This window comes from Halopseudomonas bauzanensis, from assembly GCF_900114735.1.
Classification (GTDB): Bacteria; Pseudomonadota; Gammaproteobacteria; order Pseudomonadales; family Pseudomonadaceae; genus Halopseudomonas; species Halopseudomonas bauzanensis.
On sequence record NZ_FOUA01000006.1, the window covers coordinates 168,355 to 226,025 of the forward strand.

General features: G+C 61.7%; 44 protein-coding genes and 1 pseudogene (2 of these 45 only partly in view). 25 read left to right on the forward strand and 20 right to left on the reverse strand.

Annotated elements, in window-relative coordinates; genetic code table 11:
* From dnaE to BM267_RS13670, 11 genes are all read left to right on the forward strand, one after another.
* A protein-coding gene (gene dnaE / locus BM267_RS13620) for a DNA polymerase III subunit alpha (protein ID WP_036990856.1) crosses the window boundary here: on the forward strand, positions 1-1,636 show its end. The gene continues 1,889 nt to the left of window position 1, outside the view; only the last 1,636 of its 3,525 coding nucleotides appear in the window; the start codon falls outside the window, past its left edge; the stop codon is at positions 1,634-1,636.
* A gap of 115 nt (positions 1,637-1,751) precedes the next feature.
* Complete coding sequence (gene accA, locus BM267_RS13625) at positions 1,752-2,708, forward strand: acetyl-CoA carboxylase carboxyl transferase subunit alpha (protein WP_036990853.1); 957 nt, start codon at positions 1,752-1,754, stop codon at positions 2,706-2,708.
* Between the two features lies 1 nt (position 2,709).
* Positions 2,710-4,035, forward strand: a complete 1,326-nt coding sequence (gene tilS, locus BM267_RS13630) for a tRNA lysidine(34) synthetase TilS (RefSeq protein WP_074780842.1) — start codon at positions 2,710-2,712, stop codon at positions 4,033-4,035.
* Positions 4,036-4,141: 106 nt separating this feature from the next.
* A complete protein-coding gene (locus BM267_RS13635; RefSeq protein ID WP_036990848.1) occupies positions 4,142-5,776 on the forward strand; it encodes a CTP synthase in 1,635 nt (544 codons plus the stop codon).
* An 11-nt stretch (positions 5,777-5,787) separates the two neighbouring features.
* Entirely contained in the window at positions 5,788-6,633 is an 846-nt protein-coding gene (gene kdsA / locus BM267_RS13640) for a 3-deoxy-8-phosphooctulonate synthase (RefSeq protein WP_074780839.1), read from the forward strand.
* Positions 6,634-6,692: 59 nt separating this feature from the next.
* The gene (gene eno, locus BM267_RS13645) at positions 6,693-7,982 is read left to right on the forward strand and encodes a phosphopyruvate hydratase (RefSeq protein ID WP_074781120.1); all 1,290 of its coding nucleotides are present in this window, start codon (positions 6,693-6,695) and stop codon (positions 7,980-7,982) included.
* 27 nt (positions 7,983-8,009) lie between these two features.
* Positions 8,010-8,285: a cell division protein FtsB gene (ftsB, locus tag BM267_RS13650; protein WP_036990845.1), complete on the forward strand. Its 276-nt coding sequence runs from the start codon at positions 8,010-8,012 to the stop codon at positions 8,283-8,285.
* Positions 8,278-8,970 (forward strand): 2-C-methyl-D-erythritol 4-phosphate cytidylyltransferase, encoded by a 693-nt coding sequence (ispD, locus tag BM267_RS13655; protein ID WP_074780836.1) that lies wholly within the window; start codon positions 8,278-8,280, stop codon positions 8,968-8,970. Before ftsB ends, ispD begins: the two co-directional genes overlap by 8 nt.
* A gap of 168 nt (positions 8,971-9,138) precedes the next feature.
* Positions 9,139-9,744 carry a translesion DNA synthesis-associated protein ImuA gene (imuA, locus tag BM267_RS13660; RefSeq protein WP_074780834.1) on the forward strand — a complete coding sequence of 202 codons (606 nt, stop codon included), beginning with the start codon at positions 9,139-9,141 and terminating at the stop codon, positions 9,742-9,744.
* A gap of 2 nt (positions 9,745-9,746) precedes the next feature.
* Positions 9,747-11,159, forward strand: a complete 1,413-nt coding sequence (locus BM267_RS13665) for a Y-family DNA polymerase (RefSeq protein ID WP_074780831.1) — start codon at positions 9,747-9,749, stop codon at positions 11,157-11,159.
* The gene (locus tag BM267_RS13670; protein WP_074780828.1) at positions 11,156-14,233 is read left to right on the forward strand and encodes an error-prone DNA polymerase; all 3,078 of its coding nucleotides are present in this window, start codon (positions 11,156-11,158) and stop codon (positions 14,231-14,233) included. The genes BM267_RS13665 and BM267_RS13670 overlap by 4 nt, the downstream gene beginning before the upstream one ends.
* 4 nt (positions 14,234-14,237) lie before the next feature.
* Here BM267_RS13670 and BM267_RS13675 read toward each other — a convergent pair whose 3' ends face one another.
* The 3 genes from BM267_RS13675 to BM267_RS13685 form a co-directional block, all read right to left on the reverse strand.
* A complete protein-coding gene (locus BM267_RS13675) occupies positions 14,238-15,107 on the reverse strand; it encodes an MBL fold metallo-hydrolase (RefSeq protein ID WP_074780825.1) in 870 nt (289 codons plus the stop codon).
* A 126-nt stretch (positions 15,108-15,233) separates the two neighbouring features.
* Entirely contained in the window at positions 15,234-16,616 is a 1,383-nt protein-coding gene (locus BM267_RS13680) for a solute carrier family 23 protein (RefSeq protein ID WP_074780823.1), read from the reverse strand.
* Between the two features lie 145 nt (positions 16,617-16,761).
* Positions 16,762-18,381 carry an acyl-CoA synthetase gene (locus tag BM267_RS13685; RefSeq protein WP_074780820.1) on the reverse strand — a complete coding sequence of 540 codons (1,620 nt, stop codon included), beginning with the start codon at positions 18,379-18,381 and terminating at the stop codon, positions 16,762-16,764.
* A 160-nt stretch (positions 18,382-18,541) separates the two neighbouring features.
* Between BM267_RS13685 and BM267_RS13690 the strand changes: the two genes are divergently transcribed.
* Positions 18,542-19,993 (forward strand): sensor histidine kinase, encoded by a 1,452-nt coding sequence (locus BM267_RS13690; protein ID WP_051611068.1) that lies wholly within the window; start codon positions 18,542-18,544, stop codon positions 19,991-19,993.
* A 17-nt stretch (positions 19,994-20,010) separates the two neighbouring features.
* Complete coding sequence (locus BM267_RS13695; protein ID WP_036990830.1) at positions 20,011-20,652, forward strand: response regulator transcription factor; 642 nt, start codon at positions 20,011-20,013, stop codon at positions 20,650-20,652.
* A 7-nt stretch (positions 20,653-20,659) separates the two neighbouring features.
* Here BM267_RS13695 and BM267_RS16820 read toward each other — a convergent pair whose 3' ends face one another.
* The 6 genes and pseudogenes from BM267_RS16820 to BM267_RS13720 all read right to left on the reverse strand — a co-directional run bounded on the left by BM267_RS16820 (position 20,660) and on the right by BM267_RS13720 (position 26,501).
* Positions 20,660-20,833: a hypothetical protein gene (locus tag BM267_RS16820; RefSeq protein WP_169304583.1), complete on the reverse strand. Its 174-nt coding sequence runs from the start codon at positions 20,831-20,833 to the stop codon at positions 20,660-20,662.
* A 156-nt stretch (positions 20,834-20,989) separates the two neighbouring features.
* A pseudogene (locus BM267_RS13700) lies at positions 20,990-22,140 on the reverse strand (acyl-CoA dehydrogenase family protein).
* Between the two features lie 13 nt (positions 22,141-22,153).
* Positions 22,154-23,236, reverse strand: coding sequence for an enoyl-CoA hydratase/isomerase family protein (locus tag BM267_RS13705; protein WP_074780817.1), 1,083 nt, complete (start codon positions 23,234-23,236; stop codon positions 22,154-22,156).
* Positions 23,233-24,126 carry a 3-hydroxyisobutyrate dehydrogenase gene (gene mmsB / locus BM267_RS13710; RefSeq protein WP_036990826.1) on the reverse strand — a complete coding sequence of 298 codons (894 nt, stop codon included), beginning with the start codon at positions 24,124-24,126 and terminating at the stop codon, positions 23,233-23,235. The genes BM267_RS13705 and mmsB overlap by 4 nt, the downstream gene beginning before the upstream one ends.
* A 41-nt stretch (positions 24,127-24,167) precedes the next feature.
* Positions 24,168-24,941, reverse strand: a complete 774-nt coding sequence (locus BM267_RS13715; RefSeq protein WP_074780814.1) for an enoyl-CoA hydratase — start codon at positions 24,939-24,941, stop codon at positions 24,168-24,170.
* Positions 24,942-24,992: 51 nt separating this feature from the next.
* Positions 24,993-26,501 (reverse strand): CoA-acylating methylmalonate-semialdehyde dehydrogenase, encoded by a 1,509-nt coding sequence (locus BM267_RS13720; protein WP_074780811.1) that lies wholly within the window; start codon positions 26,499-26,501, stop codon positions 24,993-24,995.
* Positions 26,502-26,625: 124 nt separating this feature from the next.
* Between BM267_RS13720 and BM267_RS13725 the strand changes: the two genes are divergently transcribed.
* On the forward strand, positions 26,626-27,522 hold the full coding sequence (locus BM267_RS13725) for a LysR family transcriptional regulator (RefSeq protein ID WP_074780808.1): 897 nt from the start codon (positions 26,626-26,628) through the stop codon (positions 27,520-27,522).
* 226 nt (positions 27,523-27,748) lie between these two features.
* Here the strand turns inward: BM267_RS13725 and BM267_RS13730 are convergent, their stop codons facing one another.
* Positions 27,749-29,701, reverse strand: coding sequence for an acetoacetate--CoA ligase (locus BM267_RS13730; protein ID WP_074781118.1), 1,953 nt, complete (start codon positions 29,699-29,701; stop codon positions 27,749-27,751).
* A 12-nt stretch (positions 29,702-29,713) separates the two neighbouring features.
* Positions 29,714-30,622, reverse strand: a complete 909-nt coding sequence (locus BM267_RS13735) for a hydroxymethylglutaryl-CoA lyase (RefSeq protein ID WP_074780805.1) — start codon at positions 30,620-30,622, stop codon at positions 29,714-29,716.
* A 201-nt stretch (positions 30,623-30,823) separates the two neighbouring features.
* Here BM267_RS13735 and BM267_RS13740 point away from each other — a divergent pair, with 201 nt between their 5' ends.
* The 4 genes from BM267_RS13740 to BM267_RS13755 all read left to right on the forward strand — a co-directional run bounded on the left by BM267_RS13740 (position 30,824) and on the right by BM267_RS13755 (position 35,824).
* Positions 30,824-32,164: an MFS transporter gene (locus BM267_RS13740; protein WP_074780802.1), complete on the forward strand. Its 1,341-nt coding sequence runs from the start codon at positions 30,824-30,826 to the stop codon at positions 32,162-32,164.
* Between the two features lie 139 nt (positions 32,165-32,303).
* Entirely contained in the window at positions 32,304-33,518 is a 1,215-nt protein-coding gene (locus BM267_RS13745; RefSeq protein WP_036990761.1) for a benzoate/H(+) symporter BenE family transporter, read from the forward strand.
* A gap of 102 nt (positions 33,519-33,620) precedes the next feature.
* Positions 33,621-34,889, forward strand: a complete 1,269-nt coding sequence (locus BM267_RS13750; RefSeq protein ID WP_074780798.1) for an OprD family porin — start codon at positions 33,621-33,623, stop codon at positions 34,887-34,889.
* 92 nt (positions 34,890-34,981) lie between these two features.
* Positions 34,982-35,824, forward strand: a complete 843-nt coding sequence (locus tag BM267_RS13755) for an IclR family transcriptional regulator domain-containing protein (RefSeq protein WP_074780795.1) — start codon at positions 34,982-34,984, stop codon at positions 35,822-35,824.
* Here BM267_RS13755 and BM267_RS13760 read toward each other — a convergent pair.
* From BM267_RS13760 to BM267_RS13775, 4 genes are all read right to left on the reverse strand, one after another.
* Positions 35,818-37,755: an acetyl-CoA carboxylase biotin carboxylase subunit gene (locus BM267_RS13760; RefSeq protein ID WP_074780793.1), complete on the reverse strand. Its 1,938-nt coding sequence runs from the start codon at positions 37,753-37,755 to the stop codon at positions 35,818-35,820. The two genes, BM267_RS13755 and BM267_RS13760, sit on opposite strands and share 7 nt — an antisense overlap.
* Positions 37,752-38,552 carry a gamma-carboxygeranoyl-CoA hydratase gene (locus tag BM267_RS13765; protein WP_074780790.1) on the reverse strand — a complete coding sequence of 267 codons (801 nt, stop codon included), beginning with the start codon at positions 38,550-38,552 and terminating at the stop codon, positions 37,752-37,754. Before BM267_RS13765 ends, BM267_RS13760 begins: the two co-directional genes overlap by 4 nt.
* 48 nt (positions 38,553-38,600) lie before the next feature.
* Positions 38,601-40,208, reverse strand: coding sequence for a carboxyl transferase domain-containing protein (locus tag BM267_RS13770; protein WP_074780786.1), 1,608 nt, complete (start codon positions 40,206-40,208; stop codon positions 38,601-38,603).
* Between the two features lie 115 nt (positions 40,209-40,323).
* Entirely contained in the window at positions 40,324-41,487 is a 1,164-nt protein-coding gene (locus BM267_RS13775) for an isovaleryl-CoA dehydrogenase (protein WP_036990755.1), read from the reverse strand.
* A gap of 203 nt (positions 41,488-41,690) precedes the next feature.
* On the opposite strand from BM267_RS13775, the gene ccoN reads away from it, so the two are divergent.
* The 6 genes from ccoN (at position 41,691) to BM267_RS13805 (ending at position 51,491) form a co-directional block, all read left to right on the forward strand.
* A complete protein-coding gene (gene ccoN / locus BM267_RS13780) occupies positions 41,691-43,139 on the forward strand; it encodes a cytochrome-c oxidase, cbb3-type subunit I (RefSeq protein WP_074780783.1) in 1,449 nt (482 codons plus the stop codon).
* 184 nt (positions 43,140-43,323) lie between these two features.
* Positions 43,324-44,469: an HPP family protein gene (locus BM267_RS13785; RefSeq protein ID WP_051611047.1), complete on the forward strand. Its 1,146-nt coding sequence runs from the start codon at positions 43,324-43,326 to the stop codon at positions 44,467-44,469.
* 157 nt (positions 44,470-44,626) lie between these two features.
* A complete protein-coding gene (locus BM267_RS16825) occupies positions 44,627-44,971 on the forward strand; it encodes a hypothetical protein (protein ID WP_074780780.1) in 345 nt (114 codons plus the stop codon).
* Between the two features lie 162 nt (positions 44,972-45,133).
* Positions 45,134-48,082 carry a transglycosylase domain-containing protein gene (locus BM267_RS13795; RefSeq protein ID WP_177217180.1) on the forward strand — a complete coding sequence of 983 codons (2,949 nt, stop codon included), beginning with the start codon at positions 45,134-45,136 and terminating at the stop codon, positions 48,080-48,082.
* An 84-nt stretch (positions 48,083-48,166) separates the two neighbouring features.
* Entirely contained in the window at positions 48,167-49,015 is an 849-nt protein-coding gene (locus tag BM267_RS13800) for a uroporphyrinogen-III synthase (protein WP_074780778.1), read from the forward strand.
* 28 nt (positions 49,016-49,043) lie between these two features.
* Positions 49,044-51,491 carry a Lon protease family protein gene (locus BM267_RS13805; protein WP_074780775.1) on the forward strand — a complete coding sequence of 816 codons (2,448 nt, stop codon included), beginning with the start codon at positions 49,044-49,046 and terminating at the stop codon, positions 51,489-51,491.
* Positions 51,492-51,839: 348 nt separating this feature from the next.
* On the opposite strand, the gene BM267_RS13810 is transcribed toward BM267_RS13805, so the two are convergent.
* The 3 genes from BM267_RS13810 to BM267_RS13820 form a co-directional block, all read right to left on the reverse strand.
* Positions 51,840-52,976 carry a methyltransferase gene (locus BM267_RS13810; protein WP_074780771.1) on the reverse strand — a complete coding sequence of 379 codons (1,137 nt, stop codon included), beginning with the start codon at positions 52,974-52,976 and terminating at the stop codon, positions 51,840-51,842.
* 131 nt (positions 52,977-53,107) lie between these two features.
* Positions 53,108-53,518 carry a large-conductance mechanosensitive channel protein MscL gene (gene mscL, locus BM267_RS13815; protein WP_074780768.1) on the reverse strand — a complete coding sequence of 137 codons (411 nt, stop codon included), beginning with the start codon at positions 53,516-53,518 and terminating at the stop codon, positions 53,108-53,110.
* A 56-nt stretch (positions 53,519-53,574) separates the two neighbouring features.
* Positions 53,575-55,017 carry a polyphosphate:AMP phosphotransferase gene (locus tag BM267_RS13820; protein ID WP_177173405.1) on the reverse strand — a complete coding sequence of 481 codons (1,443 nt, stop codon included), beginning with the start codon at positions 55,015-55,017 and terminating at the stop codon, positions 53,575-53,577.
* Between the two features lie 81 nt (positions 55,018-55,098).
* Between BM267_RS13820 and radA the strand changes: the two genes are divergently transcribed.
* Complete coding sequence (gene radA, locus BM267_RS13825) at positions 55,099-56,475, forward strand: DNA repair protein RadA (protein WP_036990744.1); 1,377 nt, start codon at positions 55,099-55,101, stop codon at positions 56,473-56,475.
* A 26-nt stretch (positions 56,476-56,501) separates the two neighbouring features.
* Here radA and BM267_RS13830 read toward each other — a convergent pair whose 3' ends face one another.
* Together BM267_RS13830 and gdhA are read right to left on the reverse strand one after the other, a co-directional pair.
* The gene (locus BM267_RS13830) at positions 56,502-56,858 is read right to left on the reverse strand and encodes a PilZ domain-containing protein (protein WP_074780762.1); all 357 of its coding nucleotides are present in this window, start codon (positions 56,856-56,858) and stop codon (positions 56,502-56,504) included.
* Positions 56,859-56,968: 110 nt separating this feature from the next.
* Positions 56,969-57,671, reverse strand: the 3' portion of a protein-coding gene (gdhA, locus tag BM267_RS13835; protein ID WP_036990740.1) for an NADP-specific glutamate dehydrogenase. 638 nt of this gene lie beyond the right edge of the window; the window shows 703 of its 1,341 coding nt (coding positions 639-1,341); its start codon lies off the right edge, out of view — the gene reads right to left on this strand; its stop codon occupies positions 56,969-56,971.

Consider the following 57,671-nt stretch of genomic DNA (forward strand, 5'->3'; position numbering starts at 1 on the left):
AGACATGATCGCCCTGGTGGCCCTGTTCCGCCCCGGCCCGCTGCAATCGGGCATGGTCGATGATTTCATCAACCGTAAACACGGCCGCGAACAGATTTCCTACCCGCACCCGAATTATCAGTATCCCGGTCTGGAACCGGTGCTCAAGCCGACTTATGGCATCATCCTGTATCAGGAACAGGTGATGCAGATTGCCCAGGTGATGGCTGGTTACACCCTTGGCGGTGCGGACATGCTGCGCCGGGCCATGGGTAAGAAGAAGCCCGAGGAAATGGCCAAACAGCGGGCGATCTTCCTCGAAGGCTGCCAGAACAACGGCATTCACGCCGACCTGGCGGGCAATATCTTCGACCTGGTGGAAAAGTTCGCCGGTTACGGTTTCAACAAGTCGCACTCGGCTGCGTACGGTCTTGTCTCTTACCAGACCGCCTGGCTCAAGGCCCACTATCCGGCTCCGTTCATGGCCGCGGTGCTCTCGGCGGATATGCACAACACCGACAAGGTGGTGACGCTGATCGAGGAGTGCCGCAGCATGAAGCTGCGGATGAAGGCGCCGGATGTGAACCTCTCCGAATACAAGTTCACCGTGGATGACAGCGGCAGCGTGGTCTACGGTCTCGGCGCTATCAAGGGCGTGGGGGAGGGGCCGGTGGAAACGATCGTCAACACCCGCCTGGAAGGTGGTCCCTTCGCCGACCTGTTCGACTTCTGCGCCAGGGTCGACCTCAAGCGAATCAACAAGCGGGTCATGGAAGCGCTGATCCGCTCCGGCGCGCTGGATTCGCTGGGCCCCTTCTTCGATACCGAACAGCAGGCCTATCTGCAACAGGTCGACCGCAATCGCGCCGCCCTGGCAGCTGCCATGGAAGAGGCGATCGCCGCCGCCGAACAGACCCACCGCAGCGCCGACAGTGGTCACGACGACCTGTTTGGCGACCTGCTCGGGCCGTCCACCGAGCGGGATGTGTATGAAGCCTATCGTCAGGCGCGGGAGTGGACCTTCAAGGAGCGCCTGCGCGGTGAGAAGGATACCCTGGGGTTGTACCTGACCGGCCACCCTATCGATGAATACGAAAAGGAGGTTCGCCGTTTCGCCCGGCAGCGGATCATCGACCTCAAGCCCTCGCGCGAGTCGCAGACCATCGCCGGTCTGGTGTTCGATCTGCGGGTAATGAAAAGCAAACGTGGTGACAAGGTCGGCTTCGTGACGCTGGATGACCGCTCGGCCCGGGTCGAGGTCTCGCTGTTTGCCGAGGCTTATCAGGCGGCGCAATCGCTGTTGCAGAAAGATGCGCTGCTGGTGGTGGAAGGCGAGGTGGCGGTGGATGATTTCTCCGGTGGCATGCGTGTGCGCGCCAAGCGGGTCATGAGCCTGGAAGAGGCGCGCACCTCGCTGCTGGACAGTGTGCGCATCAATCTCGATACGCGCCGGCACGGTCCGGACTGTCTCAACCGGCTGGCCGGCGTGTTGCAGAAGTATAAGGGCGAATGTGCAGTCACCATCGAAGTGCAGCGCCCTGATGCGCTGGCCATGCTGCGCCTGGGCGAAGCATGGCGGGTGGAGCCGGCTGATGACCTGGTGCAGACGCTACGTGACCAGTTGGGTAAAGGCAGCGTCTCCCTGCACTATAGATAAACCGAATTCAGACATTCTCACGGGACCGGGCTGCTCGACGCAGCCGAGGCAATCCCGTAAGGTAACGCAAAAAACAGGATGCCCCGACGCGGGGCCACGCGGATAATCGACGCTTATGATCAAGAGCCAGAAATACCTCGAATTTGAACAGCCGATTGCCGACTTGCAGGCCAAGATCGAAGAGCTGCGTCTGGTGGGCAGCGACAATTCGCTGAATATCACCGAAGAAATCACCCGTCTGCAGGACAAGAGCCGTTCGCTCACCGAGAGCATTTTCTCCAACCTGTCGAGCTGGCAGGTGGCTCAGATGTCCCGGCATCCGCAGCGCCCTTATACGTTGGACTACATCCGCCACATCTTTACCGATTTCGAAGAGCTGCATGGCGATCGTCACTTTGCCGATGATGCCGCCATCGTGGGTGGTATTGCCCGCCTGGACGGCCGGCCGGTGATGATTATCGGCCATCAGAAGGGCCGTGACGTGAAGGAAAAGGTCCGTCGCAACTTCGGCATGCCCAAGCCCGAAGGCTATCGCAAGGCCTGCCGCCTGATGCAGATGGCCGAGCGCTTCAATATGCCAATCCTGACATTCATCGACACCCCCGGCGCTTATCCCGGCATTGATGCCGAAGAGCGTGGCCAGAGTGAGGCCATCGCCTGGAACCTGCAGGTCATGTCGCGTCTGAAGACCCCGATCATTTCCACCGTTATCGGTGAGGGCGGCTCCGGTGGTGCGCTGGCTATCGGTGTCTGCGACCGGCTGATGATGCTGCAGTATTCCATCTACTCGGTGATCTCTCCCGAAGGCTGCGCCTCGATTCTGTGGAAGAAGGCCGAGAAGGCGTCCGACGCTGCTGAGGCCATGGGGGTTACCGCCAGTCGCCTGCAGGAACTGGGTCTGGTCGATAATCTGATCCCCGAACCGCTGGGCGGCGCTCATCGCGAGCCGGAAACCATGGCGGCGCGGATCAAGCAGCAACTGCTTGCCGAGCTGGCGAAGCTGGACGAGCAGTCTGCCGAAGAACTGCTGGACAGTCGCTACGAGCGCCTGATGGCTTTCGGTATCAAGTAACATGTTCACTCTGCAGGGGCTGCTGCAACAGCTGGCGCCCTGTAGGGGCGCCCCGGCCTGCTGGTTGGGGTTGTCCGGTGGGCTGGATTCCATGGTGCTGCTGGACGCCCTGGTGCAACTGCGCCGCGACCATCCGCTGCCTCATCTCAAAGCCATTCATGTACACCACGGCCTGCACACCGATGCGGACCGCTGGACTGAGCATTGCGCACGCGAATGTGCTGCCCGGGATATTCCCCTGCATATCGAGCGGGTGCAGTTGCCAGACGGCGGTAGCATCGAGGAACTGGCGCGGGATGCCCGCTATGGCGTATTCGAGCGGTTGCTGGAGACCGGAGACTGGCTGCTGTTGGCCCATCACGCCGATGACCAGCTGGAAACCCTGTTGTTTCGCCTGCTGCGCGGCACCGGTCTGCGCGGGCTGGCAGGTATGCCGAGCAGCCGCGTATTGGGCGCAGGTCAGCTGTTGCGGCCGCTGCTGCCTTGGTCGCGTCAACAGCTCGCTGACTGGGCCCGCCATCGACAATTGAACTGGATCGATGATCCGGCCAACGCCGATCCGCGTTACGCCCGAACCGCCTTGCGCCACGAGCTGCTGCCACAGTTACGCCAGCGCTGGCCGAGCATGCCGCAGAACCTGCTGCGATTGGCCGAGCATGCTACCGAAGCTAACGAACTGCTGGATGAGCGGGCCGCTGAAGACCTATCGCTGGCGGCGGGTGGAGTGATCGATGACTGGCTGTGTTGCTGGCCCAGTCTGGACATGACGATCCTCGCCACCTTGACTGCGGCACGGCAAAAGAACCTGCTGCGCTATTGGTTGCACAGCCATGCCATCAGGCTGCCGGACCAGCGCCATCTGCACAGCTTGATGAGTCAGCTCGGCGCTGCGGCGGACGGTCAGCCGATCGTGCAGCTGGACGGCGCGCAGCTACACCGTTCGTCGGGACGCCTGTGGTTGTTGCCGGCCGGGGGCGTGCCCGCCGGGGTCGATCAGCCGCTGGCGCAATTGACCGACACCCGGCTGACGGCAGGCAATGGCCGCCTGTATCTGCGGCCCGGTGCTGGCATCGCGATCCGGGAGGGTGTCTGGCGCATCGGCTATCGATGTGGTGGTGAGCAAATCAAGCTGCCCGGTCGGCCGCGTCAGAGTCTCAAGGATCTGTTCCAGCAGGCTGGCATTCCAGTCTGGCTGCGGCCGGCAATCCCCTTGCTATACTGCGACAACCAACTGATTTCGGTGGCTGGCCGCTGGACGGCCGAAGGGGCAGCAGCAGGCTCCAGTGAGGCCGGATTCAGTGTGTGCTGGGAGCCGGTTTTAGATTGAGCAAGGTGGGGCTGTCTGGTATCCTGACTTCCCATCTTGACGAGACTTTGGTCTCCCTTCGATTCCTTGCGACTGCGGTCGCCTAACTTCAATCTACGGGTTTTTCATGACGCGCTACATCTTCGTCACGGGTGGTGTTGTATCTTCTTTGGGCAAGGGCATCGCCTCGGCATCCCTGGCGGCGATTCTCGAAGCACGTGGCCTCAAGGTCACCATGCTCAAGCTGGATCCCTACATCAACGTGGATCCGGGTACCATGAGCCCGTTCCAGCACGGCGAAGTCTTCGTCACCCATGATGGGGCCGAGACCGATCTGGACCTGGGGCACTACGAGCGCTTCATTCGTACCCGCATGACCCAGAACAACAATTTCACCACCGGTCGCGTCTATGAAGACGTGCTGCGCAAGGAGCGCCGTGGTGATTATCTGGGTGCCACCATCCAGGTGATTCCGCATATCACCGATGAAATCAAGACCCGCATCATCCGTGGCGCCGGCGATGCCGATGTGGCCATGGTTGAAGTGGGCGGCACCGTGGGGGACATCGAGTCGCAACCGTTCCTCGAAGCCATCCGTCAGCTGCGTCTGGAAGTGGGCGCCAAACGCGCCATGCTGATGCACCTGACACTCGTGCCCTATATCGCCACCGCCGGCGAAACCAAGACCAAGCCGACCCAGCATTCGGTCAAGGAACTGCGCTCCATTGGTCTGCAGCCCGACGTGCTGGTGTGCCGCTCCGATCATCCGATCGACCTGGCCTCCCGGCGCAAGATCGCCCTGTTCACCAACGTTGAGGAGCGTGCGGTCATCAGCCTGCCGGACGCCGACACCATCTACCGCATCCCCGGCATCCTGCATGCCCAGGGCCTGGATGATTATGTCGCCGAGCGTTTCGGGTTGGAATGCGGCAGTGCCGATCTGTCCGAGTGGGAGCGGGTGGTGGATGCCAAGCTGCATCCGGAGAAGGAAGTCACCATCGCCATGGTCGGTAAGTACATGGAGTTGCTGGATGCCTACAAATCGCTGATCGAAGCCCTGAGCCACGCTGGCATCCAGAGCCGCACCAAGGTCAATGTGCGTTATATCGACTCGGAAATCATCGAGGAGAATGGCACTGGCCAGTTGGAAGACGTGGATGCCATTCTGGTGCCGGGTGGTTTCGGCCTGCGCGGCGTGGAAGGCAAGATTGCCGCCGTGCGCTATGCCCGGGAAAACAAGATTCCCTATCTGGGTATCTGCCTGGGTATGCAGGTGGCAGTCATCGAGTTCGCCCGCAATATCCTGGGCTGGGATGATGCCAACTCCACCGAATTCGACAAGACTTCCAAGCATCCGGTAGTTGGTCTGATCACCGAATGGCAGACCGCCACCGGCGAAATGCAGACCCGTGACGAGTCTTCCGACCTGGGCGGTACCATGCGCCTGGGCGCGCAGGAATGCGCCCTGGAAGCCGGCAGCAAGGCCCGCGACTGCTACGGCCAGGATGTGATCGTCGAGCGTCACCGTCACCGCTACGAGGTCAACAACAACCTGTTGCCTGAATTGCAGAAGAGTGGCCTGAAAGTGTCCGGGCGGTCGATGGATGGTGCGCTGGTGGAAATGGTCGAGGTCGAGGATCACCCCTGGTTCGTCGCCTGTCAGTTCCACCCCGAGTTCACCTCCACGCCGCGTGATGGTCATCCGCTGTTCAGCGGCTTCGTCAATGCCGCGCTGAAGCAGCGTGCAGCCAAGAAAGCCTGAGGATCTACGCTATGGCGCAGAAGATAGTCCGCGTTGGCGACATCGATATAGCCAACGATAAGCCGTTCGTGCTGTTTGGCGGCATGAACGTGCTGGAGTCCCGTGATCTGGCCATGCGTATCTGCGAAGAATACGTCGAGGTTACCCGCAAGCTGGGTATCCCGTACGTGTTCAAGGCCAGCTTCGACAAGGCCAATCGCTCGTCGATCAACTCCTATCGTGGTCCGGGCATGGAAGCAGGTTTGAAGATCTTCGAAGAGATCAAACAGACCTTCAAGGTACCGGTCATTACCGACGTGCACGAGCCTCATCAGGCAGCGCCGGTGGCCGAAGTGTGTGACATCATCCAGTTGCCAGCCTTCCTGTCCCGGCAGACCGATCTGGTGGTGGCCATGGCCAAGACCGACGCGGTTATCAATATCAAGAAGGCGCAGTTTCTGGCGCCTCAGGAAATGCAGCATATCCTGACCAAATGCGAAGAGGCCGGTAACGATCAGCTGATTCTCTGCGAACGCGGTTCCAGCTTCGGTTACAACAACCTGGTAGTGGACATGCTCGGCTTCGGCATCATGAAGCAGTTCGAGTACCCGGTATTCTTCGATGTGACCCACGCGCTGCAGATGCCCGGAGGGCGCAGCGACTCGGCGGGCGGACGGCGCGCCCAGGTCACTGATCTGGCCAAGGCCGGCATGAGCCAGGGCCTGGCCGGTCTGTTTCTCGAAGCGCACCCGGACCCGGACAATGCCAAGTGCGACGGCCCTTGCGCCCTGCGGCTGGACAAGCTGGAACCCTTTCTCACCCAGCTCAAGGCGCTGGATGATCTGGTAAAGGGCTTCCCGCAACTTGAAACTGCCTGAGCGGCAGGCAAACCCCTTTAACTTCTTAAAGCATGTTTCAGATGGAGAAAGCAGCAATCATGGCGAAGATCATTGAAATCAAGGGTCGTGAAGTACTGGACTCGCGCGGTAACCCGACCGTTGAAGCGGATGTGATTCTGGAAGGCGGCATCCTCGGCAGTGCCTGCGCCCCCTCCGGTGCCTCCACCGGTTCCCGTGAAGCGCTGGAACTGCGCGATGGCGACAAGAGCCGCTACCTGGGCAAGGGCGTATTGAAAGCCGTTGCCAATATCAATGGTCCCATCCGTGAACTGCTGGTCGGCCGTGATGCGCTGGATCAGACCGGTCTGGATCGCGCCATGATTGAGCTGGACGGTACCGAGAACAAAGCCAAGCTGGGCGCCAACGCCGTTCTCGCGGTCTCCCTTGCTGCTGCCAAGGCGGCTGCCCAGGCCAAGGGCGTGCCGCTGTATGCACACATTGCTGATCTGAACGGCACACCCGGCCAGTACAGCATGCCGGTGCCGATGATGAATATCATCAACGGTGGTGAGCACGCCGACAATAACGTCGATATCCAGGAGTTCATGGTCCAGCCGGTAGGCGCCAAGACATTCGCTGATGCGCTGCGCATGGGCACCGAGATCTTCCATCATCTCAAGGCGGTACTGCAGGCGCGCGGCCTGAGCACCTCGGTAGGTGACGAGGGTGGTTTCGCACCGAACCTGGCGTCCAACGAAGATGCTCTGGGTGCCATTGCCGAAGCGGTTGCCAATGCCGGTTACAAGCTGGGTGAAGACGTAACCCTGGCCTTGGATTGCGCTGCCAGCGAGTTCTACAAGGATGGAAAATATGACCTGGCCGGAGAAGGCAAGGCATTCGATGCTGCCGGTTTTGCTGACTACCTCGCGGGCCTGAGCCAACGTTATCCGATCATCTCCATCGAAGACGGCATGGACGAATCCGACTGGGCTGGCTGGAAAGTGCTGACCGATAAGATCGGGGCCAAGGTGCAACTGGTCGGTGACGATCTGTTCGTGACCAATACCAAGATCCTCAAGCGCGGTATTGACGAGAAAATCGGCAATTCCATCCTGATCAAGTTCAACCAGATCGGCTCGCTGACTGAAACCCTTGAAGCCATCCAGATGGCCAAGGCGGCTGGCTTCACTGCGGTGATTTCGCATCGCAGCGGTGAAACCGAAGATCACACCATCGCCGACCTGGCGGTGGGTACCGCTGCTGGTCAGATCAAGACCGGCTCGCTGTGCCGCTCCGACCGGGTGTCCAAGTACAACCAGCTGCTGCGTATCGAAGAGCAACTGGCTGGTCAGGCGCCTTACAAGGGCCGTGCCGAGTTTCGTGGCTGATAATCGGCTTCCGGGGAGACTGCCCGTTTGAAATGGCTCTGGGTGATATCACTGGCCTTGCTCGCCGCCTTACAGTATCGACTGTGGGTGGGCGAGGGTAGTCTGGCGCATGTCACCCAGCTCAAGCAGGACATCGCCAGTCAGCAGAGCGAGAATGAGAAGCTGCTGGAGCGCAATCGCGTGCTCACCGCAGAGGTCATCGAGCTGAAGCAGGGGCTGGAAACCATCGAAGAGCGTGCCCGGCATGAGCTGGGCATGGTCAAGGAAGGCGAAACCCTGTTCCAGCTGAGCGGTAATGACTGACCACCCGCTGTCTTTCTGGGTGGTCATTCCTGCTGCCGGCGTCGGCTCGCGCATGCGCGCCGATCGTCCCAAGCAATATCTGCCCTTGAATGGGCGCTGTCTGATCGAACATACCCTCGACTGTTTTCTCGACCAGCCCGGCTTGTCCGGCCTGGTGGTTTGCCTGTCGCCAGATGATGAATGGTGGCCGGAACTGGCCTGCGCGTGTGATCCGCGCATTACCCGGGCCGATGGTGGCCGTGAACGGGCCGACTCGGTGCTCAACGGACTGCAGGCGCTCACGGCGCTGGGCGCCGGGGAGCAGGACTGGGTGCTGGTGCATGACGCCGCCCGGCCCAATCTGGCTCAGTCCGATCTGCAGACGCTGCTGGCTACGCTGCAGCATGATCCCATCGGCGGGCTGCTGGCGGTGCCGGTGCGCGATACCCTGAAACTGGCCGGGCCGGATGGCCGGGTCAGTTCTACTCCGGATCGTTCACTGTTCTGGCAGGCCTATACCCCACAAATGTTCCGCCTCGGTGCGCTGCGCACAGCGTTAAGCGACGCGCTGGCGGCCGGCGTGGCGATCACCGATGAAGCCTCGGCCATGGAATGGGCCGGCCAGGCGCCGCGGCTGGTGGAAGGGCGAGCGGATAATATCAAGGTGACCCGGCCGGAAGATCTGGAGTTTCTCCGGCGGCGTTGAGTTGATGACCACCCCAGGCATCCATTCATCCACTGCAGATTGACCGCGGTTGGGGTACTCAATATGCTGTATGCCTATACAGTGTAACGGTGTCCTCATGGTTGGCTATTCCTCTCCTATTCGGTTTGTGCAGGTTGACTCTGCTGCCTTGTTTTTGGAGCAGGGCCGATGAGTGCGGTGGTGTCGCTCGATGCCCTGTTGCGCCAGCAGCGGGTATGGAAAGGGCGGGGCGAGGCCACGCCAGCTGCGGCTCAGCCCACCGGTCACCCGCAGTTGGATGCGCTGCTGCCCGGCGGTGGTTGGCCGGAGGCGGCGCTCAGTGAAATTCTGCTGGCGGCGCCTGGCGCGGGAGAGCTGCAGTTGTTGTGGCCGACTTTGGCGCGGCTGACCCGGGCGGGGGAACGGATCGTGCTGGTGGCACCGCCTCATGTTCCCTATCCCCACGCCTGGCTCCAGGCCGGCGTCGATCTGCGCTGGATGACCTTGATCGATGCGCCCGAGCGGGAGTCGCTGTGGGCGGCGGAGCAATGTCTGCGCTCGGGCAGCTGCGCGGCGGTGCTGTGCTGGCCGCAGCGCATCGATGATCGTGGATTGCGCCGCTTGCAACTGGCGGCGGCGACCGGTCAGACCCTGGGGTTTGCCTGCCGTTCTCTGCGTGAAGCGGTCAATCCATCGCCAGCCGCCCTGCGTCTGGCAGTGGATTGCCGGCCACGACAAGTGCGGGTGCTCAAATGCCGGGGCGCGCTGGTGCCGGGTCAGTCGGTTGCGCTCTGACCATGCGCTGGGCCTGTATTCTGCTCACTCAACTGGCGCTGGATGGCGTATCGCGCAGCCGTGACGATCAGGCCCAGCCGCTGGTGCTGGTGGCCGGTCCGGCGCAGCGTCGAATCATCCGGGCAGTCAATCCCGCAGCCCGTCAGCTGGGGCTCAAGCCCGGTCAGACGCTGATTGCCGCGCAGGCACTGACCAGTGGTTTTGCCGTGGCCGAGTATGATCAACAGCAGATCGATCACTGGCAACATTTCCTGGCCGCCTGGGCTTATCGTTTCAGCTCCCATGTCAGCCTGGATTATCCGCGGGCTCTGCTGTTGGAAATCGAGTCCAGTCTGGGGCTGTTCGGCCCCTGGCCGCGTTTCGAAGAACGTTTGCGCACCGAACTGACTGAGCTGGGCTTTCAGCACCGCATCGTATTGGCGCCCAACCCGGCGGCGGCGCGGATGTTGGCCAATGTGCATGACGGTCTGGCTGTGGATGATGTTGCCCTGCGGAGGGAAGTCGAACGCCTGCCCATCAGTCGCTGTGGCTTGCCGGCCGACATCGTGTCAGCCCTGGCCCGCATGGGGCTGCGGCGGGTGAAACAGCTGCTGGTATTGCCCCGGGATACGCTGGGGCGGCGTTTCCCCAAGGATGTGCTGTGGCATCTGGATACGCTGCTGGGTCATCAGCCGCTGGCGCTCGGCAACTTCCAGCCGGCTGATGAATTTGCTGCCCGGATCGAATTCAACTTCGAGGTCAACAACCACCAGGCGTTGCTGTTTCCGCTACGCCGGTTGATTGCCGATCTGCATGCCTTCCTTGCTGGCCGGGACTGCGGCGTGCAGCAATTCATGCTGGCGCTGGAGCATCGCAGTCTGGCTGCCACCGCGGTGCCGGTGGGCCTGCTGACGCCGGAGCGTGATACCCAGTTATTGTTCGATGTGGCGCGCGGCCGCCTGGAACAGCTACAGCTGCCCGCCCCGGTGCTGGCGCTGCGCCTGTCGGCACCGAACCTGCCGGATTTCGTACCGCAGTCACAAACACTCTTTGTCGAACGCCCGCAACAATCCCAGCCCTGGGAGCAGCTGCGTGAACGGTTGCGTGCCCGCTTGGGAGACCAGGCCGTGTATGGGCTGGCCGCCGTGGCTGATCACCGTCCGGAACACAGTTGGTGTACCGATGTGACGGGGGGCAGAGCAGAGCAACACGATGGCCGGCCGCGGCCGGGCTGGTTGCTGACCGAGCCGCAGCCGCTCAATGACCTGGTACCCGAAATTATCGCGGGCCCCGAGCGCATCGAGTCGGGCTGGTGGGATGCCGGCGATCTGCGGCGGGATTACTATCTGGTCCGCACCCGGGACGGGCGTCGGGCTTGGGTCTGGCGTGCGGTCGACGGCTCGGGGCCGTTCATGTTGCAAGGCTGGTTCGCATGAGCGCGGCTTATGCCGAGTTGCATTGCCTGAGTAACTTCAGCTTTCAGCGGGGCGCCTCCAATGCCGATGAACTGTTTGCCCGGGCGCGTCAGCACGGCTACCAAGCCCTGGCGATCACTGATGAATGTACCCTGGCCGGCATCGTGCGGGCCTGGCAGGCGGCCAAGGAACACCAGTTGCCGTTGATCGTCGGCAGTGAAATGCAGGTAGAGAACGGGCCGAAGCTGGTGTTGCTGGTGGAGAACCTGCAGGGCTATCAACGACTGTGTCAGTTGATCACCCTGGCCCGGCGGCGTGCGGAGAAGGGATGCTATCGGCTGCTGCGTGAGGATATCGACGTCGATATGTCCGGGTTGCTGGCGTTATGGTTGCCGACAGAGAAGGAGGACGTGAGTACCGGTGTCTGGCTGAAAGAGCGGTTTCCCGCCACCCTGTGGTTGGCTATCGAGCTGCATCGAGGGCCCGATGATGATCAGCGCCTGGCCCGGCTGCAAGCATTGGCCGCCAGTCTGGATGTCCCGGCGGTGGCCGCCGGGGATGTGCATATGCACGCTCGTGGGCGTCGGGCATTGCAGGACACCATCACGTCCATTCGGCATCACTGCCGGGTGGACGAGGCCGGCCACCGCCTGTTTGCCAATGGTGAACGGCATCTGCGCAGTCGCGAGGGGCTGGTCGATACCTATCCGGCGGCGTTGCTGGCCGAGACGCTGCGTATCGCCGAACGCTGCCAGTTCGATTTTGATGATCTGAAATACCATTACCCCCGCGAACTGGTGCCGGCAGGGCATACCCCGGCGTCCTGGTTGCGACAGCTGACCGAGGAGGGCATCGCCTGGCGCTGGCCCGCCGGTATTTCCGCCAAGCTGCGCGGGCAGATCGAGACAGAGCTGGCGCTGATTTGCGACCTGGAATATGAAAGCTATTTTCTGACCGTGCATGACATCGTCAGCTTCGCCCGCAGCCAGCATATTCTCTGTCAGGGACGTGGCTCGGCGGCCAACTCGGCAGTGTGCTTTGCCCTGGGCATCACCGAGATCGACCCGGCGCACAGCAACCTGCTGTTCGAGCGTTTCCTGTCCCGCGAGCGCAATGAACCGCCGGACATCGACGTGGACTTCGAACACGAGCGGCGTGAAGAAGTGATCCAGTATGTGTTCCGCCGCTATGGCCGCCGCCGGGCCGCACTGACCGCCGTGGTCAGCAGCTACCACGCCGCTGGCGCCGTGCGCGATGTAGGCAAGGCGCTGGGGCTGCCGGCCGAGCAAGTCGATACCTTGGCCCGTTGTTGTGGGCGCTGGAGCGATCATATCCCCACACCGGAGCGGCTGCGCGAGGCCGGTTTCGATCCGGACAGTCCGATAGTGCACCGGGTGCTGACCCTGAGTGGACAGCTGATCGGTTTTCCCCGGCATCTGTCCCAGCATCCCGGCGGCTTCGTCATCTCCGAGCAACCGCTGGATACCCTGGTACCGGTGGAAAACGCTGCCATGGATGGGCGCACCATCATCCAGTGGGACAAGGATGACCTGGACGCCGTCGGCCTGCTCAAGGTGGATATCCTGGCGCTGGGCATGCTTACCGCGCTGCGCCGCTGCTTCGATCTGGTCCGTCATTACCGGGGGCGCGAACTGACCCTGGCGACCATTCCGGCGGATGACAAGCTGACCTATGACATGATCAGCCGGGCCGACACCATCGGTGTATTCCAGATCGAATCCCGGGCGCAGATGAGCATGTTGCCGAGACTGCGCCCCCGGGAGTTCTACGACCTGGTCATCGAAGTAGCCATCGTCCGGCCCGGCCCGATCCAAGGCGATATGGTGCATCCGTATCTGCAACGGCGTAATGATAAGGCACTGGTGACCTATCCTTCCCCCGCGCTGGAAAAGGTACTCAAACGCACTCTCGGCGTGCCCCTGTTCCAGGAACAGGTCATGGAGATAGCCATAGTCGCCGCCGGCTACAGCGCCGGAGAAGCGGACGAGCTGCGCCGCTCCATGGCCGCCTGGAAGCGCCGCGGCGGGCTGGAACCGCATCGGGAAAAGCTCACCCGGGGCATGCTGGAGCGCGGCTATGACATCGAGTTCGCCGAGCGCATCTTCGAGCAGATCAAGGGCTTTGGCGAGTACGGCTTTCCTGAATCCCACTCGGCCAGTTTCGCCTTGCTGACCTACGCCAGCAGCTGGCTCAAATGCCATGAACCGGCGGCCTTTGCCTGTGCGCTGATCAACAGCTGGCCGATGGGTTTCTACAGTCCCGATCAGTTGCTGCAGGATGCCCGGCGTCACGGTATCGAGACCTTTCCGGTGGATGTGCGTTACAGCGCCTGGGATTGCTCGCTGGAGCCTGGCCGGGATGGCGAACTGGGTATTCGTCTGGGGTTGCGTATGGTGCGCGGCTTCCATGTCGAGGATGCGGGGCGTATCGAGCAGGCCCGCCAGCAGCAACCCTTTACCGATGTCACTGACCTGAGCCGGCGAGCCGGGTTGCAGGCCCGGGCCCGGGATCTGCTGGCGGACGCCGGAGCGTTGCGGGGATTGGCAGGTAATCGGCACCGGGCGCGCTGGGCCGTGGCTGGCATCGAACCCCAGCTGCCGCTGTTTGCCGGGCAGCCGGCAATCAGGGAAGCCGCAGTAACCTTACCCCTGCCATCGGAAGCCGAAGAGATGCAGGCCGACTATGCACTGGTCGGCACCACCATGGGACGCCATCCCATGGCTATCTTGCGACCAAAATTACGCCAGCTGCGCTGCCGGGATTCGAACGAATTGCGTAGCCTGGAGCACGGCCGCCCGGTGACGGTCGCCGGGTTGGTGACCGGTCGCCAGCGCCCCGGCACTGCCAGCGGGGTGACCTTCGTCACCCTGGAAGACGAGCATGGCATGGTCAATGTCGTGGTCTGGCGTGCGCTGGCCGAGCGCCAACGCAAGGAGCTGGTGCATTCTAGCATGTTGCAGGTCTATGGCCGGTTGGAAACCAAGGAGGGAGTGCGTCATCTGATCGCCTCCCGGCTGGTTGACCTGACAGACATGCTCAACGGCCTGGCGACCCGCAGCCGGGATTTTCACTGATGCGTCAGTTGCTGGCGTACTGCAGGTTGCCGGACGTATCACGCACCCGGAAGCGTCCGGATTCTCCGTCTCGCTCGATATGTGCCACGGCCATCTGCGCGTCATGGGTGAAAACCAGTCGGCCGTTCGTGGCAACCATGTCATTGAGCAGGGCTTCCTTTTCCCCGATCAGGATCTCGGGAAAACGGTCATATCCCATGGTGATCGGCAGGTGCACCCAGGGCGCGCCGGGAATCAGATCGCCGGGAAACACCACCGGGCCGTCGGGCATATCGAATTCGGGCAGCATCAGCCCCGGGGTATGTCCGTCGCTGAAGCGGAACCGCCAGCCCGGCCCCAGCGTGGCGGAGCCAGCACCGTCCTGGATCAGCTCCAGCCGGCCGCTGGCTTCGAGCAGCCCGAGCAGCTCGGGAATGAAGGACGCACGATCCCGCGGGTGCGGTCGGCGGGCTCGCGCCCAATGGCGCTGGCCGGTAATGAAGGTGGCCTTGGGAAACAACAATTGGGGCGGTTGATCGGCCTGCCAGGGACTCAGCAGGCCACCGGCGTGATCGAAATGCAGATGCGTCAACACCACCACATCAATGTCCGCATGACTCAATCCGATCTCGGCCAGGTTGTCGAGCAGCACATGATGGTCCTCGACCACGCCGTAGCGCTCTTTCATCTGCGGCGAGAAAAAGGCACCGATACCCGTCTCGATAAGGATATTGCGATCGTTTTCCTGCACCAGCAGGGCACGACAGCTCAGGGCGATGCGGTTGTGCTCATCGGTCTCGACCCAGCGTGACCAGAGGGCCTTGGGGGCATTACCGAACATGGCCCCGCCATCCAGGCGCTGACTGTTGCCTTCAAGGGTGGTGAAAGTACGCATAGCTATTCTCCAGCCGCCGCCGGCCCGAGCCGGCAGCGGTAATCAATTACCGCGTGAAAGTATTCTTGATCGACGCATGGAATGGCTGCCAGCTGAATCGGCGGAGCGGCAGTTCGGTAGTGTTGCTCATCTGGGCTGCTCCTGTTCCGCTTCCGGCTGATCGAGATCACTCGGGCTGCGGAACTTCAACAGGTGGGTACGCTCGATCAGGATATACAGCGCGGCGCCGGCGGCCAGCCCCCAGCCTGCGCCATACACCGCCAGTACCACGCCCATGGTGCCGGCAATGCCGCGCTCGGTATTATTGTTGAGCTGCTCGAAACCGACCATCAGGCAGATATAGCCGGTGAGAATCAGTGTCAGCGACAGGGCGATCGGCAGGACCGGCTGGAAGAAGCTCACCAGCGGCAGCAGAAACAGCGCCAGAAAGCCGGTAATCCAGAAGGTGCCGGCACCGCTGTAGATCGACTCCATGGCATGGCGCCCATATTTGTAGCGTTCCGCCATGGTGGCAGCAACGGCCGTCCACAAGGGGCCGGCCAAACCGGGAGAGGGCGCGAAAAAGGCATGCATCGCATTGCGGACGGCGGTCACCAGGTGCACCCGGTCAATGTTGTTCTCGATCACTTCGTCGGTGCGCAGCTCGTCAGCGCGCTGCATCAGAGACTGGCCAACAATGATGTCGCCAAAGGCAATGATGTAGGCAATGACCGCTGTGGGTATGGCCAGCATGAACACCTTGGCATCCGGGAAGCCAAGGGTGAATGGCAGGTAGTTCCACATCTCGGCGAATGCGGGGGCGGTGATGCCGAAGCGGACATCGGGCATCTCATATTCGCCGACGATGATACCCACGAAGATGGCCACGAGCATGCCAGGTACCATGCCGTAGTTGACCACTTTGCGCGCAAATGGAACCCGCTCGGTCAACCCCTTGAAGGACACTGAGAACATCAAGTAAAGACAGACCAGACTGCCGATTACCAGAGAGAATGGTGTGGCAGCCAGCCGTCCACCGGTCTCGATTTCACCAATCAGTGCGGCAATACCGGCGCCAATGATGATGCCGCCCTTCATCGAGTTCGGAATCAGCCGGACCAGTACACTACCGAGGCGGGTGATACCGAGGAACAGGAAGATGACAAACACCAGAAACTGCAAGGCGAACAATGCCTGAATGGCTTCCGGACCGGGTTCGAAGTCTCCGAGGAACAGCAGAACCACGGGAATGCCGGGTGTAATCCAGCCGGGTACAAAAGGCACACCGAGTAGCGCCGGCAGCATGAAACCAACACCGCAGACCACCACATAGGCCAGCGCTACATCATAGGGCAGGCCGAGATGGGTCTGCAGTAGCGGGATCATGCCGAGGCTGACCACAAACATGATCAGGGCCTGGAGCATTTCGGCCATTTCCCAGCGGTAATGGATGAAGGGCAGGCGAATCTTGAAGGGGCCGCAAGGCCAGAAGGGTTGTTCGGCACCATCGGTGCGTTTGTAGACTTGCATGAAGTACTCCTGTGCCCAACGGAATGCGCAGGCCCCTTGGCCTGACCATCGGTCGGCTTATTGTTGTTGTGAAACAGAGTCTTGGCTGCCAGACGCCCCGGGGCGGTAGTCGCGGGACGCCTGGCGAGTTACGGCAGAGCTCGCATCAGACGGCCTTGGCCCAGTCGCGCAGAACGTATTTCTGGATCTTGCCAGTGGAGGTTTTCGGCAGCTCGGTAAAGACCACGTTCTTCGGTATCTTGAACGCGGCCAGATGATCCCGGCAGAAATGGATGATGTCCGCTTCGCTGGCCTGATGCCCGGCTTTCAAGGTGACGAAGGCGCAGGGTGTTTCACCCCACTTCTCGTCGGGCCTGGCCACCACTGCCGCTTCCAGGATATCGGGATGGCGGTAGAGCGTACCTTCCACCTCGATGGTGGAGATGTTTTCGCCACCGGAGATGATGATGTCCTTGAGCCGGTCCTTGACCTCGAGATAGCCATCGGCATGCCATACGCCCAGGTCGCCGGTGTGAAACCAGCCGCCTTCGAAGGCCTCAGCGGTCGCTGAGGGGTTCTTCAAATAACCTTTCATGACGGTATTGCCGCGCATGAAGATCTCACCAATGGTTTCGCCATCGCGGGGCACCGGCTGCAGGGTCTGTGGATCGGCGACCATGACCCCTTCCAGAGTCGGGTAACGCACGCCCTGGCGAGCCTTGATACGGGCGCGTTCGTCCAGCGGCAATTCATCCCAATGACCGTGCCAGGCGCACACGGTGACCGGGCCGTAGGTCTCGGTCAGTCCGTATACATGGGTAACCTTGATGCCCATTTCTTCCACCGCGCCAATCACCTTGGCGGGCGGCGCGGCACCGGCAACCATGGTATGTACCGGGTGGTCGATGGCAGCTTTGGCTTCCGGCGGCATGTTTACCAGGGCATTGAGCACGATGGGCGCGCCGCACATATGGGTGACCTGCTCATCATGGATCAGGTTGAGAATCTTCTGCGGATCGACCCGGCGCAGGAATACATGCACACCGGCCATGGCGGTGACTGTCCAGGGGTAGCACCAGCCATTGCAGTGGAACATGGGTAGCGTCCACAGGTAGACCGGATGCTGACCCATGTTCCAGGTCATCTGGTTGCCCATGGCATTGAGGAAGGCGCCGCGGTGATGGTAAACCACTCCCTTGGGGTTGCCGGTGGTCCCCGAGGTGTAGTTGAGACTGATCGCATCCCACTCATCATCCGGCCCCTGCCAGACGAACTCGGGATCGCCTTCGGCAAGGAATGCCTCGTAATCCAGGACGCTGTTGGCTTGTCCCTCGCCGTACTCCGGGTCGTTTACGTCGATTACCAGCGGTGGGTGATCAAGCATGCCGATAGCGGCATGCACGATATCGAAGAACTCGCGATCGGCGATCAGTACCTTGGCTTCACCGTGCTGCAGCATGAAGGCGATGGCCTCGGCATCCAGGCGTACGTTCAGAGTATTGAGCACCGCCCCGATCATCGGGACACCGAAATGCGCTTCGAGCATTTCCGGAATGTTCGGCAGCATGACCGCTACCGTGTCGCCCTTGCCGATGCCTCGGCCCTGCAACGCCGATCCCAGACGACGGCAACGGTCATAGGTCTGGGCCCAGGTGCGCCGAACGGCACCATGTACCACGGCAGGGTAGTGAGGATAGACGTTGGCAGCGCGTTCGATGAAACCGAGGGGCGACAAGGCGGTATGGTTGACCGCACCAGCGGACAGGCCTTCCTGATATATGGACATGGATCGTATCCTTGGCATTTGTTAGCTCTTGTTGATAACGGCCATTCGAGAATGCCGTATATTTATGGGGTGGTTTATATCTCAGCTGGAATTGTTATGGAAGTATTACCAAGGTCTATAGGTATAATTACTATAAGGTGATCTGGTGCCTGATAAAATCATGTCGGATCAGGGGCATGCCTCCCTGCTGCAGGCTGCTGATCCGCAACCGACGTGCTTGTTCGATGCCAGCGGCAGGATGTGCGGTTGGAACCCGGCCATGCACGATCTGCTCGCTGCGGGTAATGCGCCGGATATTCTGTTGCCCCACAACCATGCGCAGCTGATAACGGCAGCGCTCGGCCAGCAGCGGGCTATCAGTGAGGTGCCCGTGCAAACGCCCGGTCAGCGACATCTGTTGTGGACCTTCATTCCGGTGGCCAGCGACCGGATACTGGCCCGTGCCCGAGACGCTACCGAGGCGTTGAACAATGAGCAGCAGGCAGTGGTCGCTCGGCGTCTGTACCGGTTGATCATCGAGAACACCACGGATCTGATTTCCCGGCATACGCCCGAAGGCACGTTTCTGGATGCTTCTCCTGCGGCCTGGGCGCTGCTTGGCCGATGGCCGGAGCAGTTGCGTGGTACGCAGATCCACGATCTGTTCCATCCCCAGGAGCGGGACGAGATCAGGCAGCGCTATGACAGCGCGCTTGAGCAGGACGGCTATCTGACCATCAGTTACCGGATCCGCCATCGTGACGGCCACTATCTGTGGTTCGAAACCGCCAGCCGGGCGATACGGGAGACTTATACCGGCAAGGTGGTGGAGGTTGTCAGTGTGTCGCGGGATATTACCGAACGTATTCGCAGTGAAGAGCACAGCCGCCGTCTGCAGGATGAGCTGGCACATGCCACGCGATTGGCGACGCTCGGTGAGCTGGCCTCCGGTATCGCCCATGAAATCAACCAGCCGCTGGCCGCCATCGTCAATTACGCCGCCGCCAGTCAACGCTATCTGGCGGCGCTGGAGCCGGGTGGCGAACCGGGCCGGCGTCTGGCCCAGGGACTTGAGCGTATTGCCAGCCATGCCCAGCATGCGGCAGAGGTGATCAAGCGCATGCGTGCCTTCCTGCGCAAGGGGCCGCGCCGCGGTCAGCGCATCAGCCCCGCACTGCTGGCGCAGGAAGCAGTGCGCCTGTGCGCCTGGGAGGCGCAGCAACAGCAGGTGGAAATCATCCAGCAGATCGGCGAAGCTCTGCCGGATGTCCATGTCGATCCCATTCTATTGCAGCAGGTATTGCTCAATCTGCTACGCAATGCCATCGAGGCTAACCGGGACAAGTACCCGGATACGCCATCACAGGTTTACCTGCGGCTGAGTACAGACGAACGCCGAGTGGATCTGCAGGTTATCGATCAGGGGCCAGGTGCCAGTGATGAACAGTTGAACAGCATGTTCACGCCGTTCTATACCAGCAAGCCCGACGGCTTGGGGCTGGGATTATCCATGAGCCAGAGCATCGTCGAGAGCTTCGGTGGTGGGTTGGAGGCGCTGCGCGACGAGCGGGGTGGGTTGTGCCTGTATAGCTGGCTGCCAGCGCTGCAGGACGTAGGCTTTATACAAGAATAATGATCAGGAGAAGCGATATGGAGCTGGATCGGCAGCAGCGAGTGTACGTGGTGGATGACGATCAGGGGATGTTGGACTCCACGGTGTGGCTGCTCGAGTCGGTCGGATTGCAAGCGTTGCCCTTCACCAGTGGCCAGGCATTTCTTGACCATTGCCTGGAAGAGCTGCCGGCCTGTGTGCTGCTGGATATACGCATGCCCGGCATGGGCGGGCTGGCAGTACAGGACGCGCTGCGCGAGCGAGGCAGCAAGCTGCCGGTGATTTTCGTCAGCGCCCATGCCGATGTGCCCATTGTGGTGCGGGCTTTTCGCGGTGGGGCAGTGGATTTCATCGAGAAGCCCTATAACGAGCAGTTACTGCTCGACAGCGTCCAGCGTGCGCTGCGGCTGTACCAGGCACCGGTGGTCGATCAGAGGCAGGGTGATCCGGTGCGTGAACGTATGCAACAGCTCACCGCCCGGGAGCGCGACGTACTGCTGCCGCTGGTGCAGGGCTACAGCAACCGGGAGATTGCCGAGCAATTGGGCATCAGCGTCAAGACCGTGGACCTGTACCGCTCACGGGTGATGAAGCGGATGCAGGCCACGAGCCTGCCGGCGCTGGTAGGTATGGCGATCGGCGTGGGGCTGATCGAGCCGTTCAAACTACAGGCGAGATGAGGCTAGGTTAGAGCCAGTGGCCTGGATTCATGGCGTGACAGCTCAGGGTATGACAGGGAATGCCAGCCGGCTGGTTGGCATGAGCCACATTGGTGCGGTGCACGGCAATGATGGACAGCACGGTCAGCAGAGCAATGAAAAAGGCGACGATGGTAACGGCATTGACATAATGTTTATGCATGACATCAGGTTCCTGCTTTATTTTTTGTTGTTTTTGTCTTGCGCTGGCTGAGTGTATCAGCTGCGCACTTTATTGTTAGTCGAGACTCCGTTAATAAACGATCCGGGCGGTATTTTTTTATTGGCGGCCGGGCGTGGGGCCCGGCCGTTTCCATCCTTACAATGCGTAGTTCTTCAACTCCCGGGCAATTAACAGCCGCTGGATCTCACTTGTACCTTCGTAGATCTGGGTAATCCGCGCGTCACGATACAGCCGCTCCACCGGGTAGTCCTCAAGATAACCGTAGCCGCCATGAATCTGCACCGCCTTGGAACAGACGTCTTCGGCCATCTCGCTGGCGAACAGCTTGGCCTGGGAGGCTTCCGAGAGGCAGGGTATGCCTTCGGTGCGCAGCCGTGCGGCATGCAGGATCAACAGGCGTGCGGCATTGAGGCGGGTGTGCATGTCGGCCAGCATGTTGGCTATGCTCTGGTGCTCGGTCAGGGCCACACCAAATTGGGTGCGTTCGCGGGCGTAGGTCAGCGCCGCCTCGAAGGCCGAGCGGGCGATACCCAGGGCCTGGGCGGCGATGCCGATACGGCCGCCTTCCAGGTTGGACAGGGCGATGGCCAGCCCCTTGCCGCGCGGCCCGAGCAGGTTGGCTTCGGGAATGCGGCAGTTATCCAGGGTCACGGCGCAGGTATCCGAGCCGCGGATGCCCATCTTGTGCTCCATGCGCTCGATCTTGAAGCCAGGGTTGTCGGTGGGGACGAGAAACGCCGACAGGCCTTTCTTGCCCAGCTCCGGGTCGGTCACCGCAAAGACGATGGCCAGCTGCGCCCGCTGGCGTTGCTGACGAACTGCTTGGCACCGTTGATTACCCATTCGCCATTGTCCAGTACCGCCCGGGTGCGCAGGTTGTGTGCTTCGGAGCCGGCCTGGGGTTCGGTCAAGGCGAAACAGCCAATGACCCTGCCGGCAGCGAGATCGGGCAACCAGGCTTGCTGTTGCTCAGGAGTGCCGAACTTGAGCACAGGACCGCAGCCCACCGAGTTGTGGATACTCATCATTGCGCCGGTGGCGCTGCAACCGGCGGCGATTTCTTCTACGGCCAAGGCATAGGCAACATAATCGACATAGCTGCCGCCCCATTCTTCCGGCACCACCATGCCCAGCAGGCCCAATTCGCCCATCTGGCGTACCACAGCGTCGTCGATCCAGCCGGACTTGTCCCATTCGGCGGCGCGCGGCGCCAATTCGCTCTGGGCGAACTGGCGGGCCATGTCACGGATCATGCGCTGGTCTTCGTTGAGTTCAATATCGTGCATCGGTCGTGTCCCCTCAGGCCTGACGCCGTTCATCAGCGCTGCGCGCAGCGAAGCCGGCAAAGAGCTCCGCAACCTGTTCCGCTTTCACCTCGGCCAGCGTAGGCGGATTCCAGCGGGGATTCTTGTCCTTGTCGACGATAAGTGCTCGCACGCCTTCCATGATGTCGCCCTTGGCGAACCATTGGCGATCCAGGTGCAGCTCCAGCGCGAAACAATCTGCCAGATCCAGCTCGCGACCGCGACGCAGCAGTTCCAGGGTCACATTCATGGCCAGCGGCGATTTACTGTCGATCGCAGCCAGGGTGCGCTCGGCCCAATCCTGATAGGAGGGGCAGTCTTCGGCAGCCAGAGAAGCCCGAATCTTGAGCATGTCTGGATGGCTGAAATGCCGGTCGATGGCGGGGCGCAGCGCCTTGATTTCCGAGCCGGGGATTTTCTGCGAGGCGCGTTTGTGCAGTAATTGATGCAGGTCGCGGGCCGGGTCATCCGACCAGCTCTGGCTGTTCAGTGCCTGATCCAGCTCCGTTACGAGGTCGCTGCTGATGCAGTGGTCGGCCAGGCCGCAGTACAGGGCATCGGCGGCGCGGATATGCGAGCCGGTTACGCCCAGGTACTGGCCGATAGCGCCCTCCAGGCGGGACAGGAAAAAACTGCCGCCCACATCCGGGAAGTAGCCAATACCGGTTTCCGGCATGCCCATCTTCACCCGCTCGGTGACCACGCGATGCGAGGCAGCCTGGGCCAGGCCCATGCCGCCGCCGAGGACGAAGCCGTCCATCAGTGCCAGCACGGGCTTGGGGTAGCCATGGAGCACCTGGTCCATGGCGTATTCCTCTTCAAAGAAGGTGACGTACATACCATCGCCCGCCTTGAAGCTGTCATACAGGCCACGGATGTCGCCGCCGGCGCAGAAGGCCTTTTCGCCATTGGCCCGCAGCACGACTAAACGCACGGCCGCGTCGTTGTGCCATGCGTCCAGTTGCTGGCGCAGGCTGCGTACCATCTCCAGGCTCAGGGCATTGAGCCCGGCCGGGCGGTTGAGGGTCAGGTGGCCGACGCCGTTACGCACTTCGGCCAGTACGCTCTGCTCGGTCATTCGATCGCTCCGTTGTACATCTTGATGATGGCGGAGAAATCCAGCCCGCCATTACCCTGGCCGCTGAAGGTCTGGTACAACTGCTGCGCCAGGGCGCCGAGCACTACCGGCTGGCGTGCCTGCTTGGCAGCCTCGGTGGCCAGGCCCAGGTCCTTGAGCATCAGATCGGTGCCGAAGCCGCCGGTGTAGCCGCGGGACGCCGGAGCGTTGTCCAATACGCCAGGGTAGGGGTTGTAGGTATCGGTACTCCAGCAGCGGCCACTGGAGGTGTTGATGATGCCGGCCAGCACCTTGGGGTCCATGCCCAGGGACACGCCCAGGTTCATGGCCTCGGCGGCGCCGATCATGGATATGCCCAACAGCATGTTGTTGGCCACCTTGGCGACCTGGCCATTGCCACTCGGCCCGCAATAGACGATGTTCTTGCCCATGGCTTGCAAGACCGGCAGGGCGGCATCGAAGTCGGCCTGTTCACCGCCGACCATGAAGGTCAGGGTGCCCGCCGCTGCACCGCCGGTACCGCCGGAAACCGGCGCATCGATCATGCGGTTGCCCTTTGCTGCCGCGGCAGTGGCTACTTCCCGGGCGCTCATGGGATCGATGGTGGAGCTGTCGATCAACCGTACCTCGGGAGCCACCTTGGCCAGCAGACCATCCTCGCCCAGATAGACACCTTTCACATGTTGGGCGGCGGGCAGCATGGTGATGATCATTTCCACATCACTGCCGGCCAGCGCGGCAATGCTGGGGGCGGCGCTGGCGCCAGCTTCTACCAGATTGGCAACCGCTGCTGCGGACAGGTCGAATACAGTGAGTTCATGGCCGGCCTTGAGGAGGTTGTGGGCCATGGGGCCACCCATGTTGCCGAGGCCGAGGAATCCGATTTTCATATGAGCTACCTCTTATTCTTGTCAGCTAATTGTATTGATGCTCAAGCGTGCTTGAAATTGGGTTTACGCTTCTCGGCAAACGCCTGCATGCCTTCGGTCTGGTCAGCGGTGGCGAAGATCGAGTGGAATACCCGGCGCTCGAAGCGTACGCCTTCACTCAGGCTGCTCTCGAATACCCGGTTGACGCATTCCTTGGTCATCATCACGCTCGGCAGGGATTTGCTGGCAATGACCTGGGCGGTCTTCAGGGTTTCTTCCAACAGCTGATCGACTGGAATGATGCGTGCGACCAGGCCAGCCTGCTCGGCTTCCTGGGCATCCATCTGGCGACCGGTCAGACACATTTCCATTGCCTTGGCTTTGCCGATGGCGCGGGTCAGGCGCTGGGTGCCGCCGATGCCGGGCAGTACGCCCAGGTTGATTTCGGGTTGGCCGAAGCGGGCATTGTCGGCGGCATAGATGAAGTCGCAGATCATTGCCAGTTCGCAGCCACCACCCAGGGCGTAGCCAGCCACTGCGGCAATCAACGGTTTGCGGCGGTTGGCGATGCGGTCGGCAGGGGAGAAGAAGTCATCCATGAATACGTCGGGGTATTGCAGGTCCACCATCTGCTTGATATCGGCACCGGCGGCGAAGGCCTTGCTGGAGCCGGTCAGGACCACACAGCCGATCTGGGGATCGCTTTCGAACTGGTCCAGCGCCTGGTTCAGCTCATCCAGCACCTGCGTATTCAGCGCATTCAGCGCCTGGGGGCGGTTCAGGGTAATCAGGCCCACACGCTCGCGGGTCTCGATCAGAATAGTTTCAAAGCTCATGTCGCTACTCCAAAAAAGAGGCCGGCCCATTAAATGGCCGGCCTATAAGACTTACTTCAGTGTGATGGTGGTGTTGACTGCGGCAGCCTGCTCGTCATCATCGAACCAGCGGGCGGTGATGGTCTTGGTCTGGGTGTAGAACAGGATCACCTGCTTGCCGTAGGGGCCCAGATCGCCCAGCTTGGAGCCGCGCGAGCCGCTGAAGGAGAACAGCGGGACCGGCACCGGAATCGGCACATTGATGCCCACCTGGCCGACGTCGATATCTTCCTGGAAGCGGCGGGCGATGCCACCGGAGCGGGTGAAGATGGCGGTGCCGTTGCCGTTCGGGTTGGCATTGATGATGTCGATGGCCTCATCCAGATTGTCCGCCTGCATCACGCAGAGCACTGGCCCGAAGATTTCCTCATCATAGACTGTCATGCCCGGCTTGACGCCAGCGAAGATGGTCGGGCCAACGAAGTTGCCATCTTCGTAACCGGCGACGCTGGGGTTGCGGCCATCCAGTACCAGCTCGGCGCCTTCATCGATGCCCTTCTGGATCAAGCCATTGATGCGCTCCAGTGCCGAACTGGAGACCACCGGACCGACATCGGTACCGGGCTCGACACCGGCGCTGACCTTCAGGGTCTGCGCCTTGCGCGCCAGTTCCGGCAGCCAGTTGCGCGATTCGCCAACCAGAATGATCACCGGCAGCGCCATGCAGCGCTGCCCGGCCGCGCCGAAGGCGGCGCCGATCAGGTTGTTCAGGGTCTGCTCCTTGTTGGCGTCGGGCATGACGATGGCGTGATTCTTGGCGCCCATCATGCACTGCACGCGCTTGCCGGCCTGGGTGGCTCGGTTGTACACGTGGGTACCGACATGGGTGGAGCCGACAAAGGATACGGCCTTGATATCCGGATGATCACAGATGCCATTCACCGCATCCACGCCGCCGTGGATCACGTTCAGCACGCCGGCCGGGATGCCAGCTTCCAGCGCCAGCTCGACCAGACGCATGGTGACCATCGGATCCTGCTCGGAGGGCTTGAGCACGAAGGTGTTGCCGGTGGCGATGGCCATCGGGAACATCCACAGCGGGATCATCGCCGGGAAGTTGAACGGGGTGATGCCGGCACAGACGCCCAGCGGCTGCATCAGGGTATAGGTATCCACGCCACCGGCCACGTTGTTGGCCAGTTCGCCCAGTTGCAGGTTGCCTACTGCAGAAGCGTGTTCGACCACTTCCAGACCGCGGAAAACGTCGCCCTCGGCATCAGCCAGGGTCTTGCCCTGTTCGGCGGTGAGAATGGCGGCCAGCTCCTTGATGTTCTCGCGGATCAGTTGCTGGTACTTGAGAAAAATGCGGGCGCGGGCACCGATCGGCGTCTTGCGCCAGGTCTTGAAGGCATCCTTGGCGCTGGCGACCGCCGCATTGATCTCATCCTGGGTGGCGAAGGGCACACGGGCCAGAACTTCCTGGGTCGCGGGGTTGATGACATCGCGCCATTGATCAGTCTTCGACTCGATGAACTCGCCGTTGATCAGCAGTTTGACGGCGGGGATATTGTTATTGCTCATTGTTGTCCTCTGGGCCGCTGCCCTTGTCGTCTTGGAAGATGTCATGGATAGTAGCAGTGCGTTTTTCCCATAAACAATTGGCTCATTCGCAAGTTGGGTCTGCGTTTTTGCACAGGGACTGGATATGGACTGGGATAATCTGCGGTTTTTCCTCGAATTAAGCAGAGCAGGGCGGCTGACCACAGCGGCGCGCCGCCTCGGTGTGGATCACACCACGGTATCCCGGCGGCTGCAGGCGCTGGAAAAAAGTCTCGGTGTGGCACTCTTCATCCGCGATACCAGCGGTTACACCCTGACCGAAGCCGGTCGCAGCCTGTTGCCGCAGGTCGAACTGATGGAAGGGGCCAGCGTGCGTATCGAGCAGGCGCTGCCCAATCCCGGTGAAACCCTGTCCGGTCAGGTGCGCATCGGTGCCACCGAGGGGTACGGCACCATGCTGGTAGCGGGCCAGTTGAGCGAGCTCAGTCACCGCCATCCGCATCTGCATCTTGACCTGCTGGCGCTGCCTCGGGCGGTGCGGCTGTCACGCCATGAAGCGGATATCGTCATCACCCTGGAGCGCCCCGAGCGCGGGCCCTTCATCATCACCAAACTCACTGACTACGTGCTGCGCCTGTATGCCGGCAAGGATTACCTGCAACAACACGGCCCGATCACCAGCCGCAGCGATCTGGAAAAGCACCGTTTCGTCAGCTATGTGGATGATCTGGTGTTCAGCAAGGACCTGCTATTTCTTGACGAGATCGCCGGCTCCGGTGCGGTCGGGGTGCGCAGTACCAGTGTGCTGGCCCAGCAGGAAGCCATCGCCGCCGGCGCCGGGTTGGGCATCCTGCCGGCCTTTACTGCTGACCAAGATCCCCGGTTACAGCTGATCATGCCGGCGCAGATCCGCTTCATCCGTACCTTCTGGATGCTGATGCCGATCGAGCTCAAGGATATTGCACGGATGCGGGTGACCTGGGATTTTCTGAGGGAGAGGGCGGAGCAGGAGCGGGGGAGGTTGATGGGGCAGACCGTCTAGCTCAAATCTCAGCCTGAACACTATTGGAAAAGGTTGGCAGACATCCTTTCCATGCCTCGGATAGAAAGGCGAGACGTGGTCTGTATTCCGTTTACTCCGCAGCGAACGTCAGCGACCTGAAGATAATGTGAAGTTAAAAACGTGGTTGGCAGGGCCCTTCGTCAAGGATGCTCTCTACGTATTCGCGAACAACATCAACGGCATTATGCTGTCCAGCGCCGAGTAGTTACTGCTCCAGTTCAACCCGGTTGCGGAAATATTCCAGCGCTTCCGGGTTGGCCAGGGCTTCGGTATTTTTCACCGGCTGGCCGTGCACGACATTGCGCACGGCCAGTTCCACTATCTTGCCGCTGCGCGTGCGCGGTATGTCCTTTACCGCCAGAATGCGTGCCGGCACATGGCGCGGTGTGGCGTGTTGGCGGATTGCCGATCTGATCCGTTGTTGCAGCCCCTCATCCAGTTCCAGGCCGTCACGTAACAATACGAACAGCACTACCCGCACATCGTCCTGCCATTGCTGGCCGATGGCGACCGATTCCAGCACCTCCTCGATACGTTCCACCTGCCGGTAGATTTCCGCCGTGCCGATGCGTACGCCGCCCGGGTTGAGCACCGCATCCGAACGGCCATGGATGATCAGCCCGCCATGCTCGGTCCGCTCGGCATAGTCCCCATGCGCCCAGATGCCGGGGAAGCGTTCGAAGTAGGCGGCGCGGTAGCGGCTACCGTCGCTGTCGTTCCAGAACCCCAGCGGCATGGACGGAAAATGCCGGGTACAGACCAGTTCGCCTTTTTCCCCGACTACCCGTTGGCCGGCCTCGTTCCATACCTCCACGGCCATGCCCAGGCCCGGGCCCTGCAATTCGCCACGCCAGACCGGCAGCAGTGGGTTGCCGAGGGCGAAGCAGGAGACGATATCGGTACCGCCGGAGATGGAGGACAGGCGCAGATTGCTTTTGATGTCGCGATAGACATAGTCGAAGCTCTCCGGGGATAGCGGCGAGCCGGTGGAGAGAATGCTGCGCAGACTGCCCAGGCGGTGGCTGCGTGCCGGTTGTATGCCAGCCTTTTCCAGGGCAGCGAGATACCGGGCGCTGACACCGAAGGCATTGATGCCCTCGGCGTCGATCAGGTCGATCAGCCGGGATTCATGCGGATGAAACGGCGAGCCATCGTAGAGCACCAGTGTGGCGCCGACTGCCAGGCCGGAGGCCAGCCAGTTCCACATCATCCAGCCGCAGGTGGTGTAGTAGAACAGCCGGTCACTGGTTTGCAGGTCGGTATGCAGGCCAAGCTCCTTGAGGTGCTGCAACAGAACACCGCCGCTGCGGTGGACAATGCATTTGGGCGCGCCGGTGGTGCCGCTGGAATACAGGATATACAAGGGGTGGTCGAAGGGCAGGGCGCGGAACTGCGGTGGGCCGCCGGGCTGATAGAACTCCGCCCAATGCTGAACCGCCTGGAGACAGTCGGGATGCGGTCCCTGAGCCCCGGCCGGGCCCGGCACGAGGATCAGTTGCTCGACCGTGGGTAGTTGGCGCAGCACTTCGGTGAGCCGGTCGGTCAGATCGATGGACTTGCCGGCATAGTGATAACCGCTGCAGGCGATCAAGACCTTGGGTTCGATCTGGCCAAAACGGTCAATAACACCCTGCGCGCCGAAGTCCGGCGAGCAGGAGGACCACACCGCACCCAGGCTGGTGGTGGCAAGCATGGCGACTATCGCTTGCCACCCGTTCGGCAGGATGGCGGCAACACGGTCGCCGGGCATGATGCCGGCAGCTTCCAGGCTGCGCTGCAAGCCAGCCACATGGGCATTCAGTTCGGCAAAACTCAGTTGCTCGCGCACGCCGGCTTCGCTGATGCTGATCAACGCCGGCTGGTCATCCTTGCGCCGTAACAAATGGGCCGCATAATTCAGTGTGGCACCGCGAAACCAGCGTGCATCCGGCATGGCAGGGCCTTCATCAAGCACCTGCTGGGCGGGGGTGTGGAACTCGACCGCAAAGAAATCCGCCAACGCCTGCCAGAAGTCGGCACGCTCATGAATGCTCCAATCATGCAGCTCGTCATAGCCCGCCAGATGCAACCCGCAGCGCTGATTCACCTGGATGCGGAAGGCTTCCATGCGGCTCCGAGCGACGGCATCTCTGCTCGGTGACCATAGCGGTTGTGGCATGGCCATTTCTCCTTATTCCTGTTCGTGGGCCAGTAGGGCACGGGCTACCTTGGAGCCGTTGGGGCGGCCTAACACATCACAAATGCGCTGGCCGGCCGCAACCAGTCGTTGCAAATCGACACCAGTGTCGATGCCCATGCCCTGCAGCATGTACAGCACATCCTCACTGGCGACATTACCGCTGGCGCCAGGGGCATAGGGGCAACCACCCAGCCCGGCGACCGAGCTGTCGAATACGCTGACGCCTTCCAGCAAGGCGGCGTAGATGTTGCTCAATGCCTGCCCGTAGGTGTCATGGAAATGCCCCGCCAGCTGCCCCGGGGGCACCTGTGCGGCGACCCGGTCGATCAGTCGGCTGGTGGCGCTGGCCACTCCCACGCCGATGGTGTCACCGAGGGATACTTCATAACAGCCCATGGCGATCAGCTCGGCGGCGATGCTGGCGACCTGGCTCGGAGCGACGGCGCCGTCATACGGGCAACCCAGCACACAGGAAATGTAGCCGCGTACACGGATGTCCTGGCGCTCGGCTGCAGCCATGACCGGTGCGAAGCGCTGCAGGCTCTCGCTGATCGAGCAGTTGATGTTGCGTTGGGAGAAACCTTCCGAAGCGGCGGCGAATACCGCCACTTCCGTCACGCCGGCGCCGATAGCTGCCTGCAGACCCTGCAGATTGGGTACCAGCGCGGTGTAACGCACGCCAGGACTATGCATGATGCCGGCGAACACCGCTGCGGAATCAGCCATCTGTGGCACCCACTTCGGCGAGACGAAGCTGCCGGTCTCGATATGGCTGACGCCGGCCTCCGTCAGATCGTTCACCAGCCGGACGCGATCCGTCACGCTGATCGGGTGGCGCTCATTCTGCAGTCCGTCCCGCGGGCCGACTTCAACCAGGCGTACGTGGTGGGGTAGGGGCATCGTTATCTCCGGCAGCCAAGCATGTCGAAGAGTATAGCGGCGCCCGGCGGTCCGGGCGGCTATTGAAAGTGTGCGGTTATCGAACATCACATCTGTTGGTCAGCAGGTGGATCTCCTATGCTGCGCTCGTCCAGTGATGGCGGGTCTAGGCCGATACCTGGCTTGCCGACTCGCCAACAACAACAAAAGAGAACTGATGCCATGCAAACAATAGATGTTCATGAGGTCATCGACGGCGCCCGCTTCAACCGCTTCCATTGGTTGATTATGGGATTGTGCGCACTGCTGCTGATCTTCGATGGTTATGACTTGTTTATCTACGGTGTGGTGTTGCCCGTGATCATGGAAGAGTGGGGCCTGACTCCGCTGCAAGCCGGCGCACTGGGTAGTTATGCCCTGTTCGGCATGATGTTCGGCGCGCTGCTGTTCGGCACCCTGGCCGATCGTATCGGCCGCAAGAAGGGCATCACCATCTGCTTTCTGCTGTTCAGTGTTGCCACGGTGCTCAACGGCTTCGCCAGTTCACCGACCGAATTCGGTACCTACCGTTTTCTGGCTGGCCTGGGCTGCGGCGGGCTGATGCCCAACGTGGTTGCACTGATGAACGAATATGCCCCGAAGAAGCTGCGCAGCACCCTGGTGGCGCTGATGTTCAGCGGCTATTCCCTCGGCGGTATGTGCTCCGCTGGATTGGGTATTCTGATACTGCCACGCTTCGGCTGGGAGATGATGTTCTTCGCTGCGGTAGTACCGCTGCTGCTGTTGCCGCTGATTCTGCGCTACCTGCCAGAATCGGTTGGTTTTCTGGTCCGCCAGGGACGCAACGACGAGGCCCGGGCCATGCTCAAGCGGGTGCAGCCGGAGCTGGAGTTGGCGCCGGACAGTCCGCTGGTTATGGCGGAAACCTCAGGCAAGAAAAACTCGGTGCTGGATCTCTTTCGCGATGGCCGCCTGGTGGGCACGCTGTCGATCTGGGTTGCCTTCTTCTGCTGCCTGCTGATGGTCTATGCGCTGGGTTCCTGGTTGCCGAAACTGATGGCCAATGCCGGCTACAGCCTGGGCTCCAGCCTGTCCTTCCTGCTAGCACTGAACTTCGGTGGCATGTTCGGAGCGATTCTCGGTGGTTGGCTGGGTGACCGTTTTGATCTGGGCAAGGTGGTGGTGGCGTTCTTTATCGTCGCCGTGGCCTCTATCAGCCTGCTTGGCATCAAGACGCCGATGCCCGTGCTTTACACCCTTATCACCATCGCCGGCGCCACGGTGATTGGCACCCAGATCCTGCTGTATGCCGCTGCCGCGCAATTCTATGGGCTGTCGATCCGTTCCACCGGCCTGGGCTGGGCCTCGGGTATCGGTCGTAACGGCGCCATTGTCGGCCCGCTGCTGGGCGGCGCGCTGCTGGGTATCAACTTGCCGCTGCAGCTGAACTTCATCGCCTTTGCCATCCCGGGCGTCATCGCCGTGCTGGCCATGATGCTGTTCGTGCTGGCCGGCAAACGACAGCGCCTGGCCTCTGCGTCGCTGCTGGCGGCACGGGCCTGAGCAGCCCGGTGGCTGTGGACGGGGGAGGAGACTGATGCAGACGCCAACGGGATTGTCCGACGACACCGCCCGGTCCGTGGATGGTACCCTTGACCGCCCACGGCCTGCTGTCGGCCCGGATTCTGCAACGCGAGGCGATATGAAAGTATTTCTCCAGGACATTTCACTTTCCGCAGTAGTCGCTGGATTCATTGCAACGGTCATTTCCTATGCCGGGCCCCTGGTGATCATCTTCCAGGTGGCCCAGGCGGCGCAGTTGCCCCACGAGATACTGTCATCCTGGGTCTGGGCGATATCCATGGGCAGCGGCGTACTCGGTATTGTGCTCAGCCTGCGCTACAAGGTACCGATCGTCATCGCCTGGAATGCTGCCGGGTCCGCCTTGCTGATCAGTTTGCTGCCGGGCATGAGCATGGGTGAGGCGGTGGGAGCCTATCTGATCAGCAGCGCTGCCATTGTGTTGATCGGGCTTTCCGGCACCTTCGATCGCATCGTCAGCAAGTTGCCGTCGGCGATAGCCGCCGCCATGCTGGCCGGTATCCTGTTCAGCTTCGGCACCGGCCTGTTCGTCTCGCTGCAGGATCAACCGGTGTTGGTGCTGGCCATGTTCATCACTTACCTGCTGGGCAAGCGCCTGGCGCCGCGCTATGCAGTACTGGCGGTGCTGGTGGTGGGAGTGAGTATTGCCATGGCGCTGGGCGAACTGCAGAGCGAGGCGCTAGTGGTCGGGCTGGCCGTACCGGTCTGGATCAGCCCGGAATTCAGCTGGCAGGTGACGCTCAACGTGGCACTGCCGCTGCTGATGCTGGCACTGACGGGGCAGTTTGTACCGGGGGTGGCAGTGCTGCGCAACGATGGCTATGACACGCCGGCCAGTCCATTGCTCAGCAGCACCGGCCTGGGTTCGTTGTTGCTGGCGCCATTCGGCAGTCACGGCCTGACGCTGGCGGCCATCACCGCCGCCATCTGCACCGGCAGGGAAGCCCATGAAGATCCGGCCAAACGCTATATCGCCGGGGTTTCAGGCGGTGTCGTCTATCTGGTCCTGGGGTTGTTTGGTGCGACGCTGGTATCGATCTTCACGGCGTTTCCCGCCGCGCTGATTGCGGCGCTGGCCGGTTTGGCGCTATTGGCAGCGATTGCCAGCTCACTACAGGGGGCGATGGCGGTGCCGCAGGATCGGGAAGCGGCGCTGATCACCTTTCTGGTAACGGCGTCGGGCATGTCCTTTCTTGGCCTGTCCGCTGCTTTCTGGGGGCTGATCTTCGGTGTCGCTGCGCACTTGTTGCTAGGTTTGCGCAAACCTGCCGCATCACCGCAGCCTCAACCATCGACTCTGGAGTCCGGGCAGTAAACCAGCCGCTAAATATCTGAATCTGACACTGCACTCCGGGAGGCAATGCGCCCCCGGATGGGCAACCTGTACCTGAAAAACAACAAAAACGAGTGAGATAGCATGCAAAACAAATCATATTTTTCGTACCTGCTCATCGCTGCCGGCCTGGTTATACCGGCGACCAGCACTGCTGAAACGAAGGGTTTCGTTGAGGGCGCCTCTGCGACGCTGCAGGCGCGCAACTACTATTTCAGTCGGAATTTCTCCGATATCGTCGGCCCCAATCAGCAATCGAAGGCCGAAGAATGGGCGCAGGGTTTTATCCTGAGAATCAATTCCGGTTACACCCAGGGGGCGATCGGCTTCGGCGTTGATGCCATTGGCATGCTCGGCATCAAGCTCGACAGTGGCGGCGGTCGGGTCAACACCGGCTTGCTGCCGACTGGCAGCGATGGCAAGGCGCAGGATGAATACAGTCGCCTGGGAGCCGCCCTCAAGGTGCGCTGGTCGCAAACCGAGTTCAGATTGGGAGAGCTGACCCCGGACCTGCCGGTGCTCACCTTCAGCGATATCCGCCTGTTGCCGCCAACCTACCAGGGCGCCAGTATCGTCTCCCGCGAGCTTGCCGGGCTGACACTGCAGGGTGGCCAGTTCCGCTCCGGCAGCCTGCTCAACGAGGCGGGCGATGGCAAGATGTACGCCAAGCTTGGGCATGCACCGCAACTGCTGGAAGGCGCGGCGAGCGACCGCTTCAACTACGCCGGTGCCGACTATGCGTTCAACGGGCAGCGCACGTCTGTCGGCGCCTGGTACGCCCAGCTGGCGGATATCTACCAGCAGCGCGTCTACCGCCTCAGTCACAGCGAGCCGGTGGGCGACTGGGTATTGGGCGCGAAGCTGGCATTCTACGATTCGAAGGAAGACGGTGACCGGTTGCTCGGGCGTATTGATAACCGGGCCGCTGTTTCGCAGCTGTCGGCCAGCCATGGAGGCCACACGTTCCTGCTCGGATATCAGGCCATGTTCGGTGATGATGCCTTTCCGCGGGTGTTCAATAACATCACGCCACTGGGTAACGAGGTGCCCACCTACGAGTTCGCCGGAGCCGATGAGCGTTCCTGGCAGCTGCGACACGATTACAATTTTGCCGCCCTGGGGCTGCCCGGTCTGGTGACAACGGTGCGCTATATTCGCGGCGATAATGTGGACACCGGGCTGGGCTATGAGGGCCGAGAGTGGGAGCGTGATCTGGATATCGGCTATACCGTGCAAAGCGGGGTGTTGAAGAATCTCGGCATTCGGGTGCGTAACGTCACGGCACGCTCCAACTACCGCACCGATATCGACGAGAACCGGCTGATCTTCAATTACACCTGGAGGCTGTTGTAGGTCAGCCTGCATCGGCGCGCTGCGCGCGCCTTTGCGCCCGGCGCGTCAATGGGCGATGATCGAACGCCGCGTATGCAATAAGGTTGCTTGCCATGTCTGACGAATCCCGCCCCGGCGGCGTGCCGGTGGCCCCGGCCATCATCGCCTCACCGGCCAAGCGCATCGAGGCCTTCACCGGGCATCCCGACTTCATGACCTCGCTGGCGCGCGGTTTGGCAGTGATTCATGCTTTCCAGGAGCGCACGCGCCATCTGACCATTGCCCAGATAGCTCACCGTACCGGCATTCCGCGGGCCTCGGTGCGCCGCTGCCTGCACACCCTGATCAAGCTCGGCTATGCCACCACCGACGGGCGTACTTTTTCCTTGCTGCCCAAGGTACTGACGCTCGGGCATGCCTACCTGTCCTCGACGCCGATGGCGGTGGCCGCCCAGCCGATCCTCGACCGTCTCAGCGATCAGATGAGCGAAGCCTTTTCCATGGCCACGCTGGAGGGTGACGAGATTCTCTATGTGGCGCGCTCTTCGATACCGCTGCGGCTGATATCCATCAACCTCAGTGTTGGCAGCCGCCTGCCGGCCTACTGCACTTCCATGGGGCAGATTCTGCTCGCCGCACTGGATGATGCGGCGCTGGAGGAGTACCTGGCGCGGGTCAATTTGCAGGTCAGGACCAGCCGAACGCTGCGCACACCCGAAACGCTGCGTGAAGCACTGCTGGAAACTCGCCAGCGCGGCTGGGTGGTCAGCGATCAGGAGCTGGAACTTGGCCTGCGCTCACTGGCAGTGCCGCTGCGTGACCCCGCCGGCCAGGTGCTCGCCGCACTCAATGTCGGCACCTCCGTCAGCCGGATAACGCGGGGAGAACTGGAAACCCGTTTTCTGCCGGTGCTGCTGGAAGCGAGCAAGGAACTGAGCACCCGCTTGTTTCATTGAACTGACCCCCTCTCGGAAGCCTCACCGGCCAGAGAGCTGTGTGGCTCCATCTCCACCAGCACCGCGCCTTCGCTGACCATATCGCCTTCGCTGCAGCACAGCTGTTTGACCACTCCGGATTGTCGGGCGCGGATGCTGTGTTCCATCTTCATGGCTTCGAGCACAATGAGTGGCGTGCCGGCCGCCACTGCCTGACCGGGTTTGACCAGCACCTGCACGATACTGCCATTCATGGGGGCGATCAGACCGCCTTCCGGCTGCGGTCGAGTATCGGCCGCGGCGATGGGGTCGAAGCGGGTTACCTCCAGCAACTCATCATCCCAGGACAGATACAGTGTGGCGCCGTTGCGGATGGCTGCTCGGTTATCCGCAACGGTCAGACCCGGATCCAGCCGCACGACACGCTGCTCACCGTTGCAGTGCAAATGCAGGCGATAGCTCGCCGGCAAGCCGAAGCGCTGGCCGCTGCGGTCAGCCCAGGGTGAATCAGGATCGTCTGCACGCCGCTCGGTCGGCTCGCCGTGCAAGAATGCTATGGCAGCCTGCTGCCAGAACGTATCGGGCAAGGGGCTGCTTGGGCGCAGTAGATGCGCGGCGTGGCGTGGAATGAAATCGGTATCCAGCTCGGCGGCGGCGAAAGCCGGATGCTCGAGTATCCGGCATAGGAAGGCGCGGTTGGTACGCACGCCGCCAACGAAAGTCTTGCGCAGCAGATCGAGCAGCCGCAGCCGGGCCTGCTCCCGATTCTCGCCCCAGGCAACCAGTTTACCCAGCATCGGATCATAGAAAGGGGAGATGAGGTCGCCCTCGTTCACGCCACTGTCGATACGTTGTCCTGCTGTCAGCGCCGGCTCGCGATAGAGTTCCAGCCGACCACTGGCGGGCAGGAAGTCCTGGTCCGGATCTTCGGCATACAACCGTACCTCGATGGCATGACCGAGCAGTGGTACCTGTGACTGACTGATCGGCAGCGGCTCGCCACCGGCCACGCGAATCTGCCATGCCACCAGATCCAGGCCGGTGATGGCCTCGGTCACCGGGTGCTCCACCTGCAGCCGGGTATTCATCTCCATGAAGAAGAATTCGCCTCGCTCATCGAGCAGGAATTCCACGGTGCCAGCGCCGACATAGCCGATCGCCTGCGCGGCCCGTACGGCCGCCTCGCCCATGGCCCGGCGAGTCTGGTCCGTCAGTCCGGGCGCCGGTGCCTCCTCGACGACCTTCTGGTGCCGGCGCTGGATCGAGCAGTCCCGCTCATGCAGATACAGGCAGTTGCCATGCTGATCGGCGAATATCTGGATCTCCACATGGCGCGGTTTGAGCAGGTACTTTTCCAGCAGCAGCCGGTCATCACCAAAGGCTGCCTGGGCCTCGCGCCGGGCCGATAGCAGCGCGTCGGTCAGCTCTGCCTCGTGCTGCACCACCTTCATGCCCTTGCCGCCACCGCCGGCGCTCGCCTTGAGCAGCACTGGATAACCGATGCCCTGGGCGGCAACGCGGAAACTCTCCGGGCTCTGGTCTGCGCCATGGTAACCGGGGACCAGCGGCACACCGGCCTGCTCCATCAGTGCCTTGGCAGCGGACTTGCTGCCCATCGCCTCAATGGCGGCGGCGGGTGGGCCGATGAAGATCAGTCCGGCGGCCTCGACGGCGCGGGCGAAGTCGGCATTCTCGGAAAGAAAGCCATAGCCTGGATGGACCGCCTGGGCGCCGCTGGTCAAGGCGGCGTCGATCAGCTTGTCGATCGCCAGGTAGCTGTCGGCAGGCTTGGCGCCTCCCAGGTCGACGCGCCGGTCCGCCGTGTGAACATGGCGGGCGTCGTGATCGACGGCGCTGTGTACGGCTACGGTGGTCAGGCCCATGGCCTTGGCCGTCCGTATGACTCGGCAGGCGATCTCGCCGCGGTTGGCAACCAGCAGGGAGGTGATCATGATCTGGACTCCGGTAACCAGCTGGGGCGGCGTTTATCCAGAAAGGCCCGCAGTCCTTCCTGGCCTTCGGCGCTGACGCGGATCTGGGCTATGACCTGTTCGGTATGCTGGCGCAGGGCGGGGCTCAGGGTCTGGTGAGCTGCCTCCTGTACCAATTGCTTGCTGATGCGCATGGCTCGGGGGCTGTTCAACAGCAGGGTGTCGATCCAGCCAGCGACCCGGTCCGCCAGCGCCGCTGCTGGGCAGACCTCCGCCAGCAGCCCCAGTTCTCGAGCCTGGGTGCCGGTGAATCGTTCGCCGCTGATGGCATAGCGGCGGGTCGCCCGTTCGCCAATGGCCTTGACCACGAACGGACTGATCACCGCTGGCACCAGGCCGATACGCACTTCGGACAATGCCAACTGGGCGTCCTCGGTGCCGATGGCCATGTCGCAGCAGGCGATCAGCCCTATAGCACCACCAAACGCGGCGCCCTGTACCACCGCCAGGGTCGGCTGGGGCTGGGCATAGAGGCGGTACATCAGTTCCGCCAGCGCCTGGGCATCGACCAGATTGGCATCGAAGTCCAGCTTGCTCGACTCCTGCATCCAGTTGATATCAGCGCCCGCCGAAAAATGCCGCCCACGGCCGCGCAGCAGGACAAAGCGCAGGTTGGTGTCCGCCTGCAGTTGATCAAGGGCCTGCAACAATTCCTGGATCATGCCGGCATTGAAGGCATTCTTCTTATCCGGGCGGTTCAGCCAGAGAGTGGCGAAGCCCCTCGCGTCGCGCTCCAGTTCGATGGTGTTGAAATGCACTGCATGTTCCCCCTCGGCCCCTCTCCCGCAACGGGAGAGGGGGATTTCTTACATCCTGAACACCCCAAACCGCGTCTCCTTCATCGGTGCATTCAGACTGGCTGACAGTGCCAGACCCAGAATATCCCGGGTCTGCGCCGGATCGATCACCCCGTCATCCCACAGACGCGCACTGGAATACCAGGGGTGGCCCTGGTGTTCATACTGATCCAGTATCGGCTGCCTGAGCTGCTGCTCGTCCTGCTCCGAAAAGACCTCGCCGCGGCGTTCGGCCTGTTCGCGTTTGACCTGCACCAGTACGCCTGCGGCCTGCTCGCCGCCCATGACGCCGATACGTGCATTGGGCCACATCCACAAAAAATGCGGGTCATAGGCGCGCCCGCACATACCGTAGTTGCCGGCGCCGAAACTGCCGCCAATGATCACGGTGAACTTGGGTACCCGGGCGCACGCCACGGCGGTCACCAGTTTGGCGCCGTGCTTGGCGATGCCGCCAGCTTCGTATTTCTGGCCAACCATGAAGCCAGTAATGTTCTGCAGAAACAGCAGGGAAATGCCGCGCTGGCAGGCCAGCTCGATGAAGTGGGCGCCTTTCTGCGCCGCTTCGGAAAACAGGATGCCGTTGTTGGCGAGAATCGCCAGCGGATAGCCATGCAGGTGGGCGAATCCACATACCAGAGTGGTACCGAACAGCGCCTTGAACTCATCGAACTCACTGCCGTCCACCATCCGGGCGATCACTTCGCGCACGTCATAGGGCTGTTTCGCCTGCGCCGGAATGATGCCGTACAACTCCTCGGTGGGGTAGCGCGGAGGCTGCGGCGCTCGGGTCTGCACCTGGCCCAGTTTGCGCCAATTGAGATTGGCGACGCAGCGCCGGGCCAGCGCCAGGGCATGCTCGTCATTCTCGGCATAATGATCGGCCACACCCGAGGTGCGGCAATGCACATCGGCGCCGCCCAGTTCCTCGGCAGTGACTACCTCGCCGGTGGCGGCCCGTACCAGTGGCGGGCCGGCGAGAAAAATGGTCGCCTGGTTACGCACCATGATGGTTTCCTCGGCCATGGCCGGCACATAGGCGCCACCGGCGGTACAGGAGCCCATCACCACCGCGATCTGGGCGATACCCTGGGCGCTCATCCGCGCCTGATTGAAGAAGATGCGCCCGAAATGTTCGCGGTCGGGGAAGACTTCATCCTGACGCGGCAGGTTGGCTCCGCCGGAATCCACCAGATACAGGCAGGGCAGGCGGTTCTGCTCGGCAATGGCCTGGGCGCGCAGGTGTTTCTTCACCGTCAGCGGGTAGTAGCTGCCGCCTTTCACCGTGGCATCGTTGGCGATGATCATGCACTCGACGCCTGCTACCCGGCCGATCCCGGCAATCAACCCGGCGGCGGGCACTTCTTCGTCATACACGGCATGGGCTGCCAAGGGGCTGATTTCCAGAAACGGCGAACCGCTATCCAGCAGGGTATCGATGCGCTCGCGTGGCAGCAGTTTGCCCCGGGCGCAATGGCGCGCCTGGGCCTGTTCGCCGCCGCCCTGGGCGATCTGCGCCAACAAGGTTCTCAGTTCTGTCAGTTGCTGGAGCATGGCGCCGCGATTGGTGGTGAACTCCGGCGAGTGGGTGTTGATCTCGGTGTTGAATATGGCCATTTTCTCCTTCCGTTCCGGCTTGACGCTTCAATTACCGCTCGCTTTGCCCATGCTGGCAGGAGCTTCCTGTGGGAGCGGCCTTGGCCGCTCCCACGAAACAGTTGGTCTGTTGGCGTTAGCGGCTCTGCTCGAACAATTCCCGACCAATCAACATCCGGCGGATTTCACTGGTGCCGGCGCCGATCTCATAGAGCTTGGCGTCACGCAGTAGCCGGCCGGTGGGGTAGTCGTTGATATAGCCGTTGCCGCCGAGAATCTGGATGGCGTCCAGCGCGGCACGGGTGGCCTGTTCGGCGGTGTACAGGATTACCCCAGCGGCGTCCTGGCGGCTGGCCTGTCCCAGATCACAGCTGCGCGCTACCGCATAGAGGTAGGCGCGGCTGGCATTCAGACCGGTGTAGAGGTCAGCGACCTTGCCCTGGATCAGTTGGAACTCGCCGATACTGCGGCCGAACTGGCGACGGTCATGAATGTAGGGCAGTACCACATCCAGGCAGGCCTGCATGATGCCCACCGGACCGGCGGCCAGCACCACCCGTTCATAATCCAGGCCGCTCATCAGCACCCGGGCCCCGCCGTTGACCTCGCCCAGCACATTACCCAGCGGTACCTGCACATCATCAAAGAACAGCGCACAAGTGTTGGAGCCGCGCATGCCCAGCTTGTCGAGCTTCGGCCCGCGGGAGAAGCCGGGGCTGTCACCTTCGAGAATGAACGCGGTCAGCCCGTGGGCGCCGCGGTCAGGTTCGGTCTTGGCATAGATCACATAGACATCTGCATCCGGACCGTTGGTGATCCACATCTTGCTGCCATTGAGCACAAAGTGATCGCCGCGCCGTTCGGCGCGCAGTTGCATGCTGACAACGTCCGAGCCGGCGTTGGGCTCGCTCATCGCCAGGGCGCCGACGCGTTCACCGGAAATCAGCCCGGGCAGGTAGCGCGCTTTCTGTTCGTCGCTGCCGTTGCGGCTGATCTGATTGACACAAAGATTGGAGTGGGCGCCGTAGGACAGAGCCACGGACGCCGAGGCGCGGCTGATCTCTTCCATCACCAGGGCATGGGCCAGGTAGCCCTGACCGGCCCCGCCGTACTCTTCCCCGGCGGTGATGCCGAGCAGGCCCATGTCGCCCAATTTGCGCCACATGTCCATGGGAAACTGATTGTCACTGTCGATGGCCGCGGCACGGGGTGCCAGCTCGCGATCGACGAAGCCACGCACCTGCTCGCGCAGCAGGTCGAGGGTATCCCCTAAAGCAAAATTCAGACCGGATTGATTCATATGTCACCTTGTTATTCTGTTCTGTGACTATGTTCAAACTAGCAGGGGCCGGCGGGCTGTCAATGAGCGGGCAATACAGGCGTATGAAGCGGGTCTTATAATAAATAATATTGAATTAAATGTTAGTTATTATCGGTTTGTCTATATTCAGTGTGAGGCGCACACTATTTACGTTTTCGCCCGCCTTGCTTCTCGGAGTCATCATGCATCTTCCCTCTGCTTCTGCGGGCTCTTCGGAGCCCAGCTACAACTATGACGTGGTCCGCAAATTCACCATCATGACATTGGTCTGGGGTGTGCTGGGTATGGCCATGGGCGTGGTCCTGGCCGCGCAATTGGTCTGGCCGGCGCTGAATTTCGATCTGCCCTGGTTCAGCTTCGGGCGCATCCGTCCCATCCATACCAACCTGGTGATCTTCGCCTTCGGTGGCGGCGCCCTGTTCGCCACCTCGCTGTACGTGGTCCAGCGCACCAGCCGGGTACGCTTGGTGTCGGACAAGCTGGCGAACTTCGTGTTCTGGGGCTGGCAAACGATCATCGTCGCGATCATTCTCAGCTATGCCAATGGCCTCACCACCAGCAAGGAATACGCCGAGATGATCTGGCCGATCGCCACGCTGATCACGGTAGTCTGGCTCGCCTACGGCTACCTGTTCTTCGGCACCATCGCCCGGCGCAAGGTCAAGCACATCTATGTGGGCAACTGGTTCTACGGCGCCTTCATCATAGTCACCGGACTGGTGCATGTGGTGAACCACGTCGATGTGCCGGTCTCGCTGTTCAAGTCCTATCCCATCTATGCCGGCGCCGCCGATGCCATGATCCAGTGGTGGTATGGGCACAGCGTGGTGGGCTTCATCCTGTCGGTCGGCTTTCTCGGTCTGATGTACTACTACGTACCCAAGCAGGCGGGGCGGCCGATCTATTCCTACCGCCTGTCGATCGTGCATTTCTGGGCAGTGATCGCGCTGTATATCTGGGCCGGTCCGCACCACCTGCATTACACCGCGCTACCGGATTGGGCACAGACCCTGGGCATGGTGATGTCGATCATCCTGCTGGCGCCGAGCTGGGGCGGCATGATCAACGGCATGATGACCCTGTCCGGCGCCTGGCACAAACTGCGCACCGACCCGGTCCTGCGTTTTCTGGTGGTGGCGCTGGCGTTCTACGGCATGTCCACTTTCGAAGGCCCGATGATGGCGATCAAGACGGTGAATGCCCTGTCGCACTACACCGACTGGACCATCGGCCACGTGCATGCCGGCGCCTTGGGCTGGGTGGCGATGATCAGCATCGGTGCGCTCTATCACATGGTGCCGCGACTCTGGGGGCGTGACGGCATGTACAGCATCCAGTTGATCAACCTGCATTTCTGGATGGCCAGCATGGGGACCGTGCTCTATATCGTTGCCATGTGGGTCAATGGCATCACCCAGGGCCTGATGTGGCGCGCGGTCAACGTCGATGGCACTCTGACCTACGCCTTCGTCGAGGCGCTGGAGGCCAGCCATCCGGGTTATATCGTGCGAATGATCGGGGGCGGCATCTTTGCTGCGGGGATGGTGCTGATGGCCTTCAATTGCGCGATGACCATCCGCGGGGCAGGGGAGTCGGCACGCGGGGGCGAGCTGATAGGGGCCCCTTCCTGAGCGTCGGTCGTTATCTCAAGTCATTGAGTTGCATAAAAATAATTGCATCAGATATCAATAATTATTGAATTGTCTGTTGTGGTTTCGAGGGTCAGAATAGCTGGCCCTTGATTTCCCCTTTTGCAAAGTTCCGGTTTCTGATGTGCTTTACCTGGCCGTCACCTACTGCCGGCAGGAGCATATTATGTCCGGTCAGTTGCTGGCCCTTGCCCAGCTGTTATTCGGTTGGTTGCCGCGCACGGTGCAAACCCGGCCCGGTGAGTGGCTGCGTGCCGCCATGGGTGTTGCCGGCGCGGTGGCCTGCACCTTCTGGTTGTCCAGCCTGCTCTATGGGTCAACCACGGCGATGATTCTGCTGGGTCCGGCTGGGGCTTCGGCGGTGCTGTTGTTTGTCGTTTCCTCCGGTGCGCTGGCACAACCCTGGCCGGTACTGGGCAGTTACCTGCTGGCAGCACTGGTTGGCCTGGCCATGCTGCATTTGCCGTTACCCGAGATGATTCTCGGCTGGCAACTTGTGACCGGCGTGGGCGCGGTAGTGCTGGGCATGTCGGTGCTGCGCTGCCTGCACCCACCGGCGAGCGCCATGGTAGTGGTGATACTGCTGGCCGGTGACCTGTTATCGCCGCTGGGCGGCTGGCTGGTATTGCCGATCATGCTCAACGCCTGCTGTCTGCTGTTCTGCGCCACGCTGTACAACAACCTCACCGGTGTGCGTTATCCGAAGCAGGCGCCGCGGGGCGATCTGCACCACACCCGGGACATTCTTCCGGGGCAGCGGGTCGGCTTCACCGAAGAGGATCTGGATCGGGCCCTGGAGAAGCACGGCGCCTTCGTCGACATCACCCGGCACGACCTGGAACAGATTATCCGCGATACCGAAAGCTCGGCCTTGCGGCGCAAGATGGGTGATATCCGCGCCGAGCAGATCATGTCACGGGATATCCGCACCGTCGGCCCGGATACCACGGTGATGCAGGCCGTCCGCCTGTTCCGTCATCATCACGTCAAGACCCTGCCGGTGGTGGACAGCGATGGGGTGGTGCAGGGCATCACCAGCCTGAGTGATCTACTGGCGCAGCTGGACCTGCCGCTGGGTCGTATCCTGCCGACGCGTATCAACTTGTGGCGCGACCAGCCCTTGCACAAAGTGATGACCACGCCAGTGGTTACCGTGGACGGGCAGACCCATGTGGTGGACATGATTCCGCTGATGTCGAACCAGGGACTGCATTGTCTGCCGGTGCTCGACAATGGCCGCCTGGTCGGGTTGGTAACCCAGACCGACGTGATTGCCGCACTGCATCGGGATCTGGTCAGCCACCTGGCTTGACCGATGCTGATGACAAATCACGGCGCCACCACCCTCGGTTGGCGGTGACGCACCGATGCCAGTTGTTACCGTTGACACATTTTTCTGTTTGAACCATTGGCGCAGGTGCAATTCTATTTCCATGTAGTCCCCCCAAATACACCCGGAGGTGGAAAACATGAAACAGCAATTGATCTATACGGCATTATTTACCTTTGCTTTGGGCTCTGCTGCCCCGCTGGCGGTGGCCGCCGGCGACAAGCATGACGACGATGACCGCATGCAGGAGCAACGTCAGGACTCAGGTGCCTACAACGCGACTGGTGACAATGGCGATGCACCGCCTACCAGCCCGGATAATCCGTCTGGCCCAGAAGGGTCTGGCACCGGTAGTGGCACCGGCACAGGTACTGGCAGCGGTGCCGGCACCGGCACCAGTGGTGGTGCTGGCAGCACTGGCGCTGGAACCGGCGGTGCCGGATCTGGAGGCGCCAGTGGCGCTGGCGCGGGTGCCGGCGGCTGATCGCCGTGGCGCGCGATGAAGGCCGGGAAAACCCCGGCCTTTTTCTTGATCTGACCAAACCCATTTGAAAAATACCCTGCATCCACTGATGGAATGCCAGCCCTGAACTAGACTGAAAGCGAACCAGTGAACGAGGGGGCTATGAGGCTGCGGATATGGATTGTGACGGGCGTCGTGTCGCTGATACTGCTCTGTGTCGCAGGCTTTGAGTTTCGTTACGCCTGGCTACAGTCGCAGTGGTTCAGCGATTACGCCAGCAGACTTCATTACCAGCTCGATGAGGGCGCGAGTGAGGCGATCCGCTTTCCCGAGGCGGGTCCTTTCAATCAGCGTCTGGGGTACAGTCTGATTCCCGACTTGCAAACACGGCTGCAACAGCGCGGCTACGGTATCAGTCAACAGGTGTGCTTTTCCGATGAACTGGTGAATTTTGCCGATCATGGTCTGTTCTTGCCCTATCGGGAGAAAACCCAGGCGGGCCTGCAGATAGCCGATCACCACGGCCAGCCCATCTATCGGTTTACCTATCCCCGCTTCGGTTTTGCTGAGTTTGACGATATTCCGCCATTGCTGGTGGAGGCGTTGCTCTTCATCGAGAACCGCCATTTGCTGGACCCGAGCTTGGAACATGCCAACCCCGCCGTGGATTGGCCACGGCTGGTCAACGCTTCACTGGCCATGGTCGTCGGCACTCTGGGCGGGGAGGGGTATAGCCATGGCGCCAGCACGCTGGCGACCCAGATCGAAAAATACCGCCACTCCCTGCAAGGCCGCACCCAATCTCCCATGGACAAGCTGCGGCAGATGGCGTCGGCCAGCATCAGAGCCTACAGCGGTGGACCGCAGACCATGGCTGCCCGCCGCCAACTAGTGCTGGATTATCTCAACAGCGTGCCACTGACGGCCGCGCCCGGGCATGGCGAAGTACATGGTTTCGGTGATGCCTTGTGGGTCTGGTTTGCCACGGATATCGCCGGCTTCAGCGCCAGCCTCAACGGCGAACGCGGATTGCAGGCGCAGGCAGTGGCGCTGCGCCAGGGCTTATCGCTGATCATCGCCCAGCGGCGGCCCAGCTGGTACCTGTTGAACGGTCGGGCTGAGCTGCAGGAACTGGTCGACAGTCATTTGCGGCTGTTGGCGAGCGAGCAGCGCATCGATCTGCCGTTGGCCGAGGCGGCGTTGGCCAGCCCGCTGGTATTCCGGGACTGGCAGACTCAGCCTCTGGACGAGACCATCGACATGGATAAGGCGATCCGGGTGACCCGCAGCCAGTTGGCATCGCTGCTTGGCCAGTCGATCTATGATCTGGATCGACTTGATCTGAGTGCCAGCAGCAGTCTGGATGTGGAGTTGCAGCGGTCCGTCAGCGCGTTTTTGCACAGTCTGGCCGACGAGGAGATCGCTCGCCAGAACGGATTGCTGGGCGAGACGCTGCTGTCCGGAAAACAGGCGCCGGAGGTGCATTACAGCTTCACGCTCATGGAGCGCACCGCGACCGGCAACCAGGTGCGGGTGCAGACCGATACCACTGGCCAGCCGTTCGACCTGAACCAGGGCAGCAAGCTGGAGCTGGGGTCCACCGCCAAGCTGCGGGTGCTGACCAGCTACCTTGAAATCATCGCCGAACTGCACGCCGCGCTGGCCGGTACCGACGCGGTCGCTCTGCGCGCTGCCGAGGCCCAGGCGCAGGATCCTCTCAGCCAATGGGCAGCAGGCTACCTGCGCACCCACCCCGACAGCGACTTGCCAGCCATGCTTGAAGCGGCTTTGCAGCGGCGCTATTCCGCTTCGCCCTGGGAGCGGTTTCCAACCGGGGGTGGACTACAGCGCTTTTCCAACTACCGCAAGGAGGATGACCGTCGGCGACCAACCGTTCAGGAGGCGCTGCAGGAATCCATCAACCTGCCTTTCGTCCGTCTATTGCGTGATGTTGTCCGCTACAGCCTGCACCACAGCGTGGAGGACGCCAGCAGCCTGTTGACCAATGATCGCGATCCGCGCCGCCAGGCCTGGCTGCAAACGTTTGCCGACCGGGAAGGGCGAGTCTACCTGCAGCGCTTCTGGCGCCGTTATGCCGGGATGGATGAGCAGCAGCGCTTCGAGCGTCTGCTGCAGCATGTGCAACCTATTGCTGCCCGGCTTTCGGTGGTCTATCGCATGCTCTACCCCGAAGCCGATTTCGACAATTTCAGTGCCTTTCTGCAGGAATGGGTGCGGGTGCCGCAGAAACCGGATCGCATCGAACGTCTGTACCACACCTACCGCCCGGGCAAGTATGACCTGACCGACCAGGGTTATATCGCCCAGGTGCATCCGCAGGAGTTGTGGCTGCTGGAATACTTGCGCCGCCATCCCCAGGCCACGCTAAACGAGGTGCTTTCAGCCAGCGCGGTTCAGCGCCAGGAAGTCTACGGCTGGCTGTTCCGCACCCGGCACGCCGGTGCACGCAATGTGCGCATCCGCAGCATGCTCGAACGCGAGGCCTTCGACGATCTGCATCAGCGCTGGCAGCGGGTCGGTTATCCCTTTCCGCACCTGGTGCCATCTCTGGGGACGGCGCTGGGCAGCTCCGGCGATCGGCCCAGCGCCTTGGCCGAGTTGATGGGCATCATCCTCAACGACGGCAAGCGACAGCCGGTACGGCGCATCAACAACCTGCATTTTGCTGCGGCGACCCCCTGGGAAACCCGCTTCGAGCCGCTGTCAGTAGAGGCGCGCCAAGTGCTCCAGCCCGAGGTGGCGACGGCGCTGCGCAATGCGCTGTCGGCCGTGGTACTCGACGGCACCGGCCGGCGGCTGCAGGGCGTATTCATCACTGCTGCCGGCGAGCCGCTGGCGGTTGGGGGCAAGACCGGAACCGGCGACAACCGCAGCCATACCATGGCCGCTGATGGCCGAATCCTTTCCAGCGAGGTGTTGAACCGCACGGCGACCTTTGTATTCTTCCTTGGTCCCAACCACTTCGGCACCCTGACGGCATTCGTGCCGGGCGCCGATGCCGGTGCCTTTCACTTCACCTCAGCGCTGCCGGCGCAGGTATTGAAAAGCATGGCGCCAGTGCTGGCGCCCCACCTCGATACGCCCGCCCCGGCGCTTGTTCAACACCAGTAGTGAGCTGGCGCCAGGCCCGGCGCGCTTGAAGCTCGGCGGGATCTGGCCGCACAATGCGGCTTTCCTCTGGTAAAGGGTCCTCCCATGTCTGATCTTCCCTTGGTGGGCCGCCGTATCGCCTTGCCTGAAAGCCGCGAACTGGATTTGTTTGCGGACATGCTCCTCAAGCGCGGCGCAGAAGTACTGCGCTGCCCGTTGGTGGCCATCCATGACGCGCCGGACCAGCAACCGATACGGGATTGGCTGGAGGCTTTTATCAGTCAGCCCTGGGACGACTTCATCATGCTGACCGGCGAAGGCATGCGCCGGCTCCTCACGGCTGCTGAACGGGCCGGAGGCACAGTACGAGAGGATTTCATCACCCGACTCGGACAGGTACGCAAGATCGTTCGCGGACCCAAGCCGGGCGCGGCCCTCCGTGCCGTTGGCCTCAAAGCCGAAGTGACTGCTGTAGAGCCGACCACGGCCGGTATCATCAGCACCCTGCAGGCCGAGGACCTGCGCGGCCGGCGGATCGCCGTGCAACTCTATGGCACCGATCCAAACCAATTGCTGATGAGTTTCTTGCAGCAGGCCGGGGCGCAAGTGGCCCCGGTATGGCCCTATGTCTATGCCGACGATGTCGAGAATGCCCAGGTTGATGCGCTGATTGCCGAGCTGGCCGCCGGCCGGCTGGATGCCATTGCCTTTACCAGTGGCACCCAGGTGCGGCGGCTGTTTCAGATCGGCCGGCGCTCGGTAGGGGAGCAGCGGCTGAAAGAGATTCTCGCGGGCCTCAAGATCGCCGCCGTGGGGCCGGTGGTTGCCGGCGAATTGCAGGAGCGTGGTCTGCGGGTCGACTTGATGCCGCCGAGCAGTTTCTTCATGAAGCCGCTGGTGCGCGAACTGGTCCGGGAGTTCGGGGGCACAAGCCCGGGCAATGGTTTACACTGAATTTTCACTGTTTCACAAGGCAAGTTTGATGAGCAAAGCCGGCCCGACACCTCTGTCGCCAGAACAACTGACCGTCCCGATTGACCTCGAAAGTCTGGGATTCACGTCTACGGATGATCTGGAACCGTTCAAGGGCATCCTGGGCCAGGACCGGGCCGTCGAGGCGATGCATTTTGGTGTCGCCATGCGCCGGCCCGGCTACAACATGTTCGTCATGGGCGAGCCGGGCACGGGGCGATTCTCCTATGCCATGCGCTATCTGCAGGCCGAGGCCAAACGCATGGCGACCCCGCAGGACTGCATCTACGTCAATAATTTCGATGAGCCCCGCGAGCCCAGAGCGCTGCACATGGCACCGGGCATAGCAGCCGCCTTCATCGAAGACACTGACCATCTGATCGACAACCTGCTGGCGACCTTCCCGGCGGTATTCGAACATCCGGCCTTCCAGCAGAAGAAGAGTGCGATCGATCGGCGCTTCAATAAGCGTTATGACAGCGCCATCGATACCGTCGAACGCAAGGCGCTGGAGCGCAACATTGCACTGTACCGGGAGGGACAGAATCTGGCCTTTACCCCCATGCGCGACGGTAAGGGGCTGGATGAGGCGGAGTTTACCCGGCTGCCGGAAGCCGAACGCGAGCGCTTCCATGCTGATATCTCGGATTTGGAAGAGGTGCTCAACGAGGCGCTGTCCAGCCTGCCGCAATGGAAGCGCGAGTCCAGCAACGAATTGCGCGAGCTGAACGAGCAGACCATCACCGATGCGCTGCAGCCGCTGCTGCAACCGTTGACCGAGCGTTACTGCGACAACCCCGGGGTATGCCAGTACATCCAGGCGATGCATCAGGATCTACTGAAGATCGTGATCGAGCTGATCGCCGATGAGCGCGCTACCGATGCACGCCCCGAGGCGGTCAAGAAGGCAGCGCTGATCGAACGGTACAGCCCCAACCCCGTCATTGAACATCCGGGCTCCCGGGGCGCGCCCGTGGTGCATGAACCGCACCCTTCCTACGACAACCTGTTCGGGCGGGTGGAATACAGCTCCGAACAGGGCGCTCTGCTCACCAGCTACCGCCATATCCGCTCCGGTGCGCTGCACCGCGCCAACCATGGCTACCTGGTGCTGGAGGCGGAAAAACTGTTGAGCGAGCCTTTCGTCTGGGAGGCGCTCAAACGTGCCCTGCAGTCGCGTGAGCTGAAAATCGAATCGCCCTGGGCTGACCTCGGCCGGCTGACCACGGTAACGCTGACGCCGGAGGTCATTCCGCTGTCGGTCAAAGTGGTGTTGATCGGTTCGCGCCGGATCTATTACACCTTGCAGGACCATGATCCTGACTTCCAGGAATTGTTTCGCGTACTGGTGGATTTCGACGATTACCTGCCGCGCACGCCGGACAGCATCGATGGCATGGCGCAGTTGCTCAAGACCCGGGTCGATGAGGAGGGCATGGCGCCGCTGAGTGTCGCCGCCGTGGCGCGGATACTGACCTACAGCGCGCGCCTGGCCGAGCATCAGCAGCATCTGTCCGCCAGTATCAGTGATATCTTCCAGCTGGTTGCCGAGGCTGACCTCACTCGTCAGCTGGCCGGTGACAGAGTGACCGACACCGGCCACATCGAGCGTGCCTTGCAGGCCAAGGAGGCGCGCACCGGCCGCGCCAGCGCGCGTATCCGTGAGGATATGCTGTCGGGGGTGATCCTGATCGATACCGCCGGTGCGGCGGTCGGTAAGTGCAACGGGCTGACGGTGCTGGCTATCGGCGATTCGGTATTTGGGGTGCCGGCGCGGATCAGCGCCACTGTCTATCCCGGCAGCAGCGGCATCGTGGATATCGAACGTGAGGTCAGTCTGGGTCAGTCGATCCACTCCAAGGGCGTGATGATCCTCACTGGCTATCTCGGCAGTCGGTATGCGCAGGACCATCAGCTGGAGATTTCCGCCAGCATCGCTCTGGAACAGTCCTATGGCTATATCGATGGCGATAGCGCCTCGCTGGGTGAGGTCTGTGCACTGATCTCCGCCCTGTCGCGGGTGCCGCTGAAACAGGGTTTTGCGATCACCGGCTCGATCAACCAGTTCGGCGAAGTGCAGGCGGTCGGTGGGGTCAACGTGAAGATCGAGGGGTTCTTTCGGCTATGTGAAGCGCGTGGCCTGACCGGGGAGCAGGGCGTGATCATTCCCCGTTCCAATGTGCCCAACCTGATGCTGCACCAGACGGTGCTGGATGCAGCCAAGGCTGGTCTGTTCCATATCTATGCGGTGGAGAATGTCGACCAGGCGTTGAGTCTGCTGGCCGGTGAGGATGCCGGCACACCGGATGCCGCAGGCAACTTTCCTGAAGGGTCGATCAATGCCCGGGCAGTGCAGCGGCTGAAGACCATCAATAACCGTGGCCAGCACAACGACGACTCTGATACGCGGGCCGGGTCGGGCGATGAGGAAGAGGCCGCGCCGCTGGTCAAACAATGAACAGCATGCCGGACCCCAGGTCCGGCATGCCCTTGAGCGAGCTTTCCCGGTATTGTCTACAGAGTTATCCACAGAATGTGTGGAGGACTTTCCACGATTCATTATCCCAAGGCATTGTCAATAACCCGTTTTCGGGAATGCTGACCGGATAACAATTTATCCCCTGCGTCAAGGCCGAAGGTGCGGCATCATGCCACCTACAGGGCGGTGGTCTGCCAAAAAATGACCCGCTGGTCACGTTGGTCGTTTTTTGAACTATTTGCGCCAGTACCTGAGGCGATATGGCCCAGCGGCATTTGCCACAAGCCTGTACACAGAGTTATCCACAGAATGTGTGTACAACCGGTTTTATGACTGGCTGGCCCGCAACACCACAAACTTGCTGTTGCCACCGACCTGCTCCACCTGGCTGAAGAAGCGCCGTAACTTGACGTGGTAAGCCAGGTGGCGGTTGCCGACCACCAGCAGGGCGCCATTGGGTGCCAGAGTAGTGCGGCTCTGCTGAAACAGGCGCAGGGCAATCTCGTCACCGATCACCTGTTGCTGATGAAACGGCGGATTGCACAGCACCAGATCAGCGCTGGCGGCCTCGGCATCAACCAGGCCGTCGCTGACAGTGAAGCAGGCGTCGCGTCCGGGGCAGGCAGCGGTGAAATTCTGCCGTGCCGAGGTGACCGCTGCGTAAGACTCATCAATGAAACTCAGCTGCGCCTGGGGGTTGAGCAGTGCCGCCTGGATGCCGAGAGCGCCGTTGCCGCAACCCAGGTCGACAATGCGCGCGGGGCCTGCGGTCGGCGGGATGCAGGGCAGCATGACCCGGGTACCAATATCCAGGCGATCCCGTGAGAACACGCCGGGCAGGTTGGTCAGTTGAGGGCCGCCTTCGGGCAGGGCATAGCGGGTGTCGAGCTGCGGTATCGCCGGTGTCAGGTCGGAGTCGAATCGTGCGGTCAGCAAACGGGCCTTCTTCCAGGCGAGGGACGCCTGGTATGGGCCCACATACCTGGCCAATAGATCCCCAGCGCTGGGCGGCAGGTGCTTGAGCATGGCGCCGGCGATTACGACGGCGTCGGCTGATAGCAGCGGCCGCAGACGACTGAGCTGGTCTTCGAGCAGTGCCAGGCTTTTCGGGATGCGCAGCAGCACGTGGCTTATCGGGCCGTTGGGCAAGCGCTGGCTATCGACAAAGGTGACCGCCTGCGCTGATAGCTGATTATGGCGAAGATTATCCTGCAGCGCGCGCTCGGCCAGATGCGAGTCGCCCCAGCTCATCACCGGGATGCCCGTCAGGGCCAAGGCGCAGGCCAGGGTACCGAATTGATCGTTGACCACCAGTACCGAACCCGTGGCCGAGCCTTCCGACAGGCGCGCCTGCTCCTGCAGCAGATACAGGTCAGCTGCATCGAAAGGTTGCAGTGTCGGATTACGGGTTGGCGGGTAGCGGTCGAGTCGGAGACTACCGAAAGAGGTATCGCAACGTTGCATGGGCGGGCCGGAAAACGAGTCAGGGCGGGCAGTATAGCGCAGCCGGTCCGGCGGTTCAGATTCTCTGGTGAGGCCCTGCGAGCGAGCTGTCGTTCGCAGGACCCGGGGAGCGCAGAGTGCGGTCCTGCTGCTTACTTCTCGGCCTGCTGCTTGAGCAGGTCGCGGATATCGGCCAGCAGCACTTCTTCCTTGCTCGGCGCTGGCGGCGCGGCGGGAGCTTCTTCTTCCTTGCGCTTGAGATTGTTCATCACCTTGATAGCAACAAAAATGGCCGCGGCAATGATCAGGAAATCCACGATGCTCTGGATGAAGGCGCCGTAGCCCAGGGTAACCGCTGCCAGATCGCCCTGCGCCTCGCGGAGCACCACGGCCAGATCGCTGAAATCCACGCCCCCGATAGCGAGCCCCAGGGGGGGCATGACGATGTTATCCACAAAGGAGGACACCACCTTGCCGAAGGCAGCACCGATAATGATACCCACAGCCATGTCGATGACATTGCCGCGCATGGCGAAGGACTTGAATTCCTGAATCAGACTCATGTTCTACCTACTCCTGTATGCCCGAATGGCGAGCTTATTTGATATTTTTTTACTTTTTATTTCAACGCATTCTGCAATTCCGTGCAGACGATCTCCAGAGTCTGGATGCGCGCATGGCGCTTGTCTTCTGCGGGAATGACATGCCAGGGCGCAGTGACGGTGCTGGTGCGTTCGACCATATCGTTCAGCGCCTGCTCATATTGTGGCCATTGATCCCGATTTCGCCAGTCCTCATCGGAAAGCTTGTGGCGTTTGAGCGGCGATTCGGCGCGCGCCTGAAATCGCCGTAGTTGTTCCTCGGGGGTAATTGCCAGCCAGAACTTCAGCACCAGGGTGCCGGCGGCCTGTAATTGCGCCTCGAAATCATTGATTTCATCATAGGCGCGCTGCCATTCCCGGCGGGTGCAGAAGCCTTCGACCCGCTCGACCAGAACGCGGCCATAGTAGCTGCGGTCGAAGATGGCGACACGCCCGGGCAATGGCACGCGTTTCCAGAACCGCAGCAGATAAGGCTGATGGCGTTCTTCGCTGGTCGGCGCGCGGGTGCCATGGACGCGCATATAGCGCGGGTCCAGACATTGGCTGATACGGCGGATGGCCCCGCCCTTGCCAGCGGCATCGGTCCCTTCGAAGACCAGCAGCAGGCTGCGCCCGGCAAACGCTGGATGGCGTACCAGCTCGCGCAACCGGGCCTGGTAGTGCGCGAGCCGCTCCTTGTAGCGGGCCTTGTCCAGCTTGCGGTCGTAATCCAGTTGTTGCAACTGGGTCAGCGGGGCGGGTTGCCAGGAGGCGGTCGGCATCTTGCCGGGGCCGGCCTCCAGCAACTGCTGGGTCCGCTGCAGCACGATCTGGCCGACGCGGATATCCCGCTCATGCTCATCGTCGCCGGATACGGTGATCCAGGGGGCTGCCTCGGTCGAGGTCAGGGTGCTGATCAACTGAAATGAATCCTGGACGCAGGCATAGTCGGCGTCGCTGAAACTACCCCATTCACGCATGGCGACGGTCTGTTCGCCGCTGGCAAATCTTCCTGCTGGTTTTACCGGACCCTCGACCTGCAGCCACAGCTTGACCAGGGCTATGCCCTCACCGGTCAGCAGGCGTTCGAAGCGGGCAACTTCCTCCATCTGCCTGCGCAGCGCCGGCAGGTCGATCTCGCCCCGGCAATAGCGGATCTGTGGTTGGTGATACCAGGAGCCCAGGTAGAAACCGAGCCGGGCTGGTTTGGGCAGGCTGATCCAGTAGCGCCAGAGGTGAGGCATCTGCTGCTCGACGCCCTGGGGCAGGGCAAAGGCTCGGGTATTCAGGTAGCGGTTGTCCAGCGTATTGTAGAAGCCATAAATAGCCTCGGCCTTGCCGGCCTCGTCATTACCGCTGATCAACACCAGCACCGGCCCCTTCTTCGCTTTGCGCAGGGCATACTGGGCTTCGAGCAGAGCCTCGGTGAGTTTCCGTCGCTGCCGTTTATAGCTTTTTTTGTTGGTGCTGTGTTCGGGCACTTTCATTGTTCCGTCAGGATTTATCCGCGCTCGATCAGTATAGTAACTGCTTGAGAATTTCTTCAGTTTCATGGGATCGCAATGGCGAAGAACAAACGACTCTATGGCTGCACTGAGTGCGGCGCTACCTTCACCAAATGGGCAGGGCAGTGTGGTGAATGCCAGGCCTGGAACACCCTGATTGAAACCGTGATAGATACCACCCCGACGGGCGGCAGCGGTGGCGGTTCGCGCAGCAGCAACTGGGCAGGAGAAATGGCCCAGGTAAAAACCCTCGCCGAGGTATCCACTGAAGAAATGCCCCGCCAGCCCAGCGGTTCGTCGGAGCTGGACCGGGTATTGGGTGGTGGGCTGGTCAGCGGCTCAGTAGTCTTGATCGGCGGTGATCCGGGTATCGGCAAATCCACCATTCTGCTGCAGACCCTGTGCCGACTGGCGCAGAACATGCCCGCGCTGTATATCACCGGTGAAGAGTCCCAGCAGCAGGTAGCGATGCGTGCCGACCGGCTTGGCCTGCCGAAGGACCAGCTCAAGGTCATGACTGAAACCTGCATTGAAAGCATCGTTGCCACTGCCCGGCGGGAGCAACCCAAGGTAATGGTGGTGGACTCCATCCAGACCATCTTCACCGAGCAACTGCAATCAGCCCCCGGCGGTGTCGCCCAGGTACGGGAAAGTGCCGCGCTCCTGGTGCGTTTTGCCAAGCAGAGCGGTACCGCCATTTTCCTGGTTGGCCATGTGACCAAGGAGGGTTCGCTGGCCGGGCCGCGGGTACTCGAACATATGGTCGACACCGTGTTGTATTTCGAAGGTGAGTCCGATGGCCGGCTGCGCATGCTGCGAGCGGTGAAGAACCGTTTTGGTGCGGTCAACGAGCTTGGCGTATTCGCCATGACCGACAAGGGCCTCAAGGAAGTCGCCAACCCCTCGGCGATTTTCCTGTCACGTTATGACGCACCCATTCCCGGCAGTGTGGTGATGTCTACCTGGGAAGGGTCGAGGCCGATGCTGGTGGAAGTGCAGGCGCTGGTAGACACCAGCCACCTGGGCAATCCCCGGCGGGTAACCCTGGGGTTGGATCAGAACCGTCTGGCCATGCTGCTGGCGGTACTGCATCGTCATGGAGGCGTGCCCACCTATGACCAGGACGTGTTCGTCAACGTGGTCGGCGGGGTCAAGGTGCTGGAAACCGCGGCCGATCTGGCGCTGCTGGCCGCGGTGATCTCCAGCCTGCGCAACCGCCCGCTGCCGATGGACCTGATGGTGTTCGGCGAACTCGGTCTGTCGGGTGAGATTCGCCCGGTACCCAGCGGCCAGGAGCGGCTGAAGGAAGCCGCCAAGCATGGCTTTACCCGCGCCATCGTACCCAAGGCCAACGCGCCCAAGGAATCACCCAAGGGTATGCAGGTAGTGCCGGTGACCCGGCTGGATGAGGCCCTGGGCATGCTGTTCGAGTGAGATGCGCCCCGTTGTCTGGTCAGGCGTCAGCGACCCAGTTCGGTCAGCTCGCGTTCTGCCAGCGACGGGTCGCCCAGCGTCGCGCTGATCAACTCTTTCAACTGGGCGATGGAATCCAGATCGAGATGCCGACAGGCCAGAGCGAGCACGTCGTCACGGCTGAAGGCCAGTTGTGCTTCCAGGCGGATGTGATCGCCGCTAGTCAGCTCGATGATCGTTTCTAGGTGGGCATCAGCGTCGGCCAGTGACCATGTGTCTGGTCGGCTGATCAACAGGCCTGCCAGGGAGATATCCAGCAACGGGGCAGAGTGGGTCCAGGCATCCTGCTGGAGCCTGACGGTCGCGTCGAAAAGGGCAGGGGAAGAGAAGTGATGGTCTGACATGACGGCCCCCGATAGGTCGGGTTCAATATGCCATCATTATAGCTGCTGCGCGGAGACGCTACTGAGGGCGATCTGCCGCAGGTTGACCTGCGGCAGATCGAATCGTCAACTCAGACCACGCCCTGGGCGAGCATGGCGTCGGCGACCTTGACGAAGCCGGCGATGTTGGCGCCCTTGACGTAGTTGATATAGCCGTCTTCTTCTTTGCCGTAGCGTTCGCAGGCAGAGTGGATCGACTGCATGATGGCGTGCAGTTTGGTGTCTACCTCGCCATCGGTCCACTGCATACGCATGGCGTTCTGGCTCATCTCCAGCCCGCTCACCGCGACGCCACCGGCATTGGCTGCTTTGCCCGGAGCGAACAGGACGCGGTTCTCCAGGAACACGTCCAGGGCTTCCAGAGTGGACGGCATGTTGGCACCTTCGGCCACGCAGTAGCAGCCATTGGCGATCAGCGTGCGGGCATCGTCGCCGTTAAGCTCATTCTGGGTTGCGCAGGGCAGCGCGATATCGCAGGGCAGGTGCCACGGCGTGCGGTTGGTCAGCATTTCCAGATTGAACTCGGTAGCCATTTCCTGCAGGCGGCCGCGACGCTCGTTCTTCAGGTCCATCAGGTAATGCCACTGTTCAGTGGTCATGCCCTCGGGGAAGTACAGGGTGCCGCCGGAATCGGAAACCGAGATCACCACGGCGCCCAGATCCATCGCCTTGAGCGCAGCATACTGAGCCACATTGCCGGAGCCGGATACAGCAACGCGCTGACCTTCCAGGCTGCGGCCGCGTTCCTTGAGCATTTCTTCGGTGAAGTAGACG

Bases quoted from the DNA above. Each gene is read 5' to 3' on its own strand.
- BM267_RS13785 (WP_051611047.1), top strand. From the start codon at position 43,324: ATGTCCGGTCAGTTGCTGGCCCTTGCCCAGCTGTTATTCGGTTGGTTG.
- tilS (WP_074780842.1), top strand. From the start codon at position 2,710: ATGTTCACTCTGCAGGGGCTGCTGCAACAGCTGGCGCCCTGTAGGGGC.
- accA (WP_036990853.1), top strand. From the start codon at position 1,752: ATGATCAAGAGCCAGAAATACCTCGAATTTGAACAGCCGATTGCCGAC.
- BM267_RS13755 (WP_074780795.1), top strand. From the start codon at position 34,982: ATGTCTGACGAATCCCGCCCCGGCGGCGTGCCGGTGGCCCCGGCCATC.
- BM267_RS13740 (WP_074780802.1), top strand. From the start codon at position 30,824: ATGCAAACAATAGATGTTCATGAGGTCATCGACGGCGCCCGCTTCAAC.
- BM267_RS13665 (WP_074780831.1), top strand. From the start codon at position 9,747: ATGCGCTGGGCCTGTATTCTGCTCACTCAACTGGCGCTGGATGGCGTA.
- BM267_RS13675 (WP_074780825.1), bottom strand. From the start codon at position 15,107: ATGCGTACTTTCACCACCCTTGAAGGCAACAGTCAGCGCCTGGATGGC.
- BM267_RS13695 (WP_036990830.1), top strand. From the start codon at position 20,011: ATGGAGCTGGATCGGCAGCAGCGAGTGTACGTGGTGGATGACGATCAG.
- BM267_RS13800 (WP_074780778.1), top strand. From the start codon at position 48,167: ATGTCTGATCTTCCCTTGGTGGGCCGCCGTATCGCCTTGCCTGAAAGC.
- radA (WP_036990744.1), top strand. From the start codon at position 55,099: ATGGCGAAGAACAAACGACTCTATGGCTGCACTGAGTGCGGCGCTACC.
- BM267_RS13670 (WP_074780828.1), top strand. From the start codon at position 11,156: ATGAGCGCGGCTTATGCCGAGTTGCATTGCCTGAGTAACTTCAGCTTT.
- BM267_RS13715 (WP_074780814.1), bottom strand. From the start codon at position 24,941: ATGAGCTTTGAAACTATTCTGATCGAGACCCGCGAGCGTGTGGGCCTG.
- BM267_RS13635 (WP_036990848.1), top strand. From the start codon at position 4,142: ATGACGCGCTACATCTTCGTCACGGGTGGTGTTGTATCTTCTTTGGGC.
- BM267_RS13770 (WP_074780786.1), bottom strand. From the start codon at position 40,208: ATGGCCATATTCAACACCGAGATCAACACCCACTCGCCGGAGTTCACC.
- eno (WP_074781120.1), top strand. From the start codon at position 6,693: ATGGCGAAGATCATTGAAATCAAGGGTCGTGAAGTACTGGACTCGCGC.
- ispD (WP_074780836.1), top strand. From the start codon at position 8,278: ATGACTGACCACCCGCTGTCTTTCTGGGTGGTCATTCCTGCTGCCGGC.
- BM267_RS13680 (WP_074780823.1), bottom strand. From the start codon at position 16,616: ATGCAAGTCTACAAACGCACCGATGGTGCCGAACAACCCTTCTGGCCT.
- BM267_RS13805 (WP_074780775.1), top strand. From the start codon at position 49,044: ATGAGCAAAGCCGGCCCGACACCTCTGTCGCCAGAACAACTGACCGTC.
- BM267_RS16820 (WP_169304583.1), bottom strand. From the start codon at position 20,833: ATGCATAAACATTATGTCAATGCCGTTACCATCGTCGCCTTTTTCATT.
- BM267_RS13725 (WP_074780808.1), top strand. From the start codon at position 26,626: ATGGACTGGGATAATCTGCGGTTTTTCCTCGAATTAAGCAGAGCAGGG.
- ccoN (WP_074780783.1), top strand. From the start codon at position 41,691: ATGCATCTTCCCTCTGCTTCTGCGGGCTCTTCGGAGCCCAGCTACAAC.
- BM267_RS13685 (WP_074780820.1), bottom strand. From the start codon at position 18,381: ATGTCCATATATCAGGAAGGCCTGTCCGCTGGTGCGGTCAACCATACC.
- BM267_RS13775 (WP_036990755.1), bottom strand. From the start codon at position 41,487: ATGAATCAATCCGGTCTGAATTTTGCTTTAGGGGATACCCTCGACCTG.
- BM267_RS13735 (WP_074780805.1), bottom strand. From the start codon at position 30,622: ATGCCCCTACCCCACCACGTACGCCTGGTTGAAGTCGGCCCGCGGGAC.
- kdsA (WP_074780839.1), top strand. From the start codon at position 5,788: ATGGCGCAGAAGATAGTCCGCGTTGGCGACATCGATATAGCCAACGAT.
- BM267_RS13720 (WP_074780811.1), bottom strand. From the start codon at position 26,501: ATGAGCAATAACAATATCCCCGCCGTCAAACTGCTGATCAACGGCGAG.
- BM267_RS13690 (WP_051611068.1), top strand. From the start codon at position 18,542: ATGTCGGATCAGGGGCATGCCTCCCTGCTGCAGGCTGCTGATCCGCAA.
- BM267_RS13705 (WP_074780817.1), bottom strand. From the start codon at position 23,236: ATGACCGAGCAGAGCGTACTGGCCGAAGTGCGTAACGGCGTCGGCCAC.
- BM267_RS16825 (WP_074780780.1), top strand. From the start codon at position 44,627: ATGAAACAGCAATTGATCTATACGGCATTATTTACCTTTGCTTTGGGC.
- BM267_RS13830 (WP_074780762.1), bottom strand. From the start codon at position 56,858: ATGTCAGACCATCACTTCTCTTCCCCTGCCCTTTTCGACGCGACCGTC.
- BM267_RS13760 (WP_074780793.1), bottom strand. From the start codon at position 37,755: ATGATCACCTCCCTGCTGGTTGCCAACCGCGGCGAGATCGCCTGCCGA.
- BM267_RS13810 (WP_074780771.1), bottom strand. From the start codon at position 52,976: ATGCAACGTTGCGATACCTCTTTCGGTAGTCTCCGACTCGACCGCTAC.
- BM267_RS13750 (WP_074780798.1), top strand. From the start codon at position 33,621: ATGCAAAACAAATCATATTTTTCGTACCTGCTCATCGCTGCCGGCCTG.
- imuA (WP_074780834.1), top strand. From the start codon at position 9,139: ATGAGTGCGGTGGTGTCGCTCGATGCCCTGTTGCGCCAGCAGCGGGTA.
- mscL (WP_074780768.1), bottom strand. From the start codon at position 53,518: ATGAGTCTGATTCAGGAATTCAAGTCCTTCGCCATGCGCGGCAATGTC.
- BM267_RS13745 (WP_036990761.1), top strand. From the start codon at position 32,304: ATGAAAGTATTTCTCCAGGACATTTCACTTTCCGCAGTAGTCGCTGGA.
- BM267_RS13730 (WP_074781118.1), bottom strand. From the start codon at position 29,701: ATGCCACAACCGCTATGGTCACCGAGCAGAGATGCCGTCGCTCGGAGC.
- mmsB (WP_036990826.1), bottom strand. From the start codon at position 24,126: ATGAAAATCGGATTCCTCGGCCTCGGCAACATGGGTGGCCCCATGGCC.